This window comes from Nostoc sp. (genome assembly GCF_036919495.1).
GTDB lineage: Bacteria > Cyanobacteriota > Cyanobacteriia > Cyanobacteriales > Nostocaceae > Nostoc.
Genome location: NZ_JBALBZ010000087.1, coordinates 57,672 through 115,342 on the forward strand (window position 1 = coordinate 57,672; position 57,671 = coordinate 115,342).

At 41.7% G+C, this 57,671-nt stretch carries 54 protein-coding genes and 1 pseudogene (1 of these 55 only partly in view); 30 read left to right on the plus strand and 25 right to left on the minus strand.

Features of this window, described 5'->3' with window-relative positions; all coding sequences use genetic code 11:
• Both V7K25_RS12875 and purC read right to left on the minus strand, forming a co-directional pair.
• A protein-coding gene (locus tag V7K25_RS12875; protein ID WP_335158457.1) for a BamA/TamA family outer membrane protein crosses the window boundary here: on the minus strand, window positions 1–669 show its 5' end (the start). It extends 1,983 nt beyond the left edge of the window; only the first 669 of its 2,652 coding nucleotides appear in the window; it begins with the start codon at window positions 667–669; the stop codon falls past the left edge of the window.
• Between the two features lie 130 nt (window positions 670–799).
• On the minus strand, window positions 800–1,537 hold the full coding sequence (gene purC, locus V7K25_RS12880; protein WP_335158459.1) for a phosphoribosylaminoimidazolesuccinocarboxamide synthase: 738 nt from the start codon (window positions 1,535–1,537) through the stop codon (window positions 800–802).
• A gap of 719 nt (window positions 1,538–2,256) precedes the next feature.
• Here purC and V7K25_RS12885 point away from each other — a divergent pair.
• Complete coding sequence (locus tag V7K25_RS12885; RefSeq protein WP_181374200.1) at window positions 2,257–2,532, plus strand: DUF7219 family protein; 276 nt, start codon at window positions 2,257–2,259, stop codon at window positions 2,530–2,532.
• Between the two features lie 55 nt (window positions 2,533–2,587).
• On the opposite strand, the gene V7K25_RS12890 is transcribed toward V7K25_RS12885, so the two are convergent.
• The 4 genes from V7K25_RS12890 to V7K25_RS12905 form a co-directional block, all read right to left on the minus strand.
• On the minus strand, window positions 2,588–5,185 hold the full coding sequence (locus V7K25_RS12890; RefSeq protein WP_335158462.1) for a GAF domain-containing protein: 2,598 nt from the start codon (window positions 5,183–5,185) through the stop codon (window positions 2,588–2,590).
• A 282-nt stretch (window positions 5,186–5,467) separates the two neighbouring features.
• Complete coding sequence (locus V7K25_RS12895) at window positions 5,468–6,637, minus strand: glycosyltransferase family 4 protein (RefSeq protein ID WP_335158464.1); 1,170 nt, start codon at window positions 6,635–6,637, stop codon at window positions 5,468–5,470.
• Between the two features lie 253 nt (window positions 6,638–6,890).
• The gene (locus V7K25_RS12900) at window positions 6,891–8,045 is read right to left on the minus strand and encodes an NAD-dependent epimerase/dehydratase family protein (protein WP_335158591.1); all 1,155 of its coding nucleotides are present in this window, start codon (window positions 8,043–8,045) and stop codon (window positions 6,891–6,893) included.
• 181 nt (window positions 8,046–8,226) lie between these two features.
• Entirely contained in the window at window positions 8,227–8,757 is a 531-nt protein-coding gene (locus V7K25_RS12905; RefSeq protein ID WP_335158466.1) for a hypothetical protein, read from the minus strand.
• Window positions 8,758–8,977: 220 nt separating this feature from the next.
• Between V7K25_RS12905 and V7K25_RS12910 the strand changes: the two genes are divergently transcribed.
• The 4 genes from V7K25_RS12910 (at window position 8,978) to V7K25_RS12925 (ending at window position 12,189) form a co-directional block, all read left to right on the plus strand.
• The gene (locus V7K25_RS12910) at window positions 8,978–9,382 is read left to right on the plus strand and encodes an FHA domain-containing protein (RefSeq protein ID WP_335158468.1); all 405 of its coding nucleotides are present in this window, start codon (window positions 8,978–8,980) and stop codon (window positions 9,380–9,382) included.
• 352 nt (window positions 9,383–9,734) lie between these two features.
• Entirely contained in the window at window positions 9,735–10,088 is a 354-nt protein-coding gene (locus tag V7K25_RS12915; protein WP_335158470.1) for a hypothetical protein, read from the plus strand.
• Window positions 10,089–10,184: 96 nt separating this feature from the next.
• Window positions 10,185–11,696: a stress-responsive protein Ycf46 gene (gene ycf46 / locus V7K25_RS12920; protein WP_012407316.1), complete on the plus strand. Its 1,512-nt coding sequence runs from the start codon at window positions 10,185–10,187 to the stop codon at window positions 11,694–11,696.
• A gap of 142 nt (window positions 11,697–11,838) precedes the next feature.
• A complete protein-coding gene (locus V7K25_RS12925) occupies window positions 11,839–12,189 on the plus strand; it encodes a DUF1257 domain-containing protein (protein WP_012407317.1) in 351 nt (116 codons plus the stop codon).
• Between the two features lie 139 nt (window positions 12,190–12,328).
• On the opposite strand, the gene V7K25_RS12930 is transcribed toward V7K25_RS12925, so the two are convergent.
• Window positions 12,329–12,718: a hypothetical protein gene (locus V7K25_RS12930; RefSeq protein ID WP_335158472.1), complete on the minus strand. Its 390-nt coding sequence runs from the start codon at window positions 12,716–12,718 to the stop codon at window positions 12,329–12,331.
• Between the two features lie 189 nt (window positions 12,719–12,907).
• Between V7K25_RS12930 and V7K25_RS12935 the strand changes: the two genes are divergently transcribed.
• Both V7K25_RS12935 and V7K25_RS12940 read left to right on the plus strand, forming a co-directional pair.
• A complete protein-coding gene (locus V7K25_RS12935) occupies window positions 12,908–13,294 on the plus strand; it encodes a hypothetical protein (RefSeq protein ID WP_335158474.1) in 387 nt (128 codons plus the stop codon).
• Window positions 13,294–13,713 carry an HNH endonuclease gene (locus V7K25_RS12940; RefSeq protein ID WP_335158476.1) on the plus strand — a complete coding sequence of 140 codons (420 nt, stop codon included), beginning with the start codon at window positions 13,294–13,296 and terminating at the stop codon, window positions 13,711–13,713. The genes V7K25_RS12935 and V7K25_RS12940 overlap by 1 nt, the downstream gene beginning before the upstream one ends.
• A gap of 59 nt (window positions 13,714–13,772) precedes the next feature.
• On the opposite strand, the gene V7K25_RS12945 is transcribed toward V7K25_RS12940, so the two are convergent.
• From V7K25_RS12945 to V7K25_RS12970, 6 genes are all read right to left on the minus strand, one after another.
• Window positions 13,773–14,378, minus strand: a complete 606-nt coding sequence (locus V7K25_RS12945) for a Uma2 family endonuclease (RefSeq protein WP_335158478.1) — start codon at window positions 14,376–14,378, stop codon at window positions 13,773–13,775.
• A 129-nt stretch (window positions 14,379–14,507) separates the two neighbouring features.
• Window positions 14,508–16,142: an NAD(P)H-quinone oxidoreductase subunit 4 gene (locus tag V7K25_RS12950; RefSeq protein WP_335158480.1), complete on the minus strand. Its 1,635-nt coding sequence runs from the start codon at window positions 16,140–16,142 to the stop codon at window positions 14,508–14,510.
• 383 nt (window positions 16,143–16,525) lie between these two features.
• On the minus strand, window positions 16,526–17,035 hold the full coding sequence (locus V7K25_RS12955; protein WP_335158482.1) for a hypothetical protein: 510 nt from the start codon (window positions 17,033–17,035) through the stop codon (window positions 16,526–16,528).
• Between the two features lie 30 nt (window positions 17,036–17,065).
• On the minus strand, window positions 17,066–17,977 hold the full coding sequence (thrB, locus tag V7K25_RS12960) for a homoserine kinase (protein WP_335158484.1): 912 nt from the start codon (window positions 17,975–17,977) through the stop codon (window positions 17,066–17,068).
• Window positions 17,978–18,340: 363 nt separating this feature from the next.
• Window positions 18,341–18,895 carry a hypothetical protein gene (locus V7K25_RS12965; RefSeq protein WP_335158486.1) on the minus strand — a complete coding sequence of 185 codons (555 nt, stop codon included), beginning with the start codon at window positions 18,893–18,895 and terminating at the stop codon, window positions 18,341–18,343.
• 12 nt (window positions 18,896–18,907) lie between these two features.
• The gene (locus tag V7K25_RS12970; protein ID WP_335158488.1) at window positions 18,908–20,020 is read right to left on the minus strand and encodes a hypothetical protein; all 1,113 of its coding nucleotides are present in this window, start codon (window positions 20,018–20,020) and stop codon (window positions 18,908–18,910) included.
• Window positions 20,021–20,073: 53 nt separating this feature from the next.
• On the opposite strand from V7K25_RS12970, the gene V7K25_RS12975 reads away from it, so the two are divergent.
• Window positions 20,074–20,229 (plus strand): hypothetical protein, encoded by a 156-nt coding sequence (locus V7K25_RS12975; RefSeq protein ID WP_335158490.1) that lies wholly within the window; start codon window positions 20,074–20,076, stop codon window positions 20,227–20,229.
• 4 nt (window positions 20,230–20,233) lie between these two features.
• Here V7K25_RS12975 and V7K25_RS12980 read toward each other — a convergent pair whose 3' ends face one another.
• The gene (locus V7K25_RS12980; RefSeq protein WP_335158492.1) at window positions 20,234–21,919 is read right to left on the minus strand and encodes an NAD(P)H-quinone oxidoreductase subunit 4; all 1,686 of its coding nucleotides are present in this window, start codon (window positions 21,917–21,919) and stop codon (window positions 20,234–20,236) included.
• 151 nt (window positions 21,920–22,070) lie between these two features.
• Window positions 22,071–22,790, minus strand: coding sequence for a response regulator transcription factor (locus tag V7K25_RS12985; RefSeq protein WP_335158494.1), 720 nt, complete (start codon window positions 22,788–22,790; stop codon window positions 22,071–22,073).
• A gap of 582 nt (window positions 22,791–23,372) precedes the next feature.
• Between V7K25_RS12985 and V7K25_RS12990 the strand changes: the two genes are divergently transcribed.
• A complete protein-coding gene (locus tag V7K25_RS12990) occupies window positions 23,373–24,467 on the plus strand; it encodes a hybrid sensor histidine kinase/response regulator (RefSeq protein ID WP_335158496.1) in 1,095 nt (364 codons plus the stop codon).
• Window positions 24,468–24,842: 375 nt separating this feature from the next.
• Here V7K25_RS12990 and V7K25_RS12995 read toward each other — a convergent pair whose 3' ends face one another.
• Entirely contained in the window at window positions 24,843–25,025 is a 183-nt protein-coding gene (locus tag V7K25_RS12995) for a CsbD family protein (protein ID WP_335158498.1), read from the minus strand.
• A gap of 548 nt (window positions 25,026–25,573) precedes the next feature.
• Here V7K25_RS12995 and V7K25_RS13000 point away from each other — a divergent pair.
• The 8 genes from V7K25_RS13000 (at window position 25,574) to V7K25_RS13035 (ending at window position 33,124) form a co-directional block, all read left to right on the plus strand.
• Window positions 25,574–26,191 (plus strand): SMI1/KNR4 family protein, encoded by a 618-nt coding sequence (locus V7K25_RS13000; RefSeq protein ID WP_335158500.1) that lies wholly within the window; start codon window positions 25,574–25,576, stop codon window positions 26,189–26,191.
• Window positions 26,192–26,288: 97 nt separating this feature from the next.
• Window positions 26,289–27,944 carry a tetratricopeptide repeat protein gene (locus tag V7K25_RS13005; RefSeq protein WP_335158502.1) on the plus strand — a complete coding sequence of 552 codons (1,656 nt, stop codon included), beginning with the start codon at window positions 26,289–26,291 and terminating at the stop codon, window positions 27,942–27,944.
• Between the two features lie 169 nt (window positions 27,945–28,113).
• A complete protein-coding gene (locus V7K25_RS13010; protein WP_335158504.1) occupies window positions 28,114–28,287 on the plus strand; it encodes a hypothetical protein in 174 nt (57 codons plus the stop codon).
• Between the two features lie 179 nt (window positions 28,288–28,466).
• Window positions 28,467–28,793: an RNA recognition motif domain-containing protein gene (locus V7K25_RS13015; RefSeq protein ID WP_334995925.1), complete on the plus strand. Its 327-nt coding sequence runs from the start codon at window positions 28,467–28,469 to the stop codon at window positions 28,791–28,793.
• A gap of 117 nt (window positions 28,794–28,910) precedes the next feature.
• Complete coding sequence (gene rpsU / locus V7K25_RS13020; RefSeq protein ID WP_012407716.1) at window positions 28,911–29,099, plus strand: 30S ribosomal protein S21; 189 nt, start codon at window positions 28,911–28,913, stop codon at window positions 29,097–29,099.
• A 136-nt stretch (window positions 29,100–29,235) separates the two neighbouring features.
• Window positions 29,236–30,996, plus strand: a complete 1,761-nt coding sequence (locus V7K25_RS13025) for a serine/threonine protein kinase (RefSeq protein WP_335158506.1) — start codon at window positions 29,236–29,238, stop codon at window positions 30,994–30,996.
• A gap of 189 nt (window positions 30,997–31,185) precedes the next feature.
• A complete protein-coding gene (locus V7K25_RS13030) occupies window positions 31,186–31,812 on the plus strand; it encodes a PEP-CTERM sorting domain-containing protein (protein ID WP_335158508.1) in 627 nt (208 codons plus the stop codon).
• Between the two features lie 49 nt (window positions 31,813–31,861).
• Window positions 31,862–33,124, plus strand: a complete 1,263-nt coding sequence (locus V7K25_RS13035) for a molybdopterin molybdotransferase MoeA (RefSeq protein WP_335158510.1) — start codon at window positions 31,862–31,864, stop codon at window positions 33,122–33,124.
• On the opposite strand, the gene V7K25_RS13040 is transcribed toward V7K25_RS13035, so the two are convergent.
• Window positions 33,121–34,353 (minus strand): cysteine desulfurase-like protein, encoded by a 1,233-nt coding sequence (locus V7K25_RS13040; protein WP_335158512.1) that lies wholly within the window; start codon window positions 34,351–34,353, stop codon window positions 33,121–33,123. The genes V7K25_RS13035 and V7K25_RS13040 overlap by 4 nt on opposite strands.
• A gap of 462 nt (window positions 34,354–34,815) precedes the next feature.
• Between V7K25_RS13040 and V7K25_RS13045 the strand changes: the two genes are divergently transcribed.
• The gene (locus V7K25_RS13045) at window positions 34,816–35,037 is read left to right on the plus strand and encodes a DUF4327 family protein (protein ID WP_335158514.1); all 222 of its coding nucleotides are present in this window, start codon (window positions 34,816–34,818) and stop codon (window positions 35,035–35,037) included.
• A gap of 409 nt (window positions 35,038–35,446) precedes the next feature.
• Here V7K25_RS13045 and V7K25_RS13050 read toward each other — a convergent pair whose 3' ends face one another.
• Entirely contained in the window at window positions 35,447–35,698 is a 252-nt protein-coding gene (locus V7K25_RS13050) for a hypothetical protein (protein ID WP_335158516.1), read from the minus strand.
• A gap of 675 nt (window positions 35,699–36,373) precedes the next feature.
• Here V7K25_RS13050 and V7K25_RS13055 point away from each other — a divergent pair.
• The 3 genes from V7K25_RS13055 (at window position 36,374) to V7K25_RS13065 (ending at window position 42,423) form a co-directional block, all read left to right on the plus strand.
• The gene (locus tag V7K25_RS13055; RefSeq protein ID WP_335158518.1) at window positions 36,374–39,151 is read left to right on the plus strand and encodes a PAS domain S-box protein; all 2,778 of its coding nucleotides are present in this window, start codon (window positions 36,374–36,376) and stop codon (window positions 39,149–39,151) included.
• Window positions 39,152–39,246: 95 nt separating this feature from the next.
• Window positions 39,247–39,429, plus strand: coding sequence for a beta-lactamase hydrolase domain-containing protein (locus tag V7K25_RS13060; protein WP_335158520.1), 183 nt, complete (start codon window positions 39,247–39,249; stop codon window positions 39,427–39,429).
• 582 nt (window positions 39,430–40,011) lie between these two features.
• Window positions 40,012–42,423, plus strand: a complete 2,412-nt coding sequence (locus V7K25_RS13065) for a sucrose synthase (RefSeq protein WP_335158522.1) — start codon at window positions 40,012–40,014, stop codon at window positions 42,421–42,423.
• 12 nt (window positions 42,424–42,435) lie between these two features.
• Here the strand turns inward: V7K25_RS13065 and V7K25_RS13070 are convergent, their stop codons facing one another.
• A complete protein-coding gene (locus V7K25_RS13070) occupies window positions 42,436–42,909 on the minus strand; it encodes a hypothetical protein (RefSeq protein WP_335158524.1) in 474 nt (157 codons plus the stop codon).
• Between the two features lie 23 nt (window positions 42,910–42,932).
• On the opposite strand from V7K25_RS13070, the gene pgmB reads away from it, so the two are divergent.
• From pgmB to V7K25_RS13100, 6 genes are all read left to right on the plus strand, one after another.
• Window positions 42,933–45,968 (plus strand): beta-phosphoglucomutase, encoded by a 3,036-nt coding sequence (gene pgmB / locus V7K25_RS13075; RefSeq protein WP_335158526.1) that lies wholly within the window; start codon window positions 42,933–42,935, stop codon window positions 45,966–45,968.
• A gap of 246 nt (window positions 45,969–46,214) precedes the next feature.
• The gene (locus V7K25_RS13080) at window positions 46,215–47,564 is read left to right on the plus strand and encodes a PAS domain-containing sensor histidine kinase (protein ID WP_335158528.1); all 1,350 of its coding nucleotides are present in this window, start codon (window positions 46,215–46,217) and stop codon (window positions 47,562–47,564) included.
• A gap of 231 nt (window positions 47,565–47,795) precedes the next feature.
• On the plus strand, window positions 47,796–48,233 hold the full coding sequence (locus V7K25_RS13085) for an RrF2 family transcriptional regulator (RefSeq protein ID WP_324980134.1): 438 nt from the start codon (window positions 47,796–47,798) through the stop codon (window positions 48,231–48,233).
• A 30-nt stretch (window positions 48,234–48,263) separates the two neighbouring features.
• Window positions 48,264–48,656, plus strand: a complete 393-nt coding sequence (locus V7K25_RS13090; protein ID WP_335158533.1) for a pentapeptide repeat-containing protein — start codon at window positions 48,264–48,266, stop codon at window positions 48,654–48,656.
• Window positions 48,657–48,754: 98 nt separating this feature from the next.
• Window positions 48,755–49,240, plus strand: coding sequence for a DUF2243 domain-containing protein (locus V7K25_RS13095; protein WP_335158535.1), 486 nt, complete (start codon window positions 48,755–48,757; stop codon window positions 49,238–49,240).
• A gap of 122 nt (window positions 49,241–49,362) precedes the next feature.
• Entirely contained in the window at window positions 49,363–49,995 is a 633-nt protein-coding gene (locus V7K25_RS13100) for a DUF4129 domain-containing protein (RefSeq protein ID WP_335158537.1), read from the plus strand.
• A 51-nt stretch (window positions 49,996–50,046) separates the two neighbouring features.
• Here V7K25_RS13100 and V7K25_RS13105 read toward each other — a convergent pair whose 3' ends face one another.
• On the minus strand, window positions 50,047–51,330 hold the full coding sequence (locus V7K25_RS13105; protein ID WP_335158538.1) for an aspartate aminotransferase family protein: 1,284 nt from the start codon (window positions 51,328–51,330) through the stop codon (window positions 50,047–50,049).
• A gap of 143 nt (window positions 51,331–51,473) precedes the next feature.
• Here V7K25_RS13105 and V7K25_RS13110 point away from each other — a divergent pair, with 143 nt between their 5' ends.
• Window positions 51,474–52,538 carry a potassium channel family protein gene (locus V7K25_RS13110; protein ID WP_335158541.1) on the plus strand — a complete coding sequence of 355 codons (1,065 nt, stop codon included), beginning with the start codon at window positions 51,474–51,476 and terminating at the stop codon, window positions 52,536–52,538.
• A 111-nt stretch (window positions 52,539–52,649) separates the two neighbouring features.
• Window positions 52,650–53,873 (plus strand): leucine-rich repeat domain-containing protein, encoded by a 1,224-nt coding sequence (locus tag V7K25_RS13115; RefSeq protein ID WP_335158543.1) that lies wholly within the window; start codon window positions 52,650–52,652, stop codon window positions 53,871–53,873.
• A gap of 74 nt (window positions 53,874–53,947) precedes the next feature.
• Here the strand turns inward: V7K25_RS13115 and V7K25_RS13120 are convergent, their stop codons facing one another.
• On the minus strand, window positions 53,948–54,505 hold the full coding sequence (locus V7K25_RS13120) for a methylmalonic aciduria and homocystinuria type D protein (protein WP_335158546.1): 558 nt from the start codon (window positions 54,503–54,505) through the stop codon (window positions 53,948–53,950).
• Between the two features lie 288 nt (window positions 54,506–54,793).
• Here V7K25_RS13120 and V7K25_RS13125 point away from each other — a divergent pair, with 288 nt between their 5' ends.
• Complete coding sequence (locus V7K25_RS13125; RefSeq protein WP_335158548.1) at window positions 54,794–54,958, plus strand: hypothetical protein; 165 nt, start codon at window positions 54,794–54,796, stop codon at window positions 54,956–54,958.
• 23 nt (window positions 54,959–54,981) lie between these two features.
• Here V7K25_RS13125 and V7K25_RS13130 read toward each other — a convergent pair whose 3' ends face one another.
• The 4 genes and pseudogenes from V7K25_RS13130 to V7K25_RS13145 form a co-directional block, all read right to left on the minus strand.
• Window positions 54,982–55,188 (minus strand): glycogen debranching protein, encoded by a 207-nt coding sequence (locus V7K25_RS13130; protein WP_335158550.1) that lies wholly within the window; start codon window positions 55,186–55,188, stop codon window positions 54,982–54,984.
• Window positions 55,189–55,316: 128 nt separating this feature from the next.
• Window positions 55,317–55,688: pseudogene (locus V7K25_RS13135) on the minus strand (MotA/TolQ/ExbB proton channel family protein); the annotation flags it as partial.
• 102 nt (window positions 55,689–55,790) lie between these two features.
• Entirely contained in the window at window positions 55,791–56,687 is an 897-nt protein-coding gene (gene rsmH / locus V7K25_RS13140) for a 16S rRNA (cytosine(1402)-N(4))-methyltransferase RsmH (RefSeq protein WP_335158552.1), read from the minus strand.
• A 228-nt stretch (window positions 56,688–56,915) separates the two neighbouring features.
• A complete protein-coding gene (locus V7K25_RS13145) occupies window positions 56,916–57,269 on the minus strand; it encodes a hypothetical protein (protein WP_335158554.1) in 354 nt (117 codons plus the stop codon).
• Window positions 57,270–57,671 lie beyond the last annotated feature (402 nt).

A 57,671-nucleotide genomic window follows, 5' to 3' on the forward strand; every position in this document is an offset into this window, starting at 1 on the left:
GTTAACATTCTGCGGACTAGGAGTTGCACCTGGGTTTGGGGCAGGCGTGTTGGGTTGAGTATTTCCCGGAGTTGTCGGCGGGTTAACATTCTGCGGACTAGGAGTAGTGCCTGGGTTTGGGGCAGGTGTTCTTTGTTGACTATTTGGGAACGGAAGATCAGGAGTGGCAGATGGTTCTGGAGTTGTAGGTAATAAAGGCTGTGTTGTTGGTGGGTTGACATTTTCTGGGACTGGAGTAGTCTCAGGAGTTGGGGAAGGCGTTGGTTGTTGAATTTCTGGCGGTGGAATGTCTGGAGCGGGAGACGGCTGTTGAGTAGGGTTAGGATCTATTTGAGGGGTTTGTGCAGTTTTTGGCCTTGTGGAGGTTGGCACGATTACCTCTGGGGTTGCGTAGGCGTAGCCCGCCGCAGGCATCGCTCCTGGATTGACAGGGTAAACTGCGACAATGTGCGATTTATCCGCCTCCATAACCCTTGCGGGATTAGGTTGAGATTCTAAACTTTTACTACCAACCTGACCAGTATCCTTTTCTGGGCGCTGATTTGTTTCTAGTGTCAAAACTTCTGTTGTCTGTTTTGAACTGTTGGCGGTTTCTGCATTTGCACTCAAAGAACCGCCCAAAGGGGCTGCAATTGCTACTGCTGCCAGCAACATGGGAGATAAACGCATTTTACTTATAATTCCTCTTCACGACCACACACACACCATCACAAATAGTCATTAGTCATTAGCCGTTGGTGAATAATAAAGGACAACTGACAAATGACAATCCACACGAGTTTAATTGATTTTTAGCCACTTAATTATTACTCTCTACTGCTTTTAGCACTCTTTGTAAAACCTCCTGGTAGGCATCCTCTACATTTCCTAAGTCCCGGCGAAAGCGGTCTTTGTCCATTACCCGGCGGTTTGAGTCCTGTTCTGCGGTATCCCATAAACGGCAGGTATCGGGGCTAATTTCGTCTGCCAAGAGCAACTGCTGGTGTGAGTCCAAACCAAACTCTAGTTTGAAGTCTACTAGGGTAATGCCGCATCGTTGCCAAAAGTTATTGAGAAATTCATTGATTTGCAATGCTAGATGTGTAATTGCATCTACTTGTTCCGCAGTAGCTAGTTCTAGCAGGTACAGGCGATCGCGTGTCAGCAAAGGATCTCCTAACTGATCGTTTTTATAATAAAACTCAACCAAAGGCTGTTTTAGAATTGTACCCACTGGTAAGCCTGTTTGCTGAGACAAACTTCCAGCAGCAATATTTCTGATAACTACTTCTAAGGGTAAAATCTTTACTGCCTTTACCCGCATCTGATTCGGGGTAGGGCTGTCGATAAAGTGAGTCTTTATACCATAAGCCTCCAACTGTTTAAAAAGCTGGCTGGAAATGCTACAATTAATCTTTCCTTTGTGTTGGATACTGCCACGTTTTTGGGCGTTAAACGCCGTGGCGTCGTCCTTAAAATCGGCCAACAAGACTTCCGGATCGTCTGTTGTATATAGAATTTTGGCTTTGCCTTCGTATAACTTGGAATTAACAGACATGATGGCAGGTAAAGTTTTAGGCGATGGACAAAAGTTGTCCTTTGAGGCTTCACCATTTTATCTTTAGTTATTAACTATTAGCTATTGGTGATTATTTAAGAGGGTGCGAGGACACGGTTAATTGGGCAGAGGTCTATGGCAGGAACCCGCAGAGCGGGAAGATGGCAGACGGGCACAGAAGAAAATCTTCCCGCTCTGTTCTCCTTCTCCTTTGCCTCTTTTTGGTAACGGCCCAGCAGAAAGTTGCTAAAGATCCACTACTGAATCTCTAACTTTTAACAGACGACAATTTGCTTTAAGCCATAGTATGTTTGCCTAGGTACTTTTACACGCAAAAATCTGTCACTATTTTTGCAAAAATGATAACTCCTAGATAATACGGGTATTTTTTTGTATATTGTAACTCAGGGTTTAAACTGAAGTTAATTACTGTCAAAAATTCATAAATTAAGATGAGATAAATTGACAACTGGGAGATAAGTCAAATATTCTCTTTAGTCACTTTAGCAGAAACTTTTTTTGTAACTTTTACGGTAAAAGTATTTCAAGCTTTATTTTCTAGTCTCAAAATCTAAATCAACCAATACCTCCATTATTAATTGGAAAAGGAGTTCGATGCTTCGAGTTGCCACAGTCTGACCACGATAAATCGGTAAATAAACATCAAGGTAGCTAATGATTCAGCTTTAGAGATTCAAACACAAGGGAAGTTGAATAAATTGGAGAACAAAATAGTGAACAAAGATGATTTTCTTTATCCTCGCGGCCGCTACTACGGTCAGGTAAAGCCAGAAAACTTGGTTTTTAATGCAAATCTACAAGAATTTGCCCAACGAGTAAGCTACATTTGCAACTTAGAAACAGGTGGAAAACTGCCTCCAGGTGAAGCTTACGAACAAATAAAGGATCTATGGAAACAGTTGAAACGTTCAAAAAAAGAGCTAAGAATTGGCGAAGATCCGTTTCAGAATGACCAGGGGGAGGTTGAAGGTTGAAGGGGATGAGGGAGATGAGGGAAAAGAATTAATAACCCATGCCAATGCCCAATGACTATTTAGTAAGCATTGTCCAAATACCATCCCAGGATTCTGGGGGCGGCGCTTGTTGGTAATTACGCGCCCGTTCTAGATGGATATCAACAGCTTGGTCTTGGGGTTGGATACATTTGGCGGCTTCAAAACAGGCGATCGCTTGTGAGAAGTTGCGCGATAAATAAGCCGAGCGTCCGGTATGATAGTGAAATAAAAACTCTTGAGTGTTGGGATCTAGAGGGGTGCTGCGATCGCCAATTAACTCGTAGATATTTACAGCCTGGTGTTTCCCTTTGACTCGAATTTTATCTAACTGGCGCACCCAAATGCGATCGCTGCAAAGCTGATAAGTAAATTCGCTTAGAATTATATCACAACCGTAATCCTTAGTTACCGCTTCTAAACGCGAACTCAAATTTACGCCATCTCCAATTACGGTGTAATCCATCCTTTTGCGGGAACCTATATTACCCGAAACCACTTCTCCAGAACTAATCCCAATACCAATATGAATTTGTGGCTGCGCTTGGATAATTCGTCGTCGGTTAAATTCTTCTAAGCGTTGCCGCATATCTAATGCTGACTGTACAGCCCTCCAAGCATGATTTTCTGTAAGTGGTAGTGGCGCACCAAATACCGCCATTAACGCATCACCAATAAATTTATCAAGAGTGCCTTCGTGGTTAAAAACCGCCTCTACCATCGTTTCAAAATACTGATTGAGCAGCAATACCACTTCAGCTGCACCGAGATTTTCTGTAAGTGTGGTGTAGCCTCGAATATCAGAAAATAAGATAGTTACTTCCTTGCGCTCACCTACCATTAAAGCATCTTCCCCCAAAGCCATAATTTGCTCGGCTACATGGGGCGTTAGGTAGCGGGACATGGTAGTTTTCATCCGTTTTTCCTGGCTGATGTCTTCCAACACCACCAAACCACCCCGGACACCGCCTTCGGGGTTAGTTAAAGGATTAACAGTGAGATTCGTACTACGTTCTAATTTTTGTACCTCATCAGCAGTAAGAAACTCAAATTGGGAAGTGAGGGGTAGATTCCAGGGAATGAACACATTGGGGTTATTGCGATCGCGGACTGCTAAAATTGAGTCCTGAGTTCTGGATTTTGATTCTTGAGTCTCACTTTTAACTTCTAAGTCTTCACTCTTAACTTGAAAAATTCCCACTATCAAACTTTGCTCTGGCACATAATGTTTAGCTCCAGTTTTTAAACTATCTTCTAGCCGCATTTGGAGATTTTCAATTGGCACAACTTCCCAAACTAGGCGGCCAATCAAATTTTGTTCCCACGAAAGCTTGTTGTTCTTACTATTAGCATTTCTTATAGGACAGCCCAGCAACTCTAACGCCGCATCATTTATCGTAACAATGCGTCCTGCCATATCCGTAGAAATTACCGCATCTGATAAACTTTGTAAAATATCCTTTTGATACTGTTTTTCTAACAGCACATTTTCAAACAGACGAGCATTTTCTAAAGCAACTCCTGCCTGAATATTAAAAGCCCGCATAAACTCTTCATCAGAAGCGGTAAAACTACTTTGTTGTTTATTAATTAATTGTGTAACACCTATTAATTCATTTGCCGAATTAAATACTGGCAAACACAGGATATTGCGAGTTACATAGCCAGTTTTTCTATCTGTAGTTGGGTCAAAGCGGGGATCTTTATAAGCATCAGAAATATTTAAGGCTTCACCAGTAGAGGCCACATAGCCAGCAATCCCACGGTTAGCCGGAATGCGGATTTCTATTAAGTTTGTGCCATCTGCCGCCGCCGCAACTTTCGTCCAGAGTTCGCTCATCTCTTTACGATATAAAAACAGTGTACTGCGGTCTGCTTGCATTAAAATTCGAGCTTGCTCCATGACTATCTGCAAAGTTGCTTCTAAATCCAGACTTTGCCCCAGTGTTTGAGTTGCCCGCAACAAAGCCGTTGCGCCTCTTTGATTACGAGCGGCTACATAAAAAGATTGGCAGCTTTCCAAAATAATACCAATAGAAGCGGCGAAGTCTCGAAACCGTTCTTCATCATCATGATTAAACGGAACATTCCCGGTTTTATTAGCGAGTTGCACTACCGCTACAGTCTGGTTTTTGCTACTGATAACAGGCATACATAAAATATTATGGATTTTGTAGCCCATTTGTTTTTCAAGTTCTGGGCTAAATAAAGGATGAGTATAAGTTTCAGATATATTTAGATATTCACCTGTACTGGCAACATGACCGGGGATACCCACTGTGATGGGAGTCCGAATTTCTAAGAATTTTTGGGTATTATCTTGAGGAACTTTTGACCACAGTTGACCTTTGTCATAGTCAACTAAAAAAATAGCAGTGTGTTCTGCTTGCAGGATTTGACCAATTTTGAGTGTGATAGCTTCTAGCACCTTCTCCAACATAGTTTCTAGAGCTTCATTATTGATCAGTTCAATAGCTCTAAGAAATTGCTGGAACTCAGCAGTTATGAAGTCGAGTAAGCAAACAAATTCATTAACAGATAAGTCTTTAACACGACGCAGTAGGGCGTGAGTACGATTAACTTGAGTCAGTTCAGTTAATGTAGCCAAGACGCTGCCAGAGTTGGGGAGTGTCACGTCGCTTTGCTCCGAATTCAAAATTCAAAATTAATAATTCCCATAAATAAATTTAGGGGCAAGTCAACGGATGCCGTATTTCTCTTTTGCATTCGTCTTTGACAACACTACATACATTTTCTCTTCTCCATAAATAAATTTACTTGGTCTGTATCATGAGTCTGTTTTGGTCATGGAGATTTTAGATTTTGGGCATGGGGCATTGGTTATTAATTCTTCTTCCCCTGCTTCCCCTGCTCCCCCTGCTCCCTCATCTCCTCACAGACGCGATTAATCGCGTCTTTACTCCCTACTCCCTGATTTTGCCAACTTTTCAGAAAAGATTACCTTTTGATAGTAATCTAGTAGCTGTCTGGTAGCAGATGGCCAACCCCAACTTTCTGCTTCCTGGCGAGCATTTTGACGAATGATATCTCGTTGTTGTTTTTGTTCTAAGAGGCGAACAGTAGCAGCGATGGCTCCGCCAACGCCAGGGGCGAACGCTCCTTGAACATCTGCTGTTGGCTCAAAAAGATATCCATTTACCCCATCTGTGACAATATCGGGAATTCCCCCGGAACGGGCTGCCACCACGGGACAGCCAGCAGCCATCGCTTCTAGTAATACTAAACCTAGTGTTTCTGTACGAGAAGGAAAGATAAAGGCATCAGCACTCGCAAAGGCAGAACCTAATTCTTGCCCCATAAGATACCCAACAAAATAAGTGTTTGTGCCAGCAAAGTGTTTTTGCAATGCTTCACGGTGGGGGCCATCCCCAACCAATGCTAACCGCGCTTCAGGAATTGCTTCTAAAATTGGTTTGATGCGCTCAATTTCTTTTTCAGCAGAAAGCCGCCCCACGTAAAGCAGCAATGGGCTTTCTGGATGATTTTTTGATAGGCGCGATCGCATCTCTACACTAGCTAAATCAGGGTGAAATAATTCAGTATCCACCCCGCGCTGCCATAAATCTACACGTTCAATACCATGTGCTGTCAGTTCCTCCACCATTGCTGTGGAGGTACACAGATTTAAAGCTGCTTGATTATGAGCGCCTTTCAGCAGTTCCCAAAGAAAACCCTCCAGCATCCCCAAGCCGTAATGCTGGAGATATTGGGGTAAATGCGTGTGATAAGACGCTACTAAGGGGATTTTAAGGATTTTGCTATAAAATATCCCAGACAAGCCTAAAACTGCTGGATTCACGACATGAATAATATCTGGCTTAAACTCTTCTAAGGCGTACCCAATAGCTGGGCGGGGAAGTGCCATTTTCAATTCTGGATACAATGGCAGAGGAAAGCCAGTAACGCCGTAAACTTTAGCGCCTTTGTGTTCTGTGATGCCTCCATCAGGGGCAATCACTAGTACTTGATTACCACTGCGCTGTAGATGATCAACAGTATGGCGCAAGCGCGTTACAATGCCGTCAACCTTGGGTAAAAAGGTTTCGGTGAATAGGGCAATTCTCATATAAAACTATTCAGTCCAGGCAGATAATCTCAGCTTAGAGTGCATTTTGCTAGTGAACTACTCAGACTAGCTATAAAGCTGAAATCTGAGCTTCTGTAATCACAGGGAAATGCCTAAACTTGGACTTTAACATCTATATCTTCTCAGAATATATATTTGCGGTAAAGTACCAAAATAAGATAAATTAATTGGTCGTCATATTGTGCTAAAACATGACGACCAGTGTTAAACCCACGATTTACTGGGGTTTACCCTAATTTCTGTGCCAAGAGACTTTGGGCAGAATTTGTTTATGATCAACTCGCGTCTGATACTTGATCGCAAAGTTTAACAGAGAATCGAGTAAAGAATCAGAAAGCAAGTGAGGCTGTAAACCTAAATCGAGCAATTTAGTGTTTTTAGCGTTGAAGTAATGTTCTTCTTTCTCGACTCTGGGATTATCTAGGTGATTGATATCTACGTTCAATCCTATAGCGTTACCAGCTTTTTTCACCATCAACGCCAAGTCGCCGACGCTGAATTGTTCGGTAAATTGGTTAAATACGCGGAATTCACCAGCCTCGGCAGGGTTAGCGATCGCTAATTCCACACATCTGACTGTATCCCGAATATCCAAAAATCCGCGAGTTTGTCCACCTTTACCGTAGACAGTTAACGGATGTCCAATCGCTGCTTGAATACAAAAGCGGTTTAGTGCAGTACCAAAAACACCATCGTAATCCAGCCGATTAATCAATAGTTCGTCCATCCCCGTTTCTTCGGTTAGGACACCATAAACTACACCCTGATTTAAATCAGTTGCCCGCAATCCCCAAATCCGGCAAGCAAAGTGGATGTTATGACTATCATGAACTTTGCTTAAATGGTACATTGAACCGGGTTGCTTAGGATAAGGTAGGGTATCCTTGCGTCCATTGTGTTCAATGGTGATATACCCTTCTTCGATGTCGATGTTGGGTGTACCGTATTCGCCCATTGTCCCCAGCTTCACCAAATGACATTCGGGGAAATCTTCCCGCATGGCGTATAGCAAGTTCAACGTACCAACTACATTATTGACCTGGGTAACAACTGCATGTTCTCGGTCAATCATGGAAAATGGGGCCGAACGCTGTTCACCAAAATGCACCAGAGCATTTGGCTGAAATTGCTGTAATGTTTTATGGAGAAATTCGTAATTAGTAATATCGCCGATGAACAAATCGATAGATTTACCCGTCAAATCTTGCCAGCGCTGGAGACGTTGTTGAATTAGTGCGATCGGAGTAAGAGTTTCGACACCAAGTTCATTATCCCAATGCCGCCGCACCAAACTATCTAAAATTCCAACTTCATAACCTCGATTGGAAAGGTAAAGAGCAGTTGCCCAACCGCAATATCCATCACCACCAATAACCAGGACTTTCATCTTCACCAGTTTTTACTCGCTGATAGCTAAATCTATCAGATTTCTGTACCTTCTCAATCATCATTCTGGGAGAGATGTGGATTTAGGGAGCAGAGAACAAGGGGAAATGGTGGAAAATAAACGGATTATCCTAACTCTTCTACAGACGCGATTAATCGCGTCTCTACTTCTCCATCCTCACTCAGGACTTTGGAATCCGATACTGCTGGGCAATGTAATAAAAGAAACGATAGTAATTTTGAAACTCTTGGCTCTTGCTTTGTCCCTGCCAGTAGTATTTCACTTGACTCTGAGTTAGTGTCAGTGTCATTGAACCTACTCGTCGATCAACTTCTACAACCAGCACTCCAGACACTCCTTGGGCGGTTTGAAAGTTGGGTTTTATCTTTTTCAAAGATTCTTGAGTTGTAACAATCGAATTTGGTAACTGCTGACTTGCCCACCCCCGAATTTCTACGGAGTTATCTTGTGGTGAAAGAAATGCAATTCCATCATCATTTGCTGGTGCTGCTAAAGAACTCCAGTTACTCGGATATGGAAATTCAAAGCCATAACGGGAGTTGCTATAAGTTTTCCAGGCGATCGCTCCGGCGTTAAAATTATTTCCAGTACAACCCCATAAAATTATTAACAGGGCAATAACTCCGCTAACGCTGGCGGTAAACCGATAAATTCTTTGCCCCCAACTATAGATTTTATTAGCAGTAGCCATTTACATTACACATTTTGCCAAAGTCACTGATTTTATAGAAGTACCAGAAACTCAGATCAATACCTTCGCCAATTTACTAGCTATTCTCAAATCCGTAAACTGCTAAAGAAACTGCACCAAAAGAGCGCTCATCAAAAATTCAATAATATTCAGGATATTTACCATTCTCTTTTGAGTTGTCAGTAGAGAAACTTATAAAAAGTGCTTTATCACACATTTTATGCACAGTGCATCTCAGACAGCCAAGCTAACTTTGGAGCTTTTTCACTTCCAAACCAACACATCTTTGCAATTTCCAGCAAATCTTTCTGTAATTTGCATCGGTAAACCAAACGACCAAAAACCACCAGATATTCATATCTCTGGCTTACCAGATTCTGATGTGGCATCTCGCATCCACGCGCAAATTTGGATAAATGGGGATGAATACCATATCACCGATTTGGGAAGTTCTAATGGCACATACATTAACGGTGCGAAACTTCAACCTCAAGTTTTTTCTCTACTGCATCCAGGAGATAGAATTTCCCTTGGGCAAGGAGAAAAATTTAGGGTGCAGCAGCACTCTGCATCTGCCACAACAAATCCTACAGTTAAAAAATCAGCCAACTCAGGCAATCATTAAATTAGGGACTTCCAAATAAAAAAATATACAACTATTTATTGTGGGGTGGGCGTCTCGCCCGCCCATAGTCAAAGGCGGGCAAGATGCCCACCCCACAAGATTGGATAATTTATTTATTGGAAGTCCCTTAGCGATCGCTAATTTCCATTGAGGTTTCAGGTTTTGAGTGCTTAAATCCTGATTAATTCTGAGAGGTTTGTAGTCAGCTATTTATCACTCAATAAACAGCATTTTAACCTCAGATGTAAACAAATGTAACAATATTGGCGTCAAAACGTTTTACTGTCTTGACAACCAATAGAAGAACCGATAAGTTGATATACATACCCGGGTAAGACCGTTAAAGAGTTATATGCAAACGCAAACTAAGCAAAAGGTCACTTTGTATTTGTCGCCAGAGTTGCACAAAAAACTGAAGATTCGTTCAGCAGTCGATTCAGAACCAATGTCAGAACTTGCGGAACGTGCCCTCGTTTTTTACCTATCTAATTCAGAATTGGTTGATGAGGTAGAAGATTCTTCTTATGGGCGGACTCATAGAGTTTATTCATGCCCAACTTGTGATAGCTCACTAGTATTACGTGATGGGGAACTGGTTGCTTTAGGCAATCAACCAGGAGTAGTTGGTCAACAACGTCTTTCCATTGATGAAATGGATGAAGATGAAGCCAATCCCAAGGGTGAGGAAGAGTTAGTTCCTTGCTAGATAGATAGGAATTATGAATTATTCATTCATGATTCGGTTGTCTTTACCAGAAGCAATGTCTCTACTGTCTTTATAAGGTCTCAAGTAGGTCGATGTATGAAAGAAGAGCTCAATATCCTAATTCAAGCTCAATACCCTTTAATCTACCTTGTGACCTCCGAGGAAGAGCGGGCCGAGCAAGCAGTTTCCACGATCGCTCAGTTGTTAAAGCCCCAGCGCCGAGTATTTGTTTGGACAGTAACACACGGCATTGTGGAGTATGGTCAACCCCGGAATGTCACGCAACATAATACCGTGTCTCCAGAGGCGGCCATTGAGTGGATAATCCGGCAAAAAGAACCTAGTATATTTATTCTTAAAGATTTACATCCTTTTATTGATGCGCCTGCAACAAACAGATCGTTACGTGATGCGATCGCTAGCTTTAAAGGTACGCAAAAGAACATTATTTTAATGTCCCCAATGCAACAAGTACCTATAGAGTTAGAAAAAGAAGTTGTTGTTATCGACTTTACACTGCCAGATATGGCAGAGTTGAATAAAGTACTAACTCAGCACGTAGACCAAAATCGTGGTCGGCGGTTGACAACAGAAGCTAGAGAAAAGCTTCTCAGAGCAGCTTTAGGTCTAACTAAAGATGAAGCTGAGAAAGTCTACCGAAAGGCGCAGGTAACTACAGGGCGTTTGACGGAAGATGAAGTAGATATTGTTTTATCTGAGAAAAAGCAACTAATTCGGCGCAATGGGATATTAGAATACATTGAAGAAGATGAAACCATTGATGCTGTAGGTGGCTTAGAAGAGTTAAAAAGATGGCTCAAGCAACGTTCTAACGCTTTTACAGAAAGAGCGAGAGAGTATGGTTTGCCTCAACCCAAGGGGATGTTAATTCTCGGAGTTCCCGGTTGTGGTAAGTCATTAATTGCCAAAACTACTTCCCGACTGTGGGGTTTACCACTGTTGCGGTTGGATATGGGGCGAGTTTACGACGGCTCAATGGTGGGACGAAGTGAAGCAAACTTGCGAAACGCCCTGAAAACGGCAGAATCTATTTCCCCAGCGATTTTGTTTATCGATGAATTGGATAAATCTTTTGCTGGTAGTGGAGGTTCTTCTGATTCTGATGGGGGGACTTCAAGTAGAATCTTCGGCTCCTTCCTCACATGGATGCAAGATAAGAAATCACCAGTGTTCGTGATGGCAACCGCCAACAGAGTCGAACGTTTACCTGGGGAGTTCTTGAGGAAAGGACGCTTTGATGAAATTTTCTTTGTCGATCTGCCAACACCGGAAGAACGGCAACACATTTTTAATATTCATCTGACCAAGCGCCGTGAAGACATCTCTAGATTCGATCTTGAGCAACTAGCCAAGATGTCTGACGGATTCTCTGGGGCAGAAGTTGAGCAAGCGATCGTTGCGGCAATGTATGAAGCTTTTGCCCAAGATCGGGAGTTCACCCAACTAGATATTATTGCTGCACTGAAGGCAACATTGCCGCTGTCTCGAACGATGCAAGAACAAGTAACGGCTCTGAGAGATTGGGCCAGACAGCGCGCCCGCCCCGCAGCATCCTCCGTAGCTGAATATCAGCGAATGGAGTTTTAAAAGCTTTCCTCTGCTATCCCAGGGGGAAAGGCTAGCTCCCAATGCTAGCAGTTATAAGAAAAAGCCGCATCCTGCTAAGAGCGGCTTCGCCCGAAACAAACCGTTGTCGTTTTTCTCAATATTCTCATTGGAGGAAACCCAAATGTCTCACTTTAGCACCCTGCGTACCAAGATCACCGATGCCGAAATCCTCAAAGCTTCTTTGCGCGACCTCGGTATCAGCGTAAAGACTGAAGCTGATGTCCGTGGTTATAACGGTCAGCGCGTCCGTTCTGACATCGTTGCTATGTTAGATGGCGAATATGACCTCGGCTGGTCTCGCAACAGCGATGGTTCTTTTGACCTAATCGCTGACCTGTGGGGCGTTGCTAAGAAGCACAACCAAACCGAGTTGATCAACTCAATCAACCAAAAGTATGCCGTTAACAAAACTTTGGCTGAAGTAAAACAGCGCGGTCTGCAAAACGCCAATGTGAAGTTGGTATTGCAATAACAATTTCTCTGCGCGTTCCCAAAGCTGCACGGGTTAACCATATAAATAGCGGTTAGCCCGCTTTTTTATCGGGACTGAGATTTATTTCTCAGTCCTGATTTTAATCCTTTATGTCATCACAGAAACACAAATATATAGGCTAGAGTAAATTGAATTCGCCTAAACGCAGCAATTCCTTGGCAAATGGGGAGCGCTCACAATTAGTAAATCCTAATTTTAAATAGCTTCTTCTAAATTCATCAAATCCTGGTCTGTTGTTGAGGATGATATAAGGGTTGATAAATACTTTGGATGTTGCCCCATAAACAACATAATTGTAACCGGGGCAGTCAGACTGATCTTCTTCATAAGGTACGAAACGACTTACAAGAAGATAAATTCTATCATTGCTGTAGGAAGTAAGTTTAGATAGATTGGGATAATTTGCCATCTCATAATCTTCGTAATAAATGCCAGGCACGGATGGCAGTTCTCTCCGATGAATATAGGATAAAACTGACATATCTTTATAGTTTAGATTTAACTTCATAATTTTTTATTTCCACCTAGTGATATAAAGGTTACTTACTAAGTTAGTTTGCCCAAAATGTATTAGTCTGTGATCGCTACAAATATCTAATGAAGTTAAAATTACGCTCTTCAGTTTCTGTTCCCTTAAGACAGATAATTTGATTAATAATTACAAGTGAGAATATAGAGAGAAGTATTTGCAAGAGCTATGAGTACCCAAATCATCATTAACCTGCCAGACGAGATTTACCAACGTGCAGAACGCTTTGCACGATTGGCAAATCGTGATGTCGCCAGCATTTTAGTAGATACCATTCAACTTTCAATTCCGCCCGTCAGTGGGGACATTAGCGATCTTGAGCCTGTCTCTGTCCTTTCTGATGAACAAGTGTTGGCGCTGACCGAACTGCAAATGGAACCGGAACAGGATGCCCGGTTAAGCGAACTGCTCGATCGCCAACAATCAGGTACTCTTAGTGAAGGCGATCGCTCAGAGTTACAAACCCTGATGCAGGTCTATCAAGAAGGACTTTTAAGAAAAGCCACTGCGTTGAGTGAAGCTGTCAAACGTGGGTTGATTGAACCCTTAAGCTAGTGAGCCAGATTCTTGAAAAAATCCGAGCGCAAATACGTATACAGGCGAATCACCAATGTGGTTATTGCCTTAGTCTCCAAAAATATGTTCTGGGAATTTTAGAAATTGAACACATCATTCCCAAAGCAGGAGGCGGTACTGACGATGAGGAGAATCTGTGGCTTGCCTGTAGGTTATGCAATGCCTACAAAGGTATTCAGACCCATGCTAAAGATCCAGTAACGAACCGTAAAGTCAAACTTTTCAACCCTCGTCAACAAAAATGGTCACGTCATTTCAGTTGGGCAAACAACGGCACTCAAATTACAGGTTTAACTGCCTGTGGCCGTGCAACTGTATTAGCTTTGCAACTGAATAATCCTTATGCTGTAACTGTCAGGCAAGCTTGGGTATCTGCTGGCTGGCATCCACCAACTTAAATTTGAGCAAAATTACTGCTTTTTAACTGTTAAACACGATTAAATTATTGAATTTTTTCTTACCAAACCTGGCTTAAATCTAAAATAAAATCATGTAGTAATTGCTCATCACAAAGTCTTCTAGGATTATCTAATATCTCAACTGCAATATTAGGACGATAAATAAAAACTCGGCGTTGTTTTCTATCAATTAACCAACCAAGTTGCGTGCCATTATCAATATACTCTTGCATCTTGTCTTGCAAAATTCGCAAGTTATCAGTTTCAGAACGCAATTCAATCACAAATTCAGGACAAATCGGCGCAAACTTTTTTCGCAGTTCTGCTGGTATCGCTTCCCAGCAATCGCGTTTTATCCACGCCGCATCTGGAGAACGCACCGCACCATTCGGCAAAGTAAACCCACCACTGGAACCAAACCCTACACCTGTACTATCTTGCTTTGTCCATACCCACAACTGCCCAACTAAGTTAAAGTTGCGTTCATCAGTCTCGGAACCAGTAGGGGGCATAATGACTAATTCTCCAGCAGCATTACGTTCAATGTGAAAATCACTGTTTAGCTGACAAAACTCGTAAAACTGGTCTTCGGTTAGTGCGATCGCGGGTTGCAATTGCAAGACGATTGGTATAATTTCTGTGGCTATAGGTAAGTTAATGGTCATAATTCATATTTGGGGACTTCACCTTTCTTTAGGATATATCTTGGCAAAATTTTAGGGATGGTTTCGTAACCACCCCTTTATTCCCTGATATTTAGAATTTACTTGCAGTCCCCTGAATGGGAAGTTAATTTACTCAGAAATATTAATCGAACTTTCAACTTGAGAAGTAGCCAATGTTGGTGCAGATAAAATCCGCGAGTACAGACTTGAGGGTTGTTGATGAGCAACGACTGGCAAAACTTGACGAGCATGGGCGGCTAATTCTACTGCCTTCACATCATAAGTCTGCGTTGCCAATTTGGGATAGAAACCGATACCGATGATTGGCAGCAACAAACAAACGGTAATAAATATTTCGCGGGGTTTGACATCAGAGATTACAGCATCCAAGTGCAACTCTTCTCTGCGAGACGTTACGCGAAGGCTTTGCTCCCCGTAGAACACTTGACGCAGCATCGACAGTAAATAAATTGGTGTCAAAATCACGCCAACGGCTGACAGCAGCACAACTACAACTTTGAAATTGGAACTGTAAACATCACTGGTGGCAATACCGAGAAATACCATCAACTCACCCACAAAACCACTCATTCCGGGTAAGGCGAGAGAAGCCATTGAACCAATGGTAAACAGAGCAAAGGTTTTGGGCATTACCTTGGCCATACCGCCCATTTTATCCATCATCAAGGTGTGGGTGCGATCGTAAGTCACGCCAGACAGGAAGAATAAGCTAGCAGCAATCAAGCCGTGGGAAACCATCTGTAGCACTGCACCACTGATACCTAGTTCTGTATAAGAGGCAATCCCAATCAACACAAACCCCATGTGCGCTATTGAAGAGTAAGCCAAGCGGCGTTTGAGATTGGTTTGAGCAAAGGCACAGCAAGCACCGTAGACAATATTCACTACACCCAAAATTGCTAACGCTGGGGCAAAAGTCACATGGGCATTAGGCAACATTTCCACATTGAAGCGGATTAGAGCATAACCACCCATTTTTAACAACACACCAGCCAAAATCATCGAACCGGGTGCTGATGCTTCACCGTGAGCATCAGGTAGCCAAGTGTGTAAAGGGAAAATTGGTAACTTCACACCGAAGGCAATTAAGAAACCTGCATAAACCAACAACTCCAAGGTTTTGGGGTATTCTTTCATTCCCAGAGCCGCCATGTCGAAGGTGACGGTATCTCCAGAGAACGCCATTGCAAAACCGGCAATTAAGATAAATATTGATGCGGCGGCGGTGTAAAGAATGAATTTGGTAGCCGCATAACGGCGGTTTTGTCCTCCCCAGATGGAAATCAGCAGGTAAACTGGCACTAATTCGATTTCCCACATCAGGAAGAACAACAGCAAATCTTGGGCAACAAATACGCCAAGCTGGGCGCTGTACATCGCTAACATCAAACCATAAAATAATCGCGGCTTGGTGGTAACCTTCCAAGCCGCGAATATTGCGAGGGTATTTATTAAGCCTGTTAGAAGCAGTAAGGGCATCGATAAACCATCAACCCCCACAGCCCAATGCAAACCTAACTGCGGTATCCAAGGATAGTTTTCTACAAATTGAAGCCTTGAACTTTGGAAGTCGTACTTATACCAAAAGGCATAAATCATCAGTGCAAAGTCAGCGATCGCAACTCCCAGACCATACCAACGCACAGTTCTACCTTCTTTGTCTGGGATCAGGGGTATGGCTAAGGCAGCCACCAAGGGTAAGAGGATTATGGCTGTTAGCCAGGGAAATTCAATAGCATTCATCACTTCTGACAATCAATTTGCCTTATCTCTTTGGTTTTCATTATATTAAGAAATCTATACTTCTGTAAATATTCTTTAACTATAGAATATTAAATTTTTGGCATAGACAGGAATATAGACTCATCGAATTTGAAATTATCAGGATAAATAAGAATAAATACTTATCTGATTTTGCCGATTCCATTCTAAATGTAAAGTTTTGCAACGTCAATAAAAAACGGCAGCTAAAGCTACCGCAACAATATCGTTACATTTTATTGTTAAGCCCAATTGTCAGGGTTATTTACAATCATCGGTAGGCAATATGCCAAACCCACAAGGGTTTGATCAGATTTGATGATGCAAATTTGATGTGTTTTAGCTGAGTACTTGGGGCTAAAGCATTAAACAATCCGGTTGACAATTGTCCACACTTCCCCGTCAGAGCGGACATAAGGAACAGAGATTGTCTTGAACCCAGTGATGAAAGGCTTGTAATAAATCCGCCAATACATTGGACTAAGTTCATTGGCACAACGTTTAAGGAGGCGGACTTCAGTCGCCAGTTCACTTGCTAGTTGATTAATGCGTTGAGCATGAACCTGTGCCACTTCTTTGGCTTCTTCTAGCTCTTGCTGTAGGATAAGTTCTTTTGATGCAACTTGCGATCGCACTAACTTACCTTGTTTTTGTTTGATTTGGGTTTCTAGGGCTGCGATCGCTGCATCTATGCCCTGGAGTTCAACTGATAATTGGGCATTTTCTCTGGCTTGACGGCGGTAGGCTTCAACCATTGCCTGGGGTGAATCATTCTCGCCAGAGATTACATTATTAATAGTGAGTGCAGCGCGTTCTTCTAGTAGAATCTGAATTTGAGATTTAAGCGCCGCCATTTCAGCTTGAATTTGCTCCATAAATCGAGTTTTTAAATGCTGAGTAAAATATTAAAAGCTTTTTGCGCCTTGGATATCGAGAGAAAGCGATCGCACCTTGGCTGTTATTCCTTCTTTTTGCCAAGCAGCTAACATCGCCGCCTCCACAGCCTTTGAGTGTAATTTATCCGCCAAAGCTAACAGTGTCGGCCCCGCACCACTAATTACCATACCATAAGCACCAGCACTAACAGCTGCGATGTTGACAGCATCATAACCAGGAATCAAGGCTTTACGATAGGGCTGATGCAACTTATCTTGCAAAGCTGTTTTTAACCATTGTCCGTTACCAGTTTCCAAGCCGCGCAACAATAACCCCAAATGTGCCGTATTGAAAATCGCATCGGCGCGACTCACTTCAGTTGGAAGAACGCCCCGCGCCTTTGAAGTGGAAAGTTCAAAATTAGGAATAGCTATAACTGGTACAACATCTTGATGCCAGGGAACATCACAAATTTCCCAAGCTGCACCACTGCTAGCAGCAAGACGACATCCTCCCAACAAAGCTGGAACTACATTATCAGGATGTCCTTCCATTGCGATCGCTAACTCCATTACCTGCGACTGGCTCATAGTAGCACCCTCAAGTTGATTAGCAGCAATCAACCCGCCAACAATTGCTGTCGCCGAACTACCCAAACCCCTGGCCAACGGAACACCTAACTTAATCTCTATTTTTACAGTTGGCGGTGTCTGATCTATATATTGATAGAACTTGACAAACGCTTGGTAGAGGAGATTACTTTCATCAGTTTGGACTCGTTCAGCTTCAGTACCAGTGACATGAATAGTTAACCCACCTTCTTGGCGAGTGAACTTGAACTCGTTGTACAGCTTTAATGCTGCACCTATGCAATCAAAACCAGGCCCCAAATTAGCAGTTGTGGCAGGAACGGTAACAGTGATGGCAGAAACAACAGACATTGGTAAAACTCAGTAATCATCAACTAGCATCCCATGTATTGGTATCACTTTGAGGCTAGTTTTTGAGCGCTGTTGGGGATACTTTGATCTAGTATTCCTTAATCGATCCTCCGAATCTTGAGTTTCAGAGGTTGTGGCTCTGGCAAAATTAATACTATGGGAATTTAAATGGTTGGATTGTGCGATCACTCTACTCAATCTACAAATGTCAGCCTCAAAAGTAATTTAATATACATAAAAATCAAGTTAATTTTCTGACAAACAACGTTTCTTGGAGTTTAATATTGAGTAAGTTTTGGAAAGGACTAATGCAACTTTCCTATAAAATTAATTATAAATATTAGACCTGTTAAATTTATTTTTTTAGCAACTTTTCTTCGTAACTCTAATTAGAAAACGTAGAGCTTCATTTACTGCTTGAGCATTGGGAAATATTTCTGCAACATCTGCTTCTAAATGAACTGTCAAACCTTCATAAATTTTGCCATCATGTTCAAATTTTCCCATACTGTTATTTTCCAAAAATTGATATGACTGAGTTTTAGTTTCAGATACAAGCTTTTGAGAAGATGAATCATTTAATTTTTTAGCAAGGGATTCCCAACTAGTCGCTTTCAGTTTAAAGTAATCTTTTGCTTCACGTAATGTTTTAAACTGTCGCTTTAGAATATCAACCGTATGAATATCCTTTTGATACGTCTGGGTTTGTTTATTAAGGTCTTCCTCAACCATATCAACTACCTCATTAATGAGTCGGTCATGATTTTCGGAAATTTGAGCCGCAGCCCCCAAAATACGGGAGGTGGCTTTGATCTGCACCTCATTTTCTTGTTTAAGTCTATCGGCAATATTACGAATTTGCTCCCCTAAGTTAGCTTTACTTTTATTTCCTATGTTTGTTGCTGATTTTTTGCTCATAAAGATGCTTGTTTATTCCGAAAGTATCTCTTTAATAGCAAGCCAGATACGTTTAAACTTTTGTACCAGACCGACAGGATTACCTGTTGTTTCCTCTTCCACTGAATCTACTAGAGATTGAATACGATCCATGCGTTTTGCTACAATGTAGAGGTTATTTATAGCATCATCCTTACTTGCGAGGGATTCATGCAGCAGAACGACCATCTCCCCAATTTCCCGTTTTAGCCTTTCGTTCTCGGCTTTACGGCGAGTTTCCCATCCCTTAATACCAGCCTTGGAACGCCGCTCAAATTTAAGTTGTGTTTGTGCTTCATTATATAGAGTTAAATAGTTGTCTCGCTCAGACTTCATTTCTTCATATTGGGCAAGTAATTCAGTTGCTCTTGCTTTTTCTTCATTGTAACGATGTAGAGCTTGCTGATAATTTTTTTGCTCATCAAGATATATCTGGTAATTGTGTGCTACACGTTCTTTTAATTCGTTAACCTCAACTTGATAAGTTTGGATATCTTGCTGAACTTGGGTTAGTTGGGATGCAGCTTCCTGATTTTCTTTCGCACGTTGTTGCCATTCATCACGTTGGGCAATTAATTCAACTGCTTTCGTTTTTGCTTCATTGTAACGATTTAGAGCCTGCTGATAATTTTCTTGTTCATCAAGATAAACTAAATAATTGTTTGCTATGCGTTCTTTTAATTTGTTAATCTCAACTTGATAAGTGTGGATATTTTGCTGAACTTGGGTTAGTTGGGATGCAGCTTCCTGATTTTCTTTCGCACGTTGTTGCCATTCATCACGTTGGGCAATTAATTCAATTGCTCTAGTTTTTTCTCCGTTGTAGAGGCATAAAGCCTGCTGATAATTTTTTTGTTCATTCAGATATATCTGTTTTAACTCGTTAACTTCAACTCGGTAAGTTTGGATATCTTGCTGAACTTGAGTAAGTTGAGACGCAGCTTCTTGGTTTTCTTTCGCAAGTCGTTCCCATCGAATCGCATCAGCACGAGCATTCCTCAAAAAATGGTTAAGCTCATGATAAGAAGGTGGTTCTTTTCCACCTGGGTTAGGATTGTTGACAGGGCGATTTTTGCGACGATCCTTGTCTGCGTCTCGCATAGCCATAATAAATGTTATAAATATTACTTTAATCCCTATGTTAATACATTCTTTTTTAATTGAAAATCTACTCTGTAAAAGTTTTATTTTGTCAAGACCAGTTTTCTAAGTTCATTTACGCCACCAAACTGATCTTTTATCATCTCGTGCGATCGCGTAATCCTAGTGTAAAAGCGATCGCCTCAACATTAAAAGCGATCGCTTTTTTCCCCTAACTGTCTAAAAAGTTCCCAAAACGGGCGCTATCTCAACCTCGGAAATTTGCGGAATCAAGAATCCCTTTGCATAAATCTGGGGATTTGTTTGTGAAACTATTGCATAAGACTGGCGAAGATTAGCATTCACTGCAACGGTCTTCACATCGTACATCTGCATTGCCATCTTGGGATAGAAACCAATACCAATAATCATCAGCAGAAAACAGGCAGCGATAAACACCTCACGCGGTCTAGCATCGTTGTAGACTGCATCTTCTGGCACGAAGCAGTCTGTACCAAAACAAACTGTTCCGTCATCTTCTTGGTTTTCTAAGCCGGCATTATTAATGTCGCATAGCAGTGCTGCATCTTTACCATAAAATACCTCTCGCAGCATGGAAAGTAGATAAATCGGTGTGAGGATGACTCCAACTGCGGCGAGAAAAACTGTGACGGTGCAGAAAGTTGAACTGTAAACGTCACTGCTTGTCATTCCAACGAATACCGAGAGTTCGCCAGCAAAGCCACTCATACCGGGAAGTGCTAGGGATGCCATTGCTCCAATTGTAAACAGAGCAAAGACTTTGGGCATGGCTTGACCAATACCGCCCATATCTTTCATTACCATTGTGTGGGTGCGATCGTAAGTAACACCTGCTAAAAAGAACAGTACCGATGCAATCAAACCATGCGAAATCATCTGCAACATCGCACCGTTGATTCCCAAATCAGTGAACGACGCAATCCCAAGCAGCACAAACCCCATGTGGGATATTGACGAATAAGCTAAACGCCGCTTCATATTCGTCTGAGCAAAGGAGTTCAATGCACCATAGATAATGTTGATAACACCGAGAATGGCTAGAACCGGCGCAAAGTAAATGTGTGCATCGGGAAGCAACTCAAGATTCAGGCGAATCAGCCCGTATCCGCCCATCTTCAGCAACACACCAGCCAATATCATTGATACAGGAGAAGATGCTTCGCCGTGGGCATCAGGCAACCAGGTATGCATCGGGAAAACAGCAAGCTTGACACCAAATGCAACCAATAACCCTGCATAAAGCAGCAGTTGTAGTCCAAGGGGATATTCCTTCTTAGCGAGGGCGGTTATATCAAATGTCATATCACCGCCGCCGTATAGCCCCATTGCCAAGGCTGCCACTAAAATAAATATAGAAGCTGCTGCGGTATATAACAAAAATTTGGTAGCAGCATAGCGTCGCCTTTGCCCACCCCAAATGCAGACTAGTAGGTAGACGGGTATCAACTCTACTTCCCACATAATGAAAAATAGCAGCAAGTCTTTGGCAACGAACACCCCTACTTGTGCCGAATACAGCACCAGCATTAAAAAATAGAAAAGGCGGGGTCGGTGATCAACTTGCCAGGCTGAAAAAATCGAGAGTGTGGTGACAAATCCTGCTAGAAGCACAAGTGGCGCTGAAAGTCCATCGACTGATACTGCCCAGTTAAGACCCAACTGAGGCATCCACGCATAACTTTCCACCATTTGAAAACTAGCACTGCTGGCATCGTAATGCTTCCAAAAGGCATAGCACATCAAGGCAAAGTCTGCGATACCTATACCCAATGCATACCACCGCACGCGCTTGCCATCTTTATCAGGCAGCACAGGGATAAGCAGAGAAGCAACGAGTGGCAGCAAAACAATCGCGGTAAGCCAGGGAAATTGATCCGCTATCATGTATATGAGAAAAAATACTTATTTGTTTGTCAATTATGTCATTTTACTAAACTGTGTAACAAATTCTTCATAAATATTTTTTCCAGTTAACCCCTTGGAATTAAAAATAGGGAGTGGGGAGTGAGGAGCAGGGAAGAAAATTTTTAGTTGCTCACGGTACTAATCCAGCCCGCAAAGCCCGGACGGCAGCCTGTGTCCGGTCAGCAACACAAAGTTTATTGAGAATACCTCGAACATGAGTTTTTACAGTACCGACTGTTAAATAGAGCCTTTTAGCAATTTCTGCATTGTCACACCCGGCGACAATCAACTCTAAAACATCCATCTCCCTATGAGTTAAAGGATAGGTGACTATACTTTTCTCAACATCTGGGTCAATACCTTCAATCAAGACTCTTTTTCCAGATGCACCTCTGCTACCATCGGGGAAATCTTGACGTATTTGTTGTAGTATAAGGTCTGCGATCGCTGGATCGATCCATGAGCTACCTGCATGGGTCGTTCGCACAGCCTCAACTAGTCTCTCAGTTTCGATATCCTTCATGCAATAAGAATCTGCACCTGCTGCAAATGCGGCTAAAACTGCCTGTTCGCTATTCTGCATGGTTAAAATTAGCAGTTTTGTAGTATAATCTTCGTTCTCTGCTTGATATTGCCTAAATGTACGTGTTAGCTCAATACCATCCATGTCAGGCAAACCGATGTCAATAGTAGCAACATCCGGCTTGAGAGTTTTCAAAAGCTTAATACCGTCTGCTGCATTGGCTGCTTCACCAACAATGTTAAACTCTGGCTGGGTTTGTAAGGCAGCCCGTAAGCCGATTCTTGTCAGGTTGTGATCTTCAATCACGAGGATATTGATTTCATTCATAGTTACTTAACTTTACTGTTATCTATCTAAAGTACAGATTAAAATAATCTCGTTCTTCTATCTGGGATCTTATACAAAAAGCAATGTAGTTGGTATTGTTCCCTTAACTTCATCTACCATTAGACATAAATAACCTTATCTCGTAAGTTTTTCTAAAGCAAGAGTTTCGGTATGACAATATTAAGTTAATTCAAAAACATTTTTATACATTAATCTCAGGATAGATATTTCATGGTAAACAATCTTTCATTGAAAATCCGGTAGCAAGCAAGAGTGGGTGACTATTAAATAATTGTCCTTGCAGTAGCTACGATGATTTAAATAAAAGAGACTAACCTACCTCACCTTAAGATTCAGATACAGATATTGCTTGGATAATCAGACAGCTAATATATTTGTTAAGACAATAGTATGCTAATACATTTATTAAACAAAGCCTCAGTGTAATCACTTAAAAAGCTTAGATTTTAATTTAGGAAACTTTAAACGAAAATATGAATCCTTAATAATCTTAGTGGTGGTGAAGTAAGCTATTACTAGATTTGCGAGGGATAGCCAAGCACTTCTTTTTTTTATTTAGCCATGTCTTTAACTAAAACTGTCAAAAAAGATAAAATTCTGGTTGTCGATGATATTTTTGACAATTTACTGGTCTTAGAAGCTGTCCTAGAAGATGAGGGCTATGAAATTAGCTTAGTCGAAGATAGCAAAATTGCTCTGGCTATGGTTGAGGAGTCGCCGCCAGACTTAATTCTTTTAGATGTGATGATGCCAGAGATAGATGGCTATGAATTTACTCGACGCATCCGGCAGAATCCGGCGTTGCCATTTATCCCCATTTTGCTGCTCACGGCTCACTATGCGTCAAGCGTTGTGGAAGGACTCGATGCTGGTGCAGATGACTTTATTCGTAAACCATTCGATCCTGATGAATTACATGCACGAGTGCGATCGCTCCTGCGCCTCAAGCATAGTATCGATGAACGAGATCAGATGGCTAACCTGCGGGCAGATTTTGTCTCTCGTTTTACTCACGATTTACGCATCCCACTAGTAGCCTCCAACCGCGTATTAAAATTATTGCTGGAAGGCAGGTTTTGCGATGTTTCGCCACAATTGCAAGAAATAATTGATACCATGATTGGCAGTAATCAAGACCTGCTGGAAATGGTAAATACCTTGCTAGAAGTTTATCGTCATGAAGCGGGCTGTAAAACCTTAAAAATTTCTCCTTGTAATATTCAGGAATTAGTTGGTGAAGTTTCTCAAGAATTAACTCCTTTAGCTGAAGAAAAAGGATTAGCTGTAAATATTGATCGAGGTGAAACGGCAAGCAGCGTCATGGGCGATCGCGTTGAACTGCGGCGAGTTTTGACAAATATTATTGGCAATGCCATCAAATTTACAGACAAAGGTTCTGTAGATATTCGTTGCTATCCTACTCCGGTAGCTATGACTATTGATATCCAAGATACAGGGCCAGGAATTTCTAAACAAGACCAAGCGATATTATTCGAGCGATTTCGTCAAGGTAAACACCAACGTTCTGGTAGTGGTTTGGGATTATATTTATCTCGCTGCATTATTGAAGCGCATCAAGGCACAATTGATGTGACATCTGAACCAGGCAAGGGTAGTACATTCACTATCCGTCTACCTGTAGCAGGCGAAAACTAAAAGTAGGAATTCATCGGAAAACCCAATCTGGGCTGAAATTATTCTTGTTAAACTAAATTTAGCGCCATCTGTGTATGTTTAATATTCTTTTTTGAAGTTAATGCTAATGCACATTTATGTGCGCTTAGTATAAAAAATAAGTTTTTTGCAATCAAAAATAATGTTCACAGGCAAAATCCGTGAACACTAAGATAGAAAACTAAGATATGGGAGGAAGCAGACAAAAATAAATATTTTTACCAATCAATTTCTGGAACAATATCAGGACGCTATTGGCAAAAGTCTGAAGCCCAAAGTAAAATATATCTTTTAAAAAGGAAGAAGATTCAGTAAATAATTATTTTATTTACACCTTCTTCCTAAATAAAATTCAGCCTATTCTAAAGTCTTTTTAACTTCATCTTTGATATTCTCAGTAGTGTGGCGGACTTGAGCTTCAGCTTGTTTAGCTTTACCTTCAGCCTTATCTTTAGGATCGCCGGTTACTTCACCAACCACTTCTTGGACTTTACCTTCGACATTTTTAGCAAAAGCTTTTGCTCTATCTTCGATACTCATATTTTTTCTTCCTAAGTATGTTAATTGTGGATTAGTTTTTTGTTGCTCGCTTGAAAAGAGCTGCAATCTTTATAGATTACTTTTAGACAAGTTTTAATTCTTCTATCTGACGATGTTTTTATGAAGAATATTTGTATCCATTGTACATAACTATTTAAAGGTTAAATTCATCTTGAGAATTCAACTAATATCCAAAAGAGAGAAAGGTACCGTTATATTGTTCAGTCTTAAGACAAGATAATTTATAACTTCAGGTAGACAGTGGTGCTGATAAACCGCAACTTTGCTTATCACAACTGGATATAATAAATATATCAACAGTGTGCGGAAGCTTTCAGCTTGGTGGTAGATAAGCTGTTGCGCCTTTAATTTACACTAATATTTTTTCAAGATGATTGTGGGGTGGGCATCCTGCCCGCACTGATAATGCAAGTTATATACGTAACAGCTTAGTGCAATATTAGTGAGCCTGTGTATTCAACTCCGGGTAAATGAGATGAGATGCTTTAAAATACTTTCGTCCTTAATCACTAAATAAGGTTAGTTAAATGTCTAAACTTACGGATGAACTTCAATATATTTTGAATTGGTTAAAATCTACCAATCATGATTTCTTTGATTGTTACAATCCAGGTTTAACTCGCCAGCAGATTGACGAAATTACAAAGGATTTACCATTCCGGTTATCCGAAGAAGTATACGAACTTTATCAATGGCGCAATGGAACCGCCGATCTTGGTTATAACAATGGCTATCTACCACTCTATTTTTTGTTTCCTGAGCAATTAAGAGCCGATGTAATTTGTTCTTTTTGTTCCTTGCAAGATTCAGTTTATATTTACAAAACTATACGAGAAGCTACTAGTGATGAATATTGGAACCAAAAATGGTTTCCTATTGCTGAATATGAGAGTAGAAAAATGCTTTATGTAGTTGGCGATCTCGATCCATCTCCGGTTTATCTTTGGGATGTTGGTTGCCTTGAGGATTCAGTAATAATATATAAAAATCTTATCAGTATGATATCTGTAATTGCAGAGTGTTGTGAGTTTGGTTTATATCAACTCATACCAGATGAAGATGGAGAAGAAGATGACATGATAATCCGAATAGATGAAGAAAAGCTGGAACTTGAAAAAGAAATATATCGAAAATATAACTCCTAATTAGAGGAAATCTGAAGCTGGAGAAGAACAAATTGCTTACTTAAAGAAACTGTGGTATTTAAATATTAATAAAAAAACAGATTGAATATAAAGAATAATGAAGTACTTATTTATAGTTTGGGTGCTTATACTCTCTTTAGTTGCTCCTAATGTAGCGATCGCTAACGACAAGCCGCTTTATCTTTACGCTCAACCAAGACAGCCCTATACTTTAATATCTGGAGTTGGGACAATCCACCATCCAATTTCTACTTCTAATCCCCAAGCGCAAGAGTTTTTCGATCAGGGATTAAATTTGATTTACGCTTTCAATCATGATGAGGCGGTGCGTTCTTTTCAACACGCTGCCAAACTCGATCCACATTTAGCGATCGCATATTGGGGTATTGCTCTGGCTCTAGGCCCTAATATTAACTTAGCAATCGACCCCAACCGAGAATTATCTGCTTACCAAGCGCTACAGCAAGCTTTAGCACTTTCTACCCAAGCATCTGCCCAAGAACGAGACTACATTACCGCCTTAGCAAAACGTTACTCCCAAGAACCTGATGCAGATTTGTTTCAACTAGCGCTTTACTACGCAAAAGCAATGGCAACCCTAGTTAAACGCTATCCAGATGATTTGGATGCGGCGACGCTTTACGCTGAAAGCTTGATGGATCTGCATCCTTGGCAGCACTGGACTAAAGATGGCAAGCCACAGCCAGATACAGAAGAAATTGTGGCTATTTTAGAATCTGTTCTCAAACGTAATCCGAATCATACCGGAGCTAATCATTACTATATTCATGCAGTGGAAGCCTCACCTTCTCCAGAACGGGCCCTTGTGAGTGCCAAACGACTAGGAACCCTAGCGCCAACGGCGGGACATTTGGTATACATGCCAAGTCATATTTATTTTCCTATGGGAGATTATGAAGGGGCAATGCAGGCAAATAAGCAGGCGATCGCTCAAGATGATATTTACATCAAAAAATATCAAGTCCAGGGCAGTTACCCCATGATGTACTACAACCACAACGTATATTTTCTCATGGTGGCCAGCAGCATGGCAGGAAAATATAAAGATGCTCTCCAAGCCGCAGAGACGTTAGTTGCAAATGCTACTGCAATTGATCCGTATGCACCGATGCTTGAGGGATTCCTGGGCAGCAAAATGCTGATTCAGACACGCTTTAGTGATTGGGATGCCATCTTAAAAACTCCTGCTCCCGATGGTAAATTGCTTACTACCACAGCACTTTGGCATTTTGCTCGCGGTATGGCAAGCGCAGCTATAGGCAAACTTGAAGATGCAGCAAGTGAAAGTCAAGCATTGGTTGTCGCCAAACAGGGAATTTCCACCGAAGCAACTATTGGCTTCAGTCCTGCTAGTCGCATTTTAGACATTGCCTCAAAAGTTCTAAACGCCAAAATTGCCAGAGAAAAGCATGATTATGAATCTGCGATTTTATTGCTAGAAAAAGCAGTGGCACTAGAAGATACCCTTGATTACGTGGAACCACCAGATTGGTACTTTCCGACGCGGGAATCTTTGGGCAGTGTGCTTTTGGCTAAAGGTGACTATGCACAGGCTGAAAAAGTCTTTCGTGCTGATCTAGAAAAGTATCCCCATAATGGGCGTTCTCTATTTGGCTTGCAGGCAAGTTTACAGGCACTGGGCAAAGATAAGGCCGCTCAACTTGTCAAAGCCGAATTGGAAACAGCTTGGAAAGGTGATGATAAGCAACTTGCTATAGCCAACATGTATTGAAGAAGAAAAAACTCACAATCGAGAAATCAGCTATCTTTCGACCCTACGCGTTTGGCAAAAGACGCACCAGAAAGCAGTTAGATAATTTTTATAACTCAAATTAGGATTGCTATACCCTTTATTTGTTGCCTGACTTTGCCTTTCATATTAAAATTTGGGAGTAATACTTTTGGTTAATATAGTCAATCGTTCAATTCGGATATTAAAGATGCGCCCCTGCATGTCTGATTTCCTCGATCGCCCTACAGGATTTATCTTCTTCCATTTCCAACGCTTTTTTGCGCTGGGGCGTGCTTATGGTAGGTGGGGGCAGGCGATCGCACCAACGCGATCGCATCACTAGTTAATTATCTGTTAACAATCTACTGGATGCAGAGAGTTGGCTCGTATGTCATCCTAGATTAGGAGAGTTAATTTGGTGATGTCTTTAGTTTTAGTATTGAAAGGCTTTTTCCTTTTAGTATTTACAGACTACTCAGAGAAATTAAAATCTCTACACAGTGATGATTTTGGAGAGAATCGATGTCAATTTATGTAGGTAACCTCTCTTATGACGTTACACAAGAAGATTTAAGTGGTATTTTTGCAGAATATGGTACTGTAAAACGGGTTCAAGTACCTACTGACCGTGAAACAGGTCGTCCACGCGGCTTTGCTTTTGTGGAAATGGGAACCGAAGCTGAAGAAGCAGCTGCTATTGAAGCTCTTGATGGTGCTGAGTGGATGGGTCGTGACCTGAAAGTGAATAAGGCTAAACCCAAAGAAGATAGAGGTGACAGAGGTTCCTTCGGTGGTGGTGGTAGAGGAGGATACGGCGGTGGTGGCGGCGGTGGACGCAACCGCTACTAACGTTGGAAACAAAAAAAATTTACCTAGAGTCTTAAGGTCAGACAAGGTGTCTGTCTTTTTTTTGTAATCTTAGTGCTTCCATAGCCATTGATGAAGTCAACTTAGTTAGGAGAAATAATGACCCAAGTAATTGTAGGTGACAATGAACACATTGAATCAGCCTTACGGCGATTTAAGCGAGAAGTTTCCAAGGCTGGAATTTTTCCAGACATGAGAAAGCATCGTCATTTTGAAACGCCCCTAGAAAAACGCAAGCGCAAAGAAGTTGCCAAGCACAGACAAAGTAAGAGAAGCTTTCGTAACTAAGGGCTGAAATATATATGCTGACATATATATAACGAATACCCTCATAGATTTTATGAGGGTTTTCCTTTTGGCTATTTTAAAATCAGGAAACCTAAAGAAACGCTAAAATCAAGTCAGCCTTTGTATTGTAGCGGTTGTGTCCCACATCACTCAGAGGGCGGTTCACTGTATAAATCCTGATTGTCAACGTCCTTATCCTCAACCTTGGGGAAACAAATTTTGCAACAGTTGTGGCGCACCGCTAGAACTGTTAGACCGCTATGTTCCACTTCAGCCTTTGGGGTCGGGAGGATTTGCCCAAATTTACACGGTTTGGGATGAAAAAACTCAAACAGAGAAAGTACTGAAGGTGTTGGTAGAAGATTCATCAAAGGCACTGGAGCTATTTACCCAAGAGGCGGCGGTTTTATCTCGTTTGCACCATCCAGGTGTTCCCAGAGTCGATGTTGAAGGGTATTTTCAGGTACAACTGTTTAACCCCAAACCGCACCAATTGCCTTGTCTGGTAATGGAAAAAATCAATGGGCGGACTTTAGAGGAGATATTAAAAAAGTTTCCCCAAGGGTGTCCAGAAGATTTGGTTTTAAACTGGTTTGCCCAAGCTGTAGAGATTTTACAAGAATTACACAAACGTCAGATTCTTCACCGGGATATCAAACCTTCTAATTTAATGCTGGGCACTTCTTCGCCACCTTTAACCCCGTCTCAAGGGCAAACAGGGGGCGATCGCTTAGTACTAATTGATTTTGGCGGAGCGAAACAATTTAGCCCCTCTAAGCTGCGTTCTCAGTCTAGTTCCACCCGATTATTTTCTTCTGGGTACAGTCCACCAGAACAGGTGACTGGCGGGATTGTCGGGCCAAGTGCCGATTTTTATGCCCTTGGTCGAACGATGATTGAACTATTAACAGGCAAGTACCCGCTAGAGTTGGAAGATCAGCAAACGGGGAAATTGCGCTGGCGAACTACGGTAAATGTCAACCCCCAATTGGCAGATTTGCTGGATGAGATGGTGCAGGAGGATATGCGATCGCGTCCAGCAAATGCAACTATAATTCAAAAACGTTTGGCGAAGATTTCTCAACCATTACCACCGCCAGGATTATTTGCCCAACTGCGAGACAAGGGGAAACTTGCATTGAGACAAGTTTCCCAAAAATTTACACAGCTAATACAAGCTATTGAACAAGTTTTAGCTAACTTTAGCCAAGCTGTAACTAAAACCGTTATTTTTATTGCTCAGACAATTAGCAAAATTTTCTTAGCTTGTTTGGCGACGATTTGGGCAATGCTCCTAGCTTATGTTGGAGCTTGTTTTGGTGCGATCGCAGGTTTTATTTTGGCATATCACACAAGCTTGGGTCGTCAGGTTGTGGAATTTATTTGGAATCAGCAAAACCAATTAGTGCCAAATACTCAACCCGTCTTGGGGGCAGATATTTTGGTATTCGTCGCCGCAGGCTGGGGAACCGCTTGGGGACTAACAGTATCCGGGTGTTTTGGTCAACAGCGACGCTTTTTAGTAGCGTCGCTGATGGGCATGATTAGCTATGGCTTCGGCTGGTTGATTTTGCAATTAATGACACCCAAAGATAGCGGCGAGGGTTTAGTAGCAGTAATTTTAGTGGGAGTTTGCCTACTCACCTTAAGTTTAGGACTTCGCAGCCATCACATAGTGTACGCTGTGTTTGCTGCCTTTGGTAGTGCGATCGCCTATGCAGTTTTGATTCTTTTGAGGTTAGCACCTCCGATTTTCCAATTCTCTAGTCAACCAGGCTGGTCAGAGTTACAGTTACCTCTGATTTTTTTTGGTTCTGTAGGCGTCTTTATTAGCTTCTGGTTAGGAGTGAGTTACTATCTAATTGTCCCTGGATTGCGCTTTTTAGGATGGCGTTAAATCAGTGAACAGTTATCAATTTTTAATCTGTTTTTGAGAAATATTCAGGACTTACGCAAAATACCTCTCAAACTCTTATCACTCCGTGTTCTCTGTGCCTCTGTGGTTCGATTTTCCGTTATTTGCGCGTAAGTCCTAATATTGTATTGTTATAGAAACTGAATTTTAATAAATTTGGAAGTTGTATCTATGACACATCTGTTTACTAAAACAGCTATTAGTATAGTGACGATTACTACTTTAGGATTAGCGATCGCTATAACCACTAACGACCTAGCTCATGCTGCTGAGTTCAACTTTAACTGGGAAGGAAACACTGGTTATTCAGCTAAAGGTTCATTTAACTACGATACAACAACTGCTCCAAGCGTCATCTCTGAATCAGGTTTGGGAGCTACGAAAAACTTGCAGTCCCTCTCAATTTCTTTCTTTGATCCCTTGAATACTCTCATAAATAGTTTTACTCCAGTGCTTAGTGGTGTATCTAATTACGGCTTTTTGAGATTCAACTTTAATAGCACTAAAGAGCAAATCTTTGGCCCCTTTGATATTGGCAAGGATGATGAGCTTCCTGGCGACACATGGCTTAATAATAATCTCGCACTCATAAACGAAGGTTTTAGCAAGGAGGTTCTAGCTAAAGAATTTGGTTTTAACAATAGAAATCCAGCAGGCACAAAGCAAATACTAGATTTAAGTGACAATTCAGTTAAAGTATCTAAAGTCCCCGAAGGAAGCATCATTATAGGTTTACTAGCAGTGTGTAGTTTGGCATTTAACCTCAAGCAGAAATTCAATCCAAAATTTAAAATCTAAAATCTAAAATTGGTCACCTGGATAAAAGAAAAATTTGGAGGCGATCGCTATGGTATCAGTCAGCGATGCACAAGCAATTATTTTAAATTTAGTACAACCGTTAGATCATCAACGGGATACAGAAGTCGTCGATTTATTAGTAGCAGATAGTCGGATTTTGGCAGTGCCTGTCACCAGTCCGTTAGATTTTCCCCATTGGGATAATTCGGCAATGGATGGCTATGCAGTTCGCTACGAAGATGTACAGCATAGCAGCGAAAACCCAGCCGTTTTAGAAATTGTTGAAGATATTCCGGCTGGGTATCAGCCCAAGTCTACAATTCAACCAGGGCAAGCCGCGCGGATTTTCACAGGTGCGGTGATCCCAGCAGGTGCGGATACTGTAGTCATGCAAGAAAAGACACGCCGCGAGGAAAACCGTGTATTTATTCTGGATGCGCCAAAACCGCAAGAATTTGTCAGACACAAAGCATCTTTTTATCAATCTGGAACACAATTACTACCAGCAGGAATTAAGTTAAATGCTCCAGAAATTGCCGTATTAGCGGCAGCACAATGTCAACAATTAAGTGTTTACCGCCGTCCGCGTGTGGCAATTTTTTCTACTGGTGATGAGTTAATGACACTCGATCAACCGTTGCAGCCAGGGCAAATTGTGGATTCTAATCAGTATGCGCTAGCAGCTTTGGTGAGACAAAGTGGCGCAGAACCAATACTTTTAGGCATAGTCAAAGACGATCCAATTGCTTTGGAGAAAGTTATTGCCCATGCTGTTGCGATAGCTGATATAGTTCTCTCTTCTGGTGGCGTCTCAGTAGGAGATTATGACTATGTTGAGAAAATTCTAGAGTCACTGAAAGCAAAAATCCACATTCGTTCTGTGGAAATGAGGCCAGGTAAACCCCTCACCGTCGCCACTTTCCCCACTCCCTCATCTCCCCCACTCCCCACTCCCCACTCCCCACTCTACTTTGGTTTACCAGGAAACCCTGCTGCTGTGTTGGTAACATTTTGGCGGTTTGTGCTACCAGCAATTAAGAAACTTTCGGGAATTACTAAAGGTTGGGAACCAGTGTTTTTAAAAGTGCGATCGCATCATGAGTTGCGATCAAATGGCAAGCGTGAAACTTACCTTTGGGGTAAATTGCATTTAATTGATGGAGTTTACGAATTTCATCAAGCTGATGGTAGTCAAAGTTCCGGGAATTTAATTAATTTAGCTCAAACCAATGCTTTAGCTGTTCTCCCGGTGGGTAAAATATTAATTTACCCACAAGAAGAGGTGCAAGTTTTGCAGCTTAGTAATAGTTAAAATACCTGCTCAAAAGCCTCAATCAAGCTGTTAACTTCCTCAAGGGTGTTGTAATGCACCATACTCACTCGGACTATTCCACCTTGCGAGGCTAAACCCAGGTATTCAATCAGCCGTTTAGCATAAAAGTCTCCGTAGCGAATCGCAATATAATGTTGGTCAATTTTTACCGGAATGTTTGAGCTATTCATTCCATCTACTACAAAAGATATAGTTGGCACACGGAATTTACGGTCAGCTTTTGATTGACCAATTACTCGCACATTAGACTTGCTGTTGAGGTAATTTAAGAGGCGATCGCTAATATGTTCTTCATGTATACTAATTAGATCAAACGCCTGCACCATTTGATTTCTCAAATCAGGTGCAGTTTGATCGCCGTAGTGCAATTGTGCTAATTCACTTAGATAATCACATAAACCCAACATTCCATAACTTAATTCAAAATTGACATTCCCTAATTGAAATTTATAAGGTATATCTGTCTGGTCAATAAAATAATGGTTAAGACCAGGTAATTTTAATAAATGTTCTTCTTTACCATAAAGTAAAGCATGATGTGGTCCGTAAACTTTATAACAACTCAAAGTATAGAAATCAACATCCAAATCTTGGACATCAACTAACCTGTGGGGTGCATAAGCTACACCATCTACACAAATCATAGCGTTGCGAGCGTGAACAAATGCAGCAATTTCTTTGATAGGATTGATGGTTCCCAAAACATTAGAAGCATGAGTCAAAGCTACTAGTTTTGTACGCTGACTCATCAATGGTTCTAAATCTGCTAAATGAAGTTCCAAGCTATCTGGGCGAATTTGCCACACTTTAACCTTCATTCCTTGTTTTTCCAGAGCCACCCAAGCACCAATATTCGCCTCATGGTCACAATTAGTAACAATAATTTCATCACCAGGTGTAAAGGTTTGACCAAGACAAATAGAAAGAACTTTCAACATCATTGTCGTGGATGGACTCATAACCACTTCTTTATAAGAATTGGCGTTAATGAAAGTAGCCATTCCCCTAGTTGCTAAAGCCAATCGTTCTCCTGCAAGTTGAGAAACTGCATAAGAAGCTCCCAACTGGACATCAGAACTCAGGAGGAATTCGCTAATTCTATCTACTACTTTTTTCAAGGTTTGTGACCCGCCAGCATTATCAAAAAAAGTCCATTCACCAGCTAGGGCGGGAAAATATTGCCGAACTTTATCAAGATTCAAAAGCATAGTATAAATTTTTTGGAGAGTGTTATTTACCCTAGCCTACCTTTTGCCAAGTCGCCTAGAGAGAGAGCATCTACACCCTCTCTTGGTGTTTACAGCTTGTTATTCCAACCTTCTTATTCTGCAAGAATCTCTCTATAGGGGGGGTATACTTAGTAACTCCAAGAGTATCTTAAGGATATATCTTACCTACAGCTAAAGGTTAATGTCTTGATTCTTCACAACTCTCGCCAGTTTTATTTGATAAGTTTAAGGTAGAGTCAAAGCAACTATACGACTACTATTTGATTTTCAAAATATCGGTAGGATATGTAGCTGCGAGAGTACGGTATCAAACCCTTACGAATGGTGCATTACGGATTCTATCTTAACGCACCCTACAGTACCTAATTTTTTCAAAAATCAAATAGTAATTTTATATTGTTGTTATTTTTAATTCCTTGATTGAAAACAAAGGAACGAGCTATGAATACTACGGTTAAATACGACATCGAGCTTATCAAGCAAGAAGCACTTCAACTTGTTAAAAAGAGACTTGTTAACCGTCAGCAGTCAATTTATACGCTCTGTAAATATATTCCTCAGTGTGACTGGGTTAATTTTGAACTTGAGTTAGAAAAAAACGAATTTTTACTCAGAGATAGAATTATCGATCTCCTGAACCACGAATCTTGGGAAGACGATTGAGGCTGCATTTAGAAGCTGAACCTTATTAGCAGCATTTCAATAAAATTAAAATTAAAAATTCATTTTTCATTAAAAACCCTCGAATTAAGTTAGGGGTTATAAACAAGAGATTATTAGAGCTTATTTATAAATTAATACGCTTGGTTTAGCGCCAAAAACCTTAAACTGCGTAGGCTGAGGAGCAACTACGCCCTTGCGGTTTCCTGACTTGTAAGCCCTCTTTTAAGCAAGCTACGGTGGCATACACAAATCTTCTAGAGTTGCCCCACTGGCTTTTGATTCCTCCAACCCCCCAATAAATTGTTGTGTCAGGTAATACCTCATGGGAGAGCCACAGCCTGGCATTTTATAACGATTGATTGGTGGAATCAAGAAAAAATTATACTAAACCAATTTCAGTCACTTAGGATTAGGCAGACAATTCTTGTACCCCTATCCATTCCGTGATAGATTGCCATTGGCTTGCGTAAACAGTAGTATTTCTACGTTTTTCTTGTTGAGGCTTTCTAGATATTTTTGCTGTGACAGCCTTGGTGAATGAACTGGATTGGTTCAGATTATAAACAGGCATTTCTTGCCAGCAGTGGCGACAAAACCAGTAACTTTCTCCAGCGCGTACATGTTCTAAAAGTAGACTTGAGCAGCAAGGGCAGTAATTCATAATTTTCTCAAATCCTGTTAATAAAAGTGTTATCGCAAATCGGGGTAGCCACTTGACAAGCCCCTAAGTATTTAAAACGATGTGTTTATATTTTGACTATAGTCTTTAAATATGAGGAACTTGTGAGAAAATTTGAAACATTTAATAATCTCGTATGATTTATACATATTTCTTAAGTAATATTATCAAAGCTATAAGACTCCCCTTTTATTTTTGAAAAAACTCGCCATCAACTGGAAAGGGCTGATTCCCTACTCACGTTCGGCTACGCTCACGGCAAGCCACTACCTGCCTGCCTATCGCGCTTGCGCTCACTCACGCAAATAAGTTCAGAAATAAAATTGGATTGCTATTTAGCTATAGCAGCGCTGAATCATTCGTAAAAAGTTATATCTCTGACTTTTCTAAAAAGCCGGGGATTTGAAGACCGCGAATTTTCACTAATTAATTAAAATTTTTATATCTCTTCAGAAGATCCTTAAATTATCTTTATATAAATTTATATAACTAGAAATGTGGGATTTGAGAGTAGCCTTACTTGTGGTTGCCACCTGCTAAATAGAATAAACTAAGTTAAATCCTCTTTCCCTCTCACCGATGCCCTTTTTCCAACAAAGACGCGCAAGGGTTTTAATATTTGACATCAGAAAGATTATAAAAACTGACAAATTAACCATGCGATTCAACAATCAGCTGATTAACGTACCTAGCTTAAATCATGTTATTAATCGTTCTCCCTTAACAATTAAGCCTGATAGTTTTGTAGTCGAAGCTATCTTCTTGATGAACCAGGAAAGATGTAGTAATTATGCACCTAATAACTTAAATTTTTCATTGGATTTGAACCGCGTCAATCAACCATTAACAGGTTGTGTCTTGGTTGTGGAGGGAGTAAATTTATTAGGCATTTTTACTGAAAAAGATGTACTTAGACTTATAGCTTCTGGAATGGATTTATCCACGGTGACGATCGCACAAGTGATGACGCAGGCAGTGGTTACACTTAGACAATCAGATTCTCAGGATATTTTCATTGCCTTATCGTTGTTGCGTCAGCATCAGATTAATTATTTGCCTGTTTTGGGCGATCGCGGACAATTGCAAGGAATCATCACCCAGACTAGCTTACTACAAGCCTTTGACCTGGTAAAAATGGTTGGGGTCGTTGAAGGCTTGCAGCAATATTTACAAGAACCCAGAGATGAATTCAGGCAGGTTAATCAGCACACAGAGATAGAACAAATCCGCTACCAAACTCAAAATAACTTAAGATTATGGGTTGAGGCACAATCGGCTGAAATCATGCAAGTTAATCAAGAACTTCAGCTAGCTCTCGAAGAACTCCAAGTAGTAGAAGAAGAACTGCGCGAACAAAATGAAGAGTTAGCTGTTGCTCGTGAGCTAGTAGAATTGGAGCGCCAGCGTTACCAAGATTTATTTGAGTTCGCTCCAGATGGTTACTTGGTAACTGATACAGCAGGTATTATCCAAGAGGCTAACCGAGCAGCAGCAATCTTGCTGGCTGTCCGCCAAAAATATTTGGTAAACAAACCATTAATTTTATTTATTTTTCACCAAGACCGCCAGACTTTTACTATTCGACTAAATAATTCGCAACCAGAACAGCAGTGGGAAGCTTACCTAAAACCACGGGGAGGTAAAGCTTTTCCGGTTAGCATTAGAGTGGCTGCCATGTACGCAGAGGGTAAGCAAGTTGGTTGGCGGTGGTTAATCTGCGATACTAGCGAACGCCAACAGACAAAGGAATCACTGCGCCAAACTAACGAAGATTTAGAACAACGAGTGGCGGAACAGACAGCAGAACTTATTATGTCTAACGTGCTGTTGCAACAAGAAATTACCGATCGCCAACGTGCAGAAGTTGCATTACAACAAAGCGAGGAGAAATTTCGCAATTTTGTCGAACACACCCACGCCATCATCTGGATTACTAGTGCAGATTCATTCCACCCTTTGTACATTAGTCCTGCTTATGAGAGGATTTGGGGCTGCTCCTGCCAAAGTCTTTACGACCAGCCAGACTCTTGGCTAGAGATAATTCATCCAGACGATCGCGATCGTGCGACCAAATCAGTAGAGCAACTGGTTAGTACTAAATCTACTTCAGTAGAATATCGAATTTTGCGACCTGATGGATCGACTCGCTGGATTTGGAATCGGGGCTTTGCTGTCTATGATGACCAAAGAGAAATTAACTACTATGGCGGCATTGCCGAAGATATCACCGAAAAGAAACAACTCGAAGAGCAGTTTTTTCGCACCCAGCGATTGGAAAGCCTTGGTACTCTTGCAGGTGGTATTGCCCACGACTTGAACAATATATTGACACCAATTTTGGCCGCGGCTCAATTACTACAGGGAACATTTTTACAAGACGAGGAGCGGTCTGGACAAATGCTGGCATTTGTAGAAACCAACGCCAAACGCGGAGCAGCTTTAGTGAAGCAAATTTTATCCTTTGCGCGAGGATATAAAAGAGAGGCGACAATTATTCAAATCGAGTACCTGATTTCAGAAGTTGTCCAAATTGCTAAACAGACATTTCCCAAATCTATAGAATTTTCCACGGTTATCCCAGAAGACATTTGGGCTGTCACAGGGGAAGCAACACAACTGCATCAAGTGCTGATGAACTTGGTACTAAATGCCCGCGATGCTTTACCAGATGGCGGCAATATCAAAATTTCTGCGGAAAATAAGTTTATTGATGAAGCCTATACCAGAATGAATCTCGATGCTAAAGTTGGGCATTATATTGTGATTAACATTGCCGATAATGGAATTGGGATACCGCCAGACATATTAGATAGAATTTTTGAACCATTTTTCACCACAAAAGATGTCAATGCAGGTACGGGACTTGGCCTTTCAACAGTGCTTGGCATTATTAGAAACCATCATGGTTTTATCAAAGTGTCTAGCAGTGTTGGTAGAGGCAGCAAATTTGACCTGTTTTTACCAGCAGTGAAAGCAACTCAAGCGTTCAGCATAGAAGAGATGGATTTGCTCCCCGGAGAGGGAGAATTGATTTTAGTTGTAGATGATGAAGCCCAAATTCGGAAGATTGCGACAATCATCCTGGAAAACCATAATTATAAAATACTCACTGCCAGTAATGGTATAGAGGCGATCGCACTCTATGCCCAACATAAGCATCAAATCAATGCCGTATTGATAAATATAATAATGCCAGAGATGGACGGAATCACCGCTATTCGCACCTTGCAAAAAATGAACAACCAAGTTCAAATTATTCTCTGTAGCGGACTGAACTCAATGGAAGTCTTTACTCAAGCGCCTGATGCTAACGTGCAAGCAGTTTTATCAAAACCCTATACAGCTAGAGAATTATTGCAAACTTTACACCACCTATTTAGAGGGAGTGCAGAGTTAGGAGTTAGCAGTAAAGGACAAGAGGCAGGGGGAGAATGACAAATGACAAATGACTACCCCCTCACAAGTTCCTCAAATTGCTTTGCTAACTTTAGAGTTGGGGCAATGTCGGCAATATGGGGTTAATCCGGTTGATGAATATTGTTAGAAAAATTAATGATGAGTTAGCGATCGCTGGACAAATTACACTAGATCAGCTAAAACAAATTGCTGATGAGGGCTATAAATTTGTACTAAACCTACGTTTGTCCGACGAAACAGGCTTGCTGGCTAATGAACAAGAGAAGACAGAAGTTTTGGGATTGTACTTACGTTAGTTTCCCAACTAAACCTGAAGACATTAATCATCAGGGTACGCTCCAGATATATAAAACCATTACTGAATTACCCAAACCGATTCTGATCCATTGCGATAACTCAATTCGTTCAGCCGCAATCGCATTGTTGTATATCTGCATCAGGCAAGGCATAACATTTGAAAAAGCACTGCAAAAAATTATTACATTAGGCTTGATATAACTCAACAAAGAAGTAGGGGGCAGGGAGCAGGGAGAAAGATGCTGTAATTTCCTAGCAATAAAGGATTTTAGAGTAAATCAATTTATTCTTAATGTTAAATATTTATTTTGAGTGGAAAGTGACGCAAGAAATAATGCATCTAAGCTTTCAATGAATTTATTTATCGGGTTCTCTCCCCTGCCCCCTGCTCCCTGCCCCCTTTCCTCTTTTATGACTCCCTCATACCATAGATTTGAAGCCCTTGCAGCGTTTCATCCCAGAGTTAGACGCAGGTGATTTTCATGTTTATGTACCATTAAGCGGGGAATGTACCTCAGAAAACTAGAGACTGGAGATAAAAATGAGGTCGTGACCTAGCCAAAATTCTGGGATTCGTCATCATGTATGAACTAGTTCAAGCTGTCTTCAACGGTGATGAAAAAACTGCTCTGCATCAGTTAATTTATACGTTGAGTGCTTCAGGTAAGCGTTACTTCCTGAGAAATGAAATTTTACAAGCTTTTGCCGATTACTGTCATCAATCCCAAAAGCCAGCCTATTTTTACTATTCTTCTTCTGTGGGCAAACTGATACAGTACACCCACGAAATAATTCTTGAAGAAGAAAGTACCTGGTTTGTGGTTCGTCCCAGGATTGCTAGTCAAGAAGTTTGGAAACTGACAGCCGATTTTAATAGTTTCGAGCAGATGACGCCTCAAACGCTGCTAGATGTAAGAGATCGCCTAGTCAATCGCTACCAACCTCACATTCTAGAAATCGACCTCCATCCGTTTTACGAAAGTTCCCCCAGAATTGACGACCCCAGAAATATTGGTCAAGGTTTAGCCTTCCTCAACCGTTACCTATGCAATCAATTGTTGACTGACCCCCAATATTGGGTGGAAATGTTATTTCAAGCATTACAGGGGCTACAACACGATGGAATTCGGCTGTTGTTGAGCGATCGCATTCCTTCAGGTATTCACCTAGCCAAACAAATTAAGCTAGCGCTCAAATTGCTAAATGAGCTTGAGCCTGATGAACCTTATGAAAAATTCCGCTTCGATCTCCAAGAACTCGGCTTTGAGCCGGGTTGGGGTAACACTGCGGCGCGAGTCTCTGAAACCCTAGAACTCCTTGACCGACTCATTTACTCTCCAGAACCTGGCATCTTAGAAACATTTGTAGCCCGCGTCCCCGCCATTTTTCGCGTCGTCCTCATTTCCATCCACGGCTGGGTGGGACAAGAAGATGTTTTGGGAAGAGATGAAACACTCGGTCAAGTTATCTACGTCCTTGAACAAGCCCGCAGCTTAGAAAACGAACTGCGTCAACAAATCAAACTCGCTGGTCTGGATGTGCTGGGTATGAAACCCCATGTGATTATTCTCACCCGGCTAATCCCTAACTGCGAAGGGACATTTTGCAACCTGCGCTTAGAAAAAGTCCAAGATACTGAAAATGCTTGGATATTGCGCGTTCCTTTTGGTGAATTCAATCCTAAAATTACTAACAATTGGATTTCTAAATTTGAGATTTGGCCTTATTTAGAACAATTTGCTCTAGATGCAGAAAAAGAATTGCTAACTCAATTCCAAGGTAAACCTAATCTTCTTATCGGTAACTACAGCGACGGTAACTTAGTGGCTTTTCTTTTATCGCGCCGGATGAAAGTTACCCAGTGCAACATTGCCCATTCTTTAGAAAAACCTAAACATCTATTTAGTAATTTATATTGGCAAGATTTAGAAGATAAATATCACTTTTCGGTACAATTTACCGCCGATTTGATTAGCATGAATGCAGCCGAGTTTATCATCACATCATCCTATCAAGAAATTGTCGGCACACCTGACACCATAGGTCAATACGAGTCGTACAAATACTTTACGATGCCGCAGTTGTATCATGTGGTTGATGGGATTGATTTGTTTAGTCCTAAATTCAACTTAGTGCCGCCGGGAGTAGATGAAAAGATTTTCTTTCCCTATAGCCAAAAAGAAGACCGAGATATTAAGCTTCGCGCAGAAATTCATGACCTACTCTTTAGCCGCGAAGACTCACAAATATTTGGTTATTTAGAGCAGCCTAATAAGCGACCAATATTTGCCGCTGCTCCCATCACTTCAATCAAAAACCTCACTGGTTTAGCTGAATGTTTTGGTCAAAGTCAGGCGTTGCAAGAGCGCTGTAACCTAATCCTTTTAAGTAGTAAACTGCATCCAGATGAGGCTACAAACCCAGAAGAAGCAGTAGAAATTCAAAAACTCCACGAGATTATTGAACAATATCATCTCAATGGCAAAATTCGCTGGGTGGGGATGCGTATCTCTAGCAGCAACCTCGGCGAAGCCTACCGAGTAGTTGCAGATTCTCAAGGAATTTATGTCCATTTTGCCCGCTTTGAATCCTTCGGTAGGTCTATTTTGGAAGCGATGATTTCTGGCTTGCCAACTTTTGCTACTCAATTTGGCGGCTCTTTAGAAATTATCGAAAACCAAGAGAATGAATTTAATGTTAATCCTACAGACTTAGAAGGTACAGCAAAGAAAATTTTAGGCTTTGTTGAAGAATGCAATACTCAGGATGATTATTGGCAGGAAGTCTCAGAATGGATGAGTCAGCGAATTCATAATAGATACAATTGGCATTTACATAGTAATAAATTACTACAGCTTGCTAAAATATTTAGTTTTTGGAACTTTGTTGCTCCAGAAAATAACGAAGCCAGAGATCGCTATATGGAAGCCTTATTTCATCTGATTTATAAACCTAGAGCAGAAAAGATTTTGGAGAAACATAAGGGGGGATGAGGGAGTGGGGAGTTAGGGGCAGGGGAGGCAGGGGGAGCAGGGGAGCAGGGGGAGCAGGGGAGCAGGGGGAGCAGGGGAGGCAGGGGGAGCAGGGGAGCAGGGGGAGCAGGGGAGCAGGGGAGAGTTAGAACTAGATTCATCCACCTTTGAACTCCGTTCATCCACCTCTGAACTCCGTTCATCCACCTTTGAACTCCGTTCATCCACCTCTGAACTCCGTTCATCCACCTCTGAACTCCGTTCATCCACCTTTGAACTCCGTTCATCCACCTTTGAACTTCGTTCATCCACCTTTGAACTTCGTTCATCCACCTTTGAACTTCGTTCATCCACCTTTGAACTCCGTTCATCCACCTCTGAACTCCGTTCATCCACCTTTGAACTTCGTTCATCCACCTTTGAACTCCGTTCATCCACCTCTGAACTCCGTTCATCCACCTTTGAACTCCGTTCATCCACCAAATTTCTCAATTCTCCATTCCCCACTCCCCATTCTCTACTCCCCACTTATGCAAACAAAAGGTAGTTCTCGTAATTTTATCTACACAGACTGGATATTAATCGAAACCCAGTTTGACCCCGATCAATTGCACTCTAAAGAAACTGTCTTTACAATCGGCAATGGATACTTAGGAACAAAAGGCAGTTTTGAGGAAGGTTATCCTCATGCATTGCCAGCTACTTTCATTAATGGTGTCTACGACGATGTGCCGGTGGTGTACACTGAACTGGCAAATTGTCCTGACTGGCTACCTTTGGTAGTGATTGTAAATGGCGATCGCTTCCGTCTCGATCAAGGTAAAATATTGCGCTACGATCGCCAGCTTGATTTACGCTACGGACTTCTTAGCCGTTACTTGCGTTGGCGCTCTCCCAGTGGAAACACTATAGATATTAACTTTGAACGCTTTGCTAGTTTTGCAGATCGGCATGTGTTAGCGCAACGCTGCCATTTAACACCAGTAGATTTTGATGGGGTAATCGAAGTTCAGGGAAGTATCAACGGCTATCCAGAAAATCAGGGTTTTAATCACTGGGAAGGACTAGACCAAGGCAAGACTGACCAAAGAATCTGGTTGCAATGCCGCACCCGCCACTCCCGAATTGAACTCGGTATGGGCGCAACTATGAAAATATCAGGCGCTGAAGCATCTTTGCAAGTAAGTACCGCACCTGGTTATCCAACCTTGAGCATGACCTACCAAGCTAAATCAAAACAGACCGTAACGGTAGAAAAAATCGTGACAGTTTTTACCTCACGGGAGACTAAGACACCAGTTTCAGCAGCTACAGAAAAGCTCGCGCACCTGCCAGATTACGCAACACTACTAAGAGCCAATGAGCAGGCATGGGATGAGGTGTGGCAGCAAAGCGACATCCTCATTGAAGGGGATAGCACAGCTGCTTTTGCTGTTCGCTACAATCTATTTCAACTACTGATTGCTGGGTCACGCCATGATGACAAGGTGAGCATTCCTGCTAAAACTCTTTCTGGGTTTGGCTATCGCGGTCATGTCTTTTGGGATACAGAAATTTTTATGCTGCCCTTCTTTCTGTTTACCCAACCAGCGATCGCCCGAAATTTACTCAGTTACCGTTGGCACACCTTACCAGGAGCTAGACGCAAGGCTTCCCATTACGGCTATAAAGGGGCAATGTTTGCCTGGGAAAGTGCTGATACCGGAGATGAAGTAACACCACGTTGGGGACTCAATAGTGATTTTTATGGTGAAGACGTGCGGATTTGGTGCCGCGATCGCGAAATTCATATTAATGCAGATATTCCCTACGCCGTTTGGAATTACTGGCAAGTCACTGGTGATGATGAGTGGATGCAACAGCGCGGCGCAGAGATTATTTTGGATGCCGCTATCTTCTGGGGTAGCCGAGTCGAATTCAATCCTGAGCGCCAACGATATGAAATTCGGGGAGTGATCGGTGCGGATGAATATCATGAACTCGTTCACAACAACGCTTTTACAAATCGGATGGCGCAATGGCATTTAGAGAAAGCGATCGCAGTTTATGATTGGTTGGCTCAAAAGTTCCCCAAACGAGCGACTGAACTAGAAGAGAAACTCAAACTCACCCCACAAGAGCGAACGCACTGGCAAGATATCATCGCCAAAATCTTGTTTCTCCATGACCCATTAACAGAACTAATTGAGCAGTTCGAGGGATTTTTCCAATTAGAAGATATTAACTTAGCAGATTATCAAGGGCGCGATCGCTCCATGCAAGCCATCTTGAGTATTGAGAAAACCAATAAATATCAAGTAATCAAGCAGCCAGATATTTTGATGCTTCTTTATTTAATGCGGGAATCAGCAGATTTTCCCTACAACGAAAAAGCATTGCAGACCAACTGGAACTACTACGCACCCCGCACAGACATTACTTATGGTTCGTCTCTTGGCCCAGCAGTTCACGCCATTTTAGCTTCCGATTTGGGCAAATCAGCAGAAGCTTACGAAGTGTTTATGCAAGCGTTAATGGTGGATCTTGAAGATAACCGAGGTAACACCAGCGATGGAATTCACGGTGCTACTGCTGGTGGCGTTTGGCAAGCTGTAATTTTTGGATTCGGCGGCATTCAACTAACCGAAAATGGCCCCGTAGCCAAGTCTCATCTACCTGATGGCTGGACGCGCCTAAAATTTAAACTGCACTGGCGCGGAAAATGGCACGACTTCGATCTACGCAAAGAACAAGTCACTCAAAACATAACTCGTCAACTAGAATATCTCCAACTTTCCCTCTCCCAAAATCCCCCAAAATTTCCCTCAGAAGCTTCTGAACACCAAACTTCTCCCCCTGCCTCCCCTGCTCCCCCTGCTCCCTCATCCTCCCCCACTCCCCACTCCCCACTCCCCACTCCCCTAACATCCAACATCCAAGGATTCATCTTCGACCTAGATGGAGTGCTAACCGATACAGCAGAACTTCATTATTTAGCTTGGCAAAAGCTAGCAGATGAAGAGGGTATACCCTTTAATCGCCAAGCTAACGAAGCGCTGCGGGGTGTATCCCGTCGTGCTTCCCTGATGCATATTATTGGAGATAGACGGTATTCGGAAGCACAAATTGAGGAGATGATGGAGCGTAAGAATCGCTACTATGTGGAATCGATCCAAAACATGACACCCAAGGATTTGTTACCAGGTGCGATCGCTCTCTTGAATGAACTGCGGCAAGCTGGGATTAAAATCGCTATTGGTTCAGCTAGTAAAAATGCCCGCACAGTGATTGAGCGATTGGGTATTGCCGATAAAGTAGATGCGATCGCTGACGGTTATAGTGTACAGCAACCCAAGCCAGCACCCGACCTATTTCTGTACGCAGCCAAGCAGCTAGGACTCGAACCAGCGCAATCTGTCGTTGTAGAAGATGCCGCAGCAGGCATTGAGGCGGCTCTAGCTGGTGGTATGTGGGCAGTAGGACTCGGCCCAACTGAACGAGTTGGAGCCGCTCATGTTGTTTTGCCCAGCTTAGAAGGGGTCAAATGGGCAGACTTAAAAGCTAAATTAAGCAATATTGCCAGATAAAAGGCTTGCTCTTTCTGATCTTTACCCCTTTTTTAAGGGGTCACCGTGCGCGGGGGGATCTTATCCAAACCTATTGCGTGCTGCGCTATCTGCTTTTTCGTCAGAATATCCAACTGAATTCTAACGACTGGCGCTTTTATTCTGTTTTAATAACTGATAACTGTTAACCTCCAAAAGCTAAGATCGTCTGAGAATGGAATCTAAAAGAAAACGCAAGTTTTAGATATCCAAATTAGGAGTCAGAGGGTGAATTTAGACGGATTAGCTTTACAAATAGAGAATATGCGTAAGCGCGTCGCCTTTTTGCAACGCCAAAGTGAACTGCAAAATTCACACGGAGATATTGAACTGGTTACGGCAGTATTAAAAGAAGTCCACCTAGCTTTGTCAGAACTGCAAATAGCTCATGACGACCTACAGCAGCAGAATGAAGAATTATCCAACGCCCAACAATCCTTGATAGCACAAGGTCAACGCTACCAGGAACTATTTGAGGAAGTACCAGACGCTTATTTTGTAACTGATGCAAAAGGGTTAATTCAGGAAGTTAACTTAGCAGCCACCACTCTGCTCAATATTTCCAAAAGTTTTTTGTTAGGGAAACTCCTGGGGATTTATGTGATTGAGAAAGAAATAATTGCTTTTCATCTGAAACTGCTTCACCTACGCGATCGTACCAAAATCCCAGACTGGAAAATGCAAGAGTGGGAAGTAAACCTGCGACCACATAACAGAACGCCAATTATTGCTGCGGTTAAGGTGGTTGCTATCCGTAATCAACAAGGTAAGTTAGCCGGTTTGCGGTGGATATTGCGGGATATTAGCGAAAACAAGCGAACCCAAGCCAAGCTACAATGGGCAGAACAGACGATGCGACAAGCGCTTGCCAAAGAAAGGGAGTTTAGTGAACTTAAATCCCGCTTGCTCACCATCACCTCCCATGAGTTTCGTACCCCTTTGGCCACCATCCACTCTTCTGCGGAACTACTAGAATATTATCGCCATCTATGGAGCGACGAGCGACAACAAACCCACCTGCGTCGCATTCAAACATCAGTTATGCATATAACCCAGTTGTTAAATGATGTATTGGTGCTGAGTCAGGATGAAACAGGCAAACTAGAGTTTAATCCAACACCCCTGAATTTGGTGGAATTTTGCCGCGATCTATTAGAAGAATTAGAACAGAGCGATCGCTCCCAACATGCGATCGCTTTTAGTAGTGAGTGCCAATCTCCAAGAGCTAACTTAGACGCGAAACTACTGCGGCAAATCTTGACTAATTTATTCTCGAATTGTCTAAAATACTCTCCCATTGGTAGCACAGTTAAGTTTTCTGTCAGCAGTGCCAACGATCAAGCTATATTCCAAACTCAAGACTCTGGTATTGGCATTCCCCCGAATGACATTAATTACATCTTTGAACCCTTCCATCGCGCTAGTAATGCAGGGAATATCCCAGGAATGGGATTGGGAATGTCTATCGTCAAGCAGGCTGTAGATTTACATGGCGGCGAAATTTGTGTCGAAAGTGCGATCGGTGCGGGAACTACCTTTACCGTAACTCTGCCATTTTCAAGAAATTTGAATATATAGCGGCTTGCATATCTTTTAAGTCAATTTGCTTTTTAGAAGACTTTATAAATAATCAATCACTTTTATTGATTGAATTCAGAATAAAATATAGTTGCTTCTATGCTAAAAGGTCTTTAAAGTGGGGTTAGCCGGTCAACAATAGGTTGATTGCAAAGTTTTTCTTAAGAGTAGCTTAGGGAAAGCAATTCAAATACTTTGTATATTTAAGTGTGAGTTTAAAATATTACGCCTGTGGTAATCTCTAACAAATCAGAATACGCACTTCTAGCCCTGTTAGAGTTGGCAACCTGCTACCCTAACGGTGAAGCCCTGCAAATTCGAGAGATAGCGGCATTACAAGACATCCCGAACCGCTATTTAGAACAACTCTTAGCCACATTAAGGCGTGGAGGTTTAATTAAGAGTATACGCGGAGCCAAAGGTGGCTATGTTCTAGCACGAGATCCCGGAAAGATTACAGTGTTAGATGCTTTTAGCTGCATGGAAGGATCAGATATCGTCGCCTCTAATCCTGAACCAACTCCCAACACGGTAGAAGGCGAGCTAATTCAGGAAGTCTGGCAAGAAGCACGTCAGGCTGCTAACTCAGTTTTGGAAAAATATACACTCCAAGACCTTTGCGAACGAAGATCAATGCGAAAGCAAAAGGAACTCATGTATTACATTTAGTATAAAAGTAACAATCTGTGAGGCTGTTATATGCCTGAAGTAAATTCTCAACAGCCCATAAATAGTGCCGCTACTCTTGTGGAGAGCTATGCAGTAGGAAAACGGGACTTTAGTAAAGCAGAACTGGGTAATGCTGATTTACAAGGCATTAACTTGAAAGGTGCTGACCTGAGTTATGCTGACTTGAGTGAAGCTAACCTGAGTGGCGCAAATTTGAGGGGAACCGATCTGAGTTTTGCCGATCTGGGTCAAGCTAATCTCAAGGATGCTAATCTCAGGGGAGCATTGTTGATGTCAACGAATCTTCGTCAAGCCGATCTCAAAGGAGCCAACCTGGAAAAAGCAGACTACGATCGCAGCACCAATTTTCCTCAAGATTTTGACCCCGTGAAAGCGGGTATGCAGATTAAATCTGAAAATTAATTAAATAAAGTTCACTGAGCGTACTTGCCTCAAGATAGAAGATATTTCTCCCAAAAGAGTTATATTTTGGTGAATAAAGCCTATCAATGAGGTTGACAATGGAGGCGAAAAGTGAAACCCCCAACCGACGCGCACCACTAATCACTGCTGGAATTTTTCTTGGTGTAGGTATTGGTGGGTTTATTGATGGAATTTTACTGCATCAGATCCTCCAGTGGCATCACATGCTTAGTAATATTCGACCTCTGACAAACATGGCGAATATAGATTTAAACATGGTATGGGATGGGTTTTTTCATACCTTTAATTGGGTATTCACCGTGGTAGGAGTTGTCTTGCTATGGCGTGCGGGAGGGCGTGAAGATGTTCCTTGGTCATCAGAGACCTTTATTGGGTCAATATTGATTGGTACTGGGTTGTTTGACTTCTTTGAAGGTTTAATTGACCATCAAATTCTCGGTATCCATCATGTGAAACCAGGCCCAAATGAGTTAGCTTGGGATCTAGGATTTCTTGTATTCGGTGCGCTACTTATTGTCATCGGCTGGATAATGATAAAAAAGACAAGAGTCATTAGTCATTAGTCATTAGTCATTAGTCATTGGGCATGGGGCATGGGGCATGGGGCATTGGTCAATATCATAGTTCTTCTTCCCCTGCTCCCCCTGCTCCCTCATCCCCCGACTCTCCACTCTCCACTCCCCCTATGACAGATACTTTTGAAAAAACTAGCTGGAGTTGGCAGCTTTCTCAATTTCAACAACAAGCTGGAGAATGGTGGGAATACCAGTTTTACCGCTTTGAACGCGCTTTACCTGAATTTCCTACTGGATGGTCAATTAGTCCAAGGCTTGGTGAGTTGCTGAAATTCCTGTTTTGGCTGGTACTAGGTTTATTTATAGTTTGGGTGGGTTGGCGATTATGGCAAGAATTCAGTCCTTATATATATTATTGGCTGAATAGAAGTGGCAATCTCACTGATTTTCGTGTAAAAAATCGCTCTAGTGAGGCATCCATAGCCCTTTTGTTGGAGCGATCGCAACAATTTTACCGTCAAGGTAACTACCGTGAAGCTTGCCGTTGTTTGTATTTAGCTATGTTGCAGCAGTTACATCAAAACGCAATGTCTAACGACAAGCCGCAGGGCGTCTACGCACCCCATAAACTCAGCCGGACAGATGGAGAATATCTGCAATTACTGCGATCGTTTGTGACTCACATACAGCCTTATGAAACTTTAATTACCACTCACGAGCAATTATGTTTTGGTAATGCCGAGATTTTGCCAGACAATTATGAGCAGTGTCGGCAAGCTTATCAAGAAATTTTCCCCGAATGAAAAAGAGACGTTGTATTGCAACGTCTCTACACAAAATAAACAATATTTTTTCTATTTGGTGAGAGTTGCAATTGCGTTGTCCACAGCTTCCAAGGCAGTGTTTACTTCGGTTTCTGTGACAATTAGCGGTGGCACAAATCGGACTACTTTTGGCCCAGCTGGTACGAGTAATACACCCTCGTTGATGGCAGCATTGACGACATCTGCTGCGGTTAGTTGAATATTGGCTCGCAACTCCAAACCGTTGATTAAACCCCAACCCCGAACTTCGCCAATGTGCTGAGGATATTTAGCTGCGATCGCCTGCAATCCAGTTCGCAATTGTTCACCCCTGTCTTGCACATTCTGCAAAATATTTTCCCGTTCCAATGTCTGGCAAACACTAAGTGCTACACCACACACAAAAGGATTTCCGCCAAAGGTGCTGGCGTGTTCCCCTGGTTGAAAAACATCGCAGAACTTCTTGCTCATCATTGCGCCGATAGGGATACCGCCACCTAAGCCTTTGGCACTGGTGAAGATATCTGGTTCAACGCCGAGATGTTCGTAAGCCCATAATTTGCCACTGCGTCCCATACCAACTTGCACTTCATCAAAAATCAACAAAATGCCAGTTTCGTCGCAAATCTGCCGGAGCTTTTTGAAATAGGCAACATCTCCTGGACGTACACCGCCTTCTCCTTGCAATGGCTCAATCAGAATCGCCGCTACCCGATAATCGCCTTCATCCAACTCGCTAATCGCTACTTCCACAGCGTTAATATCGTTGTAATTTACGTAGTGGAAACCAGGAACCAAGGGATCAAAATATTTTTGATACTTCGGTTGTGCTGTGGCGGTAATCGTTGCCAAAGTCCGTCCGTGGAAACTGGCATTGGCGGTTAAAATAATCGGTTTTTCAATGTCTAATACTGTGTGAGCATATTTCCGCGCCAGTTTAATTGCGGCTTCGTTAGCTTCAGCACCAGAGTTGCAGAAAAACACGCGATCGGCACAAGAATGTTCAACAAGCCATTTAGCCAATTCACCTTGCTCAGGAATGTAGTACAAATTAGAGACATGGTGCAGCTTCTGGATTTGGCGTGTCACCGCTTCTACCATCACTGGGTGCGCGTGTCCCAAAGTACAAGTGGCAATTCCCGCTACAAAGTCCAGATATTCGCGCCCCTGTGTATCCCAAACCCGGCATCCAGCACCCCGTTCTAGGGCTAAGGGAAACCGGGCGTAGGTAGACATGACACCTTCATTAAAGCTATCTGCATCAAAGGGACTAGATGCTACAGACCCTGAATCTGGGGGGATGGTGGCTTGTTCAACGAGAGTTTGTAGGCTCACTACCGCTCCTCCTGAGAGTTTTTCATCATATAGTTATTTACTAGTTTCCTAGAAATCCCTAAAAAATACTTTTTATAACTCGTACTTCTTCTTAAGTTAACGCTTATATAACCTCAAACGCTTGGCGGCGGTGAAAAAAAACTTTGTACTCAACACTTGAGCAAAAATATCAACGTATCCAAAAGGAGTTAATGGCTGGGGCGATCGCTCTTGGCGGTGTTTTCTTGATTGGCACTTTGTGGTACTCGTTAGTGGAGGGCTGGTCATGGGAAGATGCAGCTTATATGACAGTCATCACTCTTGCAACTGTGGGATATGGAGAGACGCACCCACTGGGTAGCCGAGGACGATTGTTTACAATTGCCCTAATTTTGTTGGGTGTAATCAACATCGGTTACATTGTCAACAGATTTACAGAAGCGATCATTCAAGGCTACTTTCAAGAAGGAATTCGGCTACAGCAACAGAGGCGGTTAATGGAATCCCTAACAGAACACTACATTATTTGTGGATTTAGCCGGACTGGTCGTCAAATTGCCAAAGAATTTCGAGCAGAAGGGGTACCTTTTGTAGTGATTGATTCGGAGATGGAATCTGTACGAAGGGCGCAGGCTGAAGGTTACACAGCATTCCAAGGTGACGCTACCTTAGATGACACACTTCTGAAAGTCGGCATTGAACGGGCAATATGTATCGTTGCAGCCCTTCCTTCCGATGCCGAAAATTTATATATTGTTTTATCAGCAAAAACACTGAATACAGGAATTCGGGTGATTGCCCGCGCAAGTACAGAAGAAGCTTTGCAGAAGTTACGACGCGGTGGTGCAGATGAAGTGATATCCCCCTATATTACTGGTGGAAAGCGCATGGCTGCTGCGGCACTCAGACCCCAAGTATTGGACTTTGTAGACGGGATTTTGACAGGTGCAGACCGTCAGTTGTATATGGAAGAATTTTTACTCGATCCAATTTTTTGTCCTTTTGTCGGTCAAACTTTGCAAAAAGCAAGATTGCGATCGCAATCTGGGGCATTAGTTCTGGCAATTCGCCGCGCTGATGGCACTTTAATTGGTGGCCCCACAGGCGATACGGTTTTAATGCCAGGCGATCGGCTAATTGGTATGGGTACAGCAGAGCAATTGCGTAGCCTTAACCAAATTCTTGGCCCAATTGGTTCTCAGAAACTGCGGCGACCGAAAAATAGCTGATTTTATTTTTACTTAATTACTTTTTCATCCCAAATTTAGGTAATTTTTGTCTAGTGTAATTGCGTAAGATAGAGAGTATAATATTATACTATAAAACTATAGTACCATGCAATGAAACTTAGAGTAAGCATCGCCATAATATTTACTTCTGCTTTGGAATTTTACACCACACAGACTATTGCTGCTCCTCTGGAAAATCCCAAAAGCTTTACAGATTGGTGTCAGCAGAAATCAACTTTACCTCCGCAGACAAAACATACAGTTGAGGTTCTTTTAGAAGAAACCCAGACTCAAAATTGCAAGCAGGCTAACCAAAAGCTGACTAATTTGACTAAACTCTCCATCGGCTACAATCAAATCAGCGATATCAAGCCTTTGTCCGCTCTGAATAATTTGACTTCTCTTTCCCTAAGCTCAAATCAAATCAGCGATATCAAGCCTTTGTCTACTCTGAATAATTTGACTTCTCTTTCCCTAAGCTTCAACAAAATCAGCGATATCAAGCCTTTGTCTACTCTGACTAATTTGACTACTCTCGACCTCAGCTTCAACAAAATCAGTAATATCAAGCTTTTGTCTGCTCTGACTAATTTGACTACTCTTTCCCTCCGATCAAATCAAATCAGCGATATCACGCCTTTGTCTACTCTGAATAATTTGACTACTCTTTCCCTCCGATCAAATCAGATCAGCGATATCAAGCCTTTGTCTACTCTAACTAATTTGACTGTACTCGACCTTGACTCAAATCAAATCAGCGATATCAAGCCTTTGCCTGCTCTGAATAATTTGACTACTCTCAGCCTCGGCTCCAATAAAATCAGCGATATCAAGCTTTTGTCCACTCTGAATAATTTGACTGGACTCGACCTCGCCTCAAATCAAATCAGCGATATCAAGCCTTTGTCCGCTCTGAATAATTTGACTACTCTTTCCCTCGGCTCAAATGAAATCAGCGATATCAAGCCTTTGTCCACTCTGAATAATTTGACTGTACTCGGACTTGGCTCAAATGAAATCAGCGATATCAAGCCTTTGTCCGCTCTGACCAATTTGACTATTCTCTCCCTTGAATCAAATAAAATCAGTGATATTAAGCCTTTGTCCACTATGAATAATTTGACTATTCTCTATCTCTCTGTAAATCAAATCAGCGATATCAAGCTTTTATCCACTCTGAATAATTTGACTTTTCTCGACCTCAAATCAAATCAAATCAGAGACATCAAGCCTTTATCCACTCTGACTCATTTGATTCTTATTAATATTAAAACTAACCCGATCGCACCCAAAATATGTCCTGTAAAACCAGAATATGTTTGTAAATTTGATTAGCTTCTGAATTGACAAACGTCAGATTAACTCTGAAGGAATAACCCAAATAAAAAGGAGAGCGATCCAACGCCCAATTAATAATCAATTTCTCTCCACCCATGCATAGCTGCTACGCCTTTAGTAACCCATTCGATCAAAATGGGGGGAGCTTCTGATATCAAAATGCTAGGGTAAACTGCTGCACCCCATTCGGGATGAATTAACACACGGCATTTATTTTTAATCACTGGATAGTTGAGCAAAGCTTTGACAACTGCTGTGTCATCGTGAGGGATTGCTCCGGGATGAGACAGCAAAGGATAGCCTGTACGAGGGTCGATTAAGTCTGTTAAATAGCCGCGATCGCGCAGATTAAATGCCAAATCGCAGCCAAATCTCATAAACTTTTCTCGCAAGCGTTCTTTCTCTGTTTCTACTTCTGCTGTCTTTTCGACTAGTTGATAACGCGATCGCTGTAAGACAATCACTACTCGTAAAAATGGCTGCCGTTTCCAATCTGGTAATATCCGTTCGCAGTTGGCACAGATATATTCACTGGGAGGATGAATTGAAATTTGAACCGTTTGTCCCGTTTCACCAACTAAATTAATGGGACAGGCTTGCTCCGAAGTGTAAACCTTGGGATAGTTCACTAAATTGATTCTGTTTTGACAAGTTTTTTAATTTAATCTCCGGTATAGATGATAGCTCTTAAAAGTTCAGAAAAATCATCAATTTACTATAATATGTTACTTTTTTTGGATGTAGTTGCTAATAATTTGATAATTTTAATCCCAATTTTATCCTTTATTAACCTGTTCTCATGAAATTTGTTGCGATCGCTATCAGCATTGGCATAGGTGCAACGTGTGGTAGACAAGCGATGCCTATAGCGGGCTACACCTACGCTCCTGAAATCTGTTCGATCAAAATCCCAAAAAATGACCTCCATCTCAGACGATTTGCATCTCAAACCAAAATGGTCTAACTGTCAGCAAAGCTGGATTAAACAGCCGTCTGGTGAAGCAAAGCGCGTCAGAGTTTCGTCCAAGGCAAGCAGAAAAAATAAAGGTAATCGTGTCTCTTTGGGAATGCTGAAGCTATGAAGTTTACTTTCCATAGCATCCAATTAATTGAGTTTTAAAGAATTCACAGGTACTTCATCCCAAGAATCCACTGTCCGCAATCGTGCTACCCAACCAGCTTCCTTTTGCGTTTCGGTCAAATTATTCTGAAATGAATCATGACAATCTTTGGCTTGAGATTCATTACAAGTGGCAATACAGGCATGAATCATCCCAGACGGATCAATTTGCTCATTTACCCAAATAGTCATGGAATATTTCCTCAAAAACTGTAGCGAAAAAAGCTATTCGTCATTTTAGAATACTATTAGAGCCAATCAATTTTGGACTTTGGCATGAGCGCGGCTCGACGGAGCGATCGCCAAATGTCTCAATTGAACTATTTTGGATTTATTTTGAATTTTAAATTGTTATCTCCTCTTTCGTAGCGACGGCGGTAGAGTAATTCTAACTGTGCAGCATATTCTTGAATTCAGGCAATCTGTCGCTGGTAGAGTCCCCGGAAGGTGTTGGCAAATAATAGTGTAAAGATTGCCACTACCAACCCTGATGCTGTGGATACTAAAGCTTCACTAATTCCAGATGTTATACCTGTTGTTTTAGTACCTCCCACTTCTTGGATATTTAGAGAAGCAAAGGAGTTAATTAATCCTAATACAGTGCCGAGAAGTCACAACAGGGGCGCAAGACCAATAATTGTCTCAAAAATATTTTGGGAGCGTTTGAGTAAGGGGATTTCGGCTTGTGCTTCTACTTTATAATGCCAAACTCAGAACAAGATTTAGAAAATTATTCTCAGTTCATTGAGGGTATTCGCAGCAGTTCTGAGCGACGAGATGGAGCCGTTTAAGGCTTACAGCAGCTTTTCTGCTATCCTCAGTTTGGCCGATCGCGATCGCGGATTCTGACTAATTTCCTCTTCTTGAGCAATAATCGGTTTTTTTGTCAATACTTTTAATAAAGGTGAATTTCTTAAACCATGCTTCACCGGGCGGTCTTCTAAACTGTGAAAACTGATAATTGCAATTCTGCCACCAGGGACAAGGGCATTTGGTGCTTTATCCAAAAAGGTTTCTAGGGATTTTAACTCATCGTTGACGACAATTCGCAGAGCTTGAAAAACACGGGTAGCGGGGTGAATTCTCCCATAACGGTATTTCGGGGGAACTGAAGAAGCGATGGCATCAGCCAATTCTGTAGTCGTGTGTAACGGTCGCCGTTCTACAATACGACGAGCAATGCGCCGCGATAATCTCTCTTCACCGTACTTAAAGAAAATATCAGCTAATTCTGCTTCATCCCAATTATTAATCACATCAGCAGCAGTTAGCGATCGCCCTCGATCCATTCGCATATCCAAACTTGCAGCTTGGCGAAAGCTAAAACCTCTTTCTGCTTGATCTAAATGGTAAGAACTTACCCCCAAATCAGCTAAAATACCATCGAAAGTGTTAAGGGGAAACTCGTAGTCAGCAAAATTGCTATAAATAAATTGTATGCGATCGCTATATTCAGCTAAATTCTTTTGCGCTGCGGCTAAAGCATCTTCATCTTGGTCAACTGCTGTTACCCGCACATCCGCCGCAGCTTCTAAAATCAAGCGACTGTGACCACCACCACCTACCGTTACATCTAAATAATGTCCACCTGGACGCACCGCCAAACCCTCAATTACTTCCCGTCCCAAAACGGAAATATGAGAAAAAGCCAGTTCTTCTAAATTTAGCGGTGTTTGTAAATCTGATTTCATCTTTAATTTTATTTTTGATAAATAAATGGGATTGACTAATTTCTTAATCTTGCTGTTAGAAATTTAATTATCTGATTTGTAAGAATTCGATTTTTTAACGAACCACAGAGGCGCAGAGAACGCAGAGAGAATAAAGTAGGGATATTCACGATTTAGGGCTGTTATACTCTAACAGGGCTGATAGTGTGAAAAGCACCCCTTCTGCCCTGACACTACGCAAAATCTTACTTAATCCTCCCAAAGTCTTGAGTCAGGAATACTATCTAAATCCGAGTTTAAAAGTGGCTCACTAAAGACAACAGGTTTCCCTTGAGCCTTGATGAAGTCGTCCTCATCCTTTAACAGTTGCTTCTTCAATTCATTACAAAATTCAATTTCATTTTTGATTTCAATATACTTTATTAAATTTTTTCGGATTATCTCCTTCCTCGCTACATTATCATCAGCATCTACTAAATCTTCAGTGGTTCCTTCCAAAAGACTTTCCTGTAAACGCTCTTTAAGAGCATTTATTCTTTCATTTAACCAAGTTATTGTTGAGTGTACTTCTTCATGTATATTTTTATGGTTTTTATCGTGCATCTAACAACCCCTAAATAATTTAAGCTTTTTTAAACTATAAATTTTACTGATAATGCTTTAATCACATCTTCAGTACTGCAAGTGACTCTGTGTATAAATCAAAATAGCTGTTGGCTGTATACGTACCATTCGCCTTAGACACGAACTTATACAAGATTGAACAGGATTTAACAACATCAGGATTTTAAATGCAAAAAGAGATTAGATGAAAAAAAACCTGTGCCTCAATCCCTTACATATCAAGCTTCCCTATAATAATTGAAGAGGTGCAACGAAATGAAACATCAATTACAACACCTTCGCTGCTATCCTCTCTCCAACATAACCCTGTAGAGTCAAATTTATATAGATTGCCCCTACAAACCTCATTTTGGCAGACTAGATAAATCGGCTGTGGTTGAC

Coding starts and splice junctions, on each gene's coding strand:
- purC (WP_335158459.1), bottom strand. CDS start 1,537: ATGTCTGTTAATTCCAAGTTATACGAAGGCAAAGCCAAAATTCTATAT.
- V7K25_RS12895 (WP_335158464.1), bottom strand. CDS start 6,637: ATGAGAATTGCCCTATTCACCGAAACCTTTTTACCCAAGGTTGACGGC.
- V7K25_RS12900 (WP_335158591.1), bottom strand. CDS start 8,045: ATGAAAGTCCTGGTTATTGGTGGTGATGGATATTGCGGTTGGGCAACT.
- V7K25_RS12905 (WP_335158466.1), bottom strand. CDS start 8,757: ATGGCTACTGCTAATAAAATCTATAGTTGGGGGCAAAGAATTTATCGG.
- V7K25_RS12910 (WP_335158468.1), top strand. CDS start 8,978: ATGCACAGTGCATCTCAGACAGCCAAGCTAACTTTGGAGCTTTTTCAC.
- V7K25_RS12915 (WP_335158470.1), top strand. CDS start 9,735: ATGCAAACGCAAACTAAGCAAAAGGTCACTTTGTATTTGTCGCCAGAG.
- ycf46 (WP_012407316.1), top strand. CDS start 10,185: ATGAAAGAAGAGCTCAATATCCTAATTCAAGCTCAATACCCTTTAATC.
- V7K25_RS12925 (WP_012407317.1), top strand. CDS start 11,839: ATGTCTCACTTTAGCACCCTGCGTACCAAGATCACCGATGCCGAAATC.
- V7K25_RS12930 (WP_335158472.1), bottom strand. CDS start 12,718: ATGAAGTTAAATCTAAACTATAAAGATATGTCAGTTTTATCCTATATT.
- V7K25_RS12935 (WP_335158474.1), top strand. CDS start 12,908: ATGAGTACCCAAATCATCATTAACCTGCCAGACGAGATTTACCAACGT.
- V7K25_RS12945 (WP_335158478.1), bottom strand. CDS start 14,378: ATGACCATTAACTTACCTATAGCCACAGAAATTATACCAATCGTCTTG.
- V7K25_RS12950 (WP_335158480.1), bottom strand. CDS start 16,142: ATGAATGCTATTGAATTTCCCTGGCTAACAGCCATAATCCTCTTACCC.
- V7K25_RS12955 (WP_335158482.1), bottom strand. CDS start 17,035: ATGGAGCAAATTCAAGCTGAAATGGCGGCGCTTAAATCTCAAATTCAG.
- thrB (WP_335158484.1), bottom strand. CDS start 17,977: ATGTCTGTTGTTTCTGCCATCACTGTTACCGTTCCTGCCACAACTGCT.
- V7K25_RS12965 (WP_335158486.1), bottom strand. CDS start 18,895: ATGAGCAAAAAATCAGCAACAAACATAGGAAATAAAAGTAAAGCTAAC.
- V7K25_RS12970 (WP_335158488.1), bottom strand. CDS start 20,020: ATGGCTATGCGAGACGCAGACAAGGATCGTCGCAAAAATCGCCCTGTC.
- V7K25_RS12980 (WP_335158492.1), bottom strand. CDS start 21,919: ATGATAGCGGATCAATTTCCCTGGCTTACCGCGATTGTTTTGCTGCCA.
- V7K25_RS12985 (WP_335158494.1), bottom strand. CDS start 22,790: ATGAATGAAATCAATATCCTCGTGATTGAAGATCACAACCTGACAAGA.
- V7K25_RS12990 (WP_335158496.1), top strand. CDS start 23,373: ATGTCTTTAACTAAAACTGTCAAAAAAGATAAAATTCTGGTTGTCGAT.
- V7K25_RS12995 (WP_335158498.1), bottom strand. CDS start 25,025: ATGAGTATCGAAGATAGAGCAAAAGCTTTTGCTAAAAATGTCGAAGGT.
- V7K25_RS13000 (WP_335158500.1), top strand. CDS start 25,574: ATGTCTAAACTTACGGATGAACTTCAATATATTTTGAATTGGTTAAAA.
- V7K25_RS13005 (WP_335158502.1), top strand. CDS start 26,289: ATGAAGTACTTATTTATAGTTTGGGTGCTTATACTCTCTTTAGTTGCT.
- V7K25_RS13015 (WP_334995925.1), top strand. CDS start 28,467: ATGTCAATTTATGTAGGTAACCTCTCTTATGACGTTACACAAGAAGAT.
- rpsU (WP_012407716.1), top strand. CDS start 28,911: ATGACCCAAGTAATTGTAGGTGACAATGAACACATTGAATCAGCCTTA.
- V7K25_RS13030 (WP_335158508.1), top strand. CDS start 31,186: ATGACACATCTGTTTACTAAAACAGCTATTAGTATAGTGACGATTACT.
- V7K25_RS13035 (WP_335158510.1), top strand. CDS start 31,862: ATGGTATCAGTCAGCGATGCACAAGCAATTATTTTAAATTTAGTACAA.
- V7K25_RS13040 (WP_335158512.1), bottom strand. CDS start 34,353: ATGCTTTTGAATCTTGATAAAGTTCGGCAATATTTTCCCGCCCTAGCT.
- V7K25_RS13045 (WP_335158514.1), top strand. CDS start 34,816: ATGAATACTACGGTTAAATACGACATCGAGCTTATCAAGCAAGAAGCA.
- V7K25_RS13050 (WP_335158516.1), bottom strand. CDS start 35,698: ATGAATTACTGCCCTTGCTGCTCAAGTCTACTTTTAGAACATGTACGC.
- V7K25_RS13055 (WP_335158518.1), top strand. CDS start 36,374: ATGCGATTCAACAATCAGCTGATTAACGTACCTAGCTTAAATCATGTT.
- V7K25_RS13060 (WP_335158520.1), top strand. CDS start 39,247: ATGAATATTGTTAGAAAAATTAATGATGAGTTAGCGATCGCTGGACAA.
- V7K25_RS13065 (WP_335158522.1), top strand. CDS start 40,012: ATGTATGAACTAGTTCAAGCTGTCTTCAACGGTGATGAAAAAACTGCT.
- pgmB (WP_335158526.1), top strand. CDS start 42,933: ATGCAAACAAAAGGTAGTTCTCGTAATTTTATCTACACAGACTGGATA.
- V7K25_RS13090 (WP_335158533.1), top strand. CDS start 48,264: ATGCCTGAAGTAAATTCTCAACAGCCCATAAATAGTGCCGCTACTCTT.
- V7K25_RS13095 (WP_335158535.1), top strand. CDS start 48,755: ATGGAGGCGAAAAGTGAAACCCCCAACCGACGCGCACCACTAATCACT.
- V7K25_RS13100 (WP_335158537.1), top strand. CDS start 49,363: ATGACAGATACTTTTGAAAAAACTAGCTGGAGTTGGCAGCTTTCTCAA.
- V7K25_RS13115 (WP_335158543.1), top strand. CDS start 52,650: ATGAAACTTAGAGTAAGCATCGCCATAATATTTACTTCTGCTTTGGAA.
- V7K25_RS13125 (WP_335158548.1), top strand. CDS start 54,794: ATGACCTCCATCTCAGACGATTTGCATCTCAAACCAAAATGGTCTAAC.
- V7K25_RS13130 (WP_335158550.1), bottom strand. CDS start 55,188: ATGACTATTTGGGTAAATGAGCAAATTGATCCGTCTGGGATGATTCAT.
- rsmH (WP_335158552.1), bottom strand. CDS start 56,687: ATGAAATCAGATTTACAAACACCGCTAAATTTAGAAGAACTGGCTTTT.
- V7K25_RS13145 (WP_335158554.1), bottom strand. CDS start 57,269: ATGCACGATAAAAACCATAAAAATATACATGAAGAAGTACACTCAACA.